Genomic DNA, 56,820 nt, shown 5'->3' with positions numbered 1-56,820 from the left:
TGCCCCACCGCGATCGTCAGCCCGAGCCCGTGCCCCTTGCCGCCGCTCTCGGTCCGGAAGCGCTGCGGCCCCGACTCGATCAGATACCCGGGATAGCCGGGGCCGCGGTCCCGCACGGACACGACGGGCCCGTCCACCGTCACCACCACCGGAGGAGCACCGTGCTTGTGCGCGTTGGCGACCAGATTGCCGAGCACCCGCTCAAGACGGCGCCGGTCCGTCTCCACCGTCGCGTCCCGCACGACCCGCACCTCCGTGTCCGTGCCCGACGCGCGCACCACCCGCTCGGCGAGCGGGCCGAGTTCGTGCACGGCCAGGTCCACGGTCTCGTTGCGCGCGTCGAGCCGCGAGATCTCCAGGAGGTCCTCGGTCAGCGCCCGCATCGCCCGTACCCGGTCCCGTACGAGCTCCGAGGGCCGCCCTTCCGGCAACAGTTCGGCGGCCGCGGACAACCCGGTCAGGGGCGTGCGCAGCTCGTGCGCCACATCGGCGGTGAACCGCTGTTCGCTCTGCAGCTTGCGCTGGAGCGAGGAGGCCATCGTGTCGAGCGCTCCGGAGACCGTCGCCACCTCGTCCTGCGGGCGCGAGGGGTCCTTCGTACGGGGATCGTCCACGCGCGCGTCGAGATCGCCGGCACTGATCCGGCGGGCCACCTGGGCGGTCAGGTGCAGCCGCCGCGTGACCCGGGTGACCGCGAAGGCGCCCACGAGCAGCGTCGCCCCGATGGCGAGCACGGACGAGCCGAGGATCGAGCGGTCGAGCGCGTCGATGGTCTCGGCGCTCTGGGTGTGATCGACGCGTACGGCGAGGGCGCGGCCGTCCGCCGGGCCCGCCGCCCACATCGCGGGGTGGCCCCGGTCGTCCCCGACCATCGTGCCGCGCTCGCCCCGGACGGCGAGGGCACGCAGGGACGCCGGGAGCCCGACCGGGTCGAGCCCGGCGAACCGGGGGAGCGGCTCACCGGCCTCGTACAGCCGGGTCACGTCGGCGAGCCGTGCGAGTGCCTTCTCCCGGGAGTCGTCCGCGGTCTGCGCGGTCACCGACACATGGACGAGGATGCCCAGCAGGGCGGCGAGGGCGCAGCACATCACCGCGATGAAGACGGCGGCCTTCCACGTCAGCGTCGCGGTCCAGGCGGGCGGCCGGGGCGCCCTCACGGGGTCTCCGCGGGCAGCGGCACGGGAGCGACGGAGGGGCTGGGGCTCACGAGCCGGGGCACGGGCACGCCCGTCCCCGGGTGCCGGACCCGCACGATCTCGTCGCGGGTGGGCAGCATGCTCCGCTGCTGCTCGTCCCAGGACCAGGCGGTGCGGTACTCGTACCCCGGGATCCCCGCCGACGCGACCCGCATGATCAGGTCCCGCCCGGCCAGCTCCACGCTGATGACCTGGTCGACCGTGGACATGATCCGGGTGAGCCCGCCGTTCTCGGCGAGGTAGACCCGCACCCCGACCTGCTGCTCGGGCATCCGGATGCCGACGATCAGCTCGTCCCGGCCGTTCCCGGTGAGGTCGCGGTAGTACGGCCGCATGACGGGACACGCGCGGGGAGCGGTGTCGCAGGCGGCGATCGCACGGGCGGTCTCCTCGTACATCCCGTCGGGCCCGCTGTACACACCGGTCCGCACCTCGGCACGGACGACCGCGACGGCGTCGACGGAACGGACGTCGTTGTCGGCGACCGCGATGCCGGGGACACGCGCGGTGTCGGACTCCCCGTAGTCGATGGGCGGATCGGTGGCGGGCGGCAGATCGGGCCAGAGCCGGACGGGCCCCACGGCGGGGGACGCGACCCCGGCGCTCCTGAGCCCGCCTTCACCCCCGCACCCGACGAGCACGAGAGCACACAGGACACCGCAGACGGCGATCAACGCTCCGAGCGGTCGCATGTGTCTCCTCCTAGGCCCTGAGGAGACCATATTCGGAGGGAGGTACCTCTTGCCCACCGACGGGATTCACGAGGTGAGGCCGCCCGACGACAGAAGAGGGGGCCGTGTGGAGGGGGGTCGTGTCCGGGAGGTAGACCGTGATGTGTGGCGCGGGAGAAACGCGAACCCTCCGGGCCCCTCAGGCGCCGTACATCGTGCGGTCCCGGACACGACCTCCGGATCGATCCCCACGCACGGGCCACGCAGAGCTGCCCCACCCCCCCGGCTCGGCAGCCGAACGACCCCTCAGAACACCCCTCGCTCCATCCGGGCCAGCGCCGCCCGGCACAAGGTCAGGAGCTTCTCGTCGAGATGGACGTCATGACTGCCGGAGGCGCCTTCGCGCGCGTTGTGCCGCCGCCGCCGCGTCAGCTCCGTGAGCACCACCAACTGCGCCTCCGACGCCGCGGGCCCCATCTCCGCCAGACACTCCGCGACGTCCACGCGCGCGTGCCGGTTCTCCTCCCAGGCCGCCAGCAGCACCGGCAGGGCCGTCGCCGCGTCCCCGGACACCCGCCACAGCGCGGCGGCGCTGCGGACCCGCACCCACAGGTCCCGCGAGGCCAGACCGGGCAGGAGGGCCGGCGCGGCCGCGCCGGCGGCCGGCCCGATCTCACCGAGCGCCTGCGCGGCGGCGCACCGCTCCGCACCCGAGGCACCCGGCCCGAGCCACCGCTCCAGGGCCGCCAGGACCTCACGCACCTCACCCTCGGCCGCCCACAGGGCCCGCGCCGCCGTCGTGGCGACGGACGCCGACTCGGCGGCCAGGAGTCTTCGCATGTCGGGTACGGCATCCCGGGCGGCGGGCCCGAAGGCCGCCAAGGTCCTGAGGGCGGCCTCCCGCACCCAGTCGCGCCGGTTCGGAGGCGCCCCGCGCAGGACCCGCAGGACCTCGGGTACGGCCTGGCGGCCCCGAACGGCCGCGAGGGCGTACAGCAGGGGCGCGGCCCGGTCGTAGAGCCGCTCGTCGAGGTCGACCTCGGCGAGCCGGCGCCGCAGGAGCGGGGCGAGCATCGCCGCCGAGGGCCCGAGGCCGTCCGTGGCGTAGAGCAGGTCCCGCCGTACCTCGCCCTCCTCCAGGGCGCGGGCGAGCAGGGGTACGGCCCGGGTGTCCCCGGCGCGGGCCAGCGCGAGGAGGGCCCCGTCCCGTCCGGACCGCCCGACGAACGCGCTCTGCCCGCCGGCCCCGGGCCCCGGCCCGCCACGCGACCCAGCGAGCGACCCCGGGCCCGACCACGCGGAGGGCCCGGACGTCAGCCGTGCGGCCAGCGCGTCGGCCGCGGGGGCGCCCAGCTCGAAGAGCCGCTCCAGGAACGAGGTGGCGGCCTCCCGGAGCCGTGGCTCGGGATCGTGCAGCTGGGCGCCGACGAGCCGGACGACCTCTTCGTACCGCCCGCGCCAGATCCGGATCAAGCCGCCGCACAGCCAGATCGCGTCGGAGCGCTGCCCCCAGTCGGGGCTGCGCAGCTGCGCGAGGATCAGCGCGATGCGGTCGTCGACACGGTCGTCGAGGGCGGTGTGCAGGGTTCGGAGCAGTTCCTCGGTCCAGGGTGCGGGCCGCCCGGCGGCGTGCTCCTCGAGGAGTTCGCGGACCTGCCCGATGAGGGTGGGCGCGGCGTGCCGGGACCCGTCGGAGCCGGGGGCGGCGGACGCGCGGGCCGTGGTCCGGATCTCCTCCAGGAGGCCCGTCACCCGGGGCACGACGTCGTCCGGGATGTCGCCGGGCGCGCACCGCGCACGCTGGACGAGCGCCGCGAGACGGAGCCCGGGGTCGTGCGCGGCGCGCGCGAGCCAGCCGAGCCAGTCGACGATCTCTGCGCGTAGCACCGCGTGCCGCAGGGCGATCCGTCCGAGGGCGGCGACGAGGGCGAGCCGCACCTCCGTGTCCCGCTCGACGGTGAGCCGTTCCCGCAGCAGGGTCAGGACCCGGACGGGCTCGGGGTGGAGCGAGGCGAGGGCGCAGGGCGCGGTCAGCCGTACCTCGGGGTCGGGGTCGGAGGCGAGCCCGAGGAAGACGTCGGCGCCGGCGGCGATGGCGGCCGCGGCCATGGCGTAGTTGGCCGCGGGAATGAACTCCTCGTCGTCCGGGTCGAGTTCGTCCAGTTCCTCGTCGTCGTCGAGTTCGATGCCGCCGATGCTGGTGAGGAGCTCGACGAGGCAGCCGCGGTCCTGGACGGCAGGGTCGGCGACGAGTTCGAGGAGGAAGGGGATGCAGGCGAGGGTGGAGTCGTAGACGTCGCCCTGGTGGTGCACGGCGCCGTACATCCCGTCGAGGGCGGTCTCCCGCTCCGCGGGATCGGCGGAGGCGAGTCCGCGGAGGAGCTCCGGCACGTCGTCCGCGGGGCCGTACGCATGCCCCAGTGAGGCCCAGTCGACCTCCTCGATCCCCGTCAGCATGTGCCAGGCCGCCTTCCCCGTGAGCCCTGTACCAGGCAGCAAGTGTGCACCACGGGACGTGAAGCAAGGCCTTACCGGCGACACGGGACGTGCGGGCACCCCGAGTTGCGACTTCTTTGCGCCATGTACGGTACGCAGCAGGGCAGTTGCGCTGCGTACGGGTCACTCGACCCGAAGACGCCACCCCCTGCGCTCCCTTCACCCCCCACCCCCTCACCCCCCGACGTCCCCACCCCTCACGCCTCCGACCGAACCCGCACGAACGTCGCGTTCTCCTGCCGCTGCCGCCCCGCGAGCTGCCGCAGCTCGACCGGTACGGGCGGTTCCACCCACCGCACGGGCCCGTGCTCCGGGTCCGGGGTGAGGGGCCCGGCGCGGTCGCCCACCAGCGCCCCGACCTCGCGCGACTGCGCCGGGGTGAGCCGCGGGGAGGTGGTCACGGTGCGGCCGTCGGCGAGACGTACGACGAGGGCACGGGGCCGTTCGGCGGGGCCGAGGACGCCGAGAAGCAGACCGTCGCCGGTGTCGGCGTGCCGGACCTTGCGCCAGGCCCAGGTGGGCCCCGCCCGGTAGGGGGAGCCGAGCCTCTTGGCGACGATCCCTTCGACTCCGGCGTCGCGCAGGTCCCGGAACCAGTCGTGGGCGGTCGACTCGTCGAGGGTGGCGAGGACGCGCTGGAGCGGCGGCTCGGCCTCCCGCAGAGCCGTACCGAGCAGCTCCCACCGGTCGCGGAGCGGCAGAGCCCGGACGTCGCGCCCGGGGACGGCGAGGAGGTCGAAGGCGATGTACGAGACGGGCACCCCGGTCCTGGCGCGGTCCGCGGGGGACCGGAGGAGGTCGGTGAAGCTGAGCCGCCCTTCCCGGTAGGCGCAGAGTTCCCCGTCGAGGACGATCCCGGGCGGGAGCTGTCGCCGCAGGTGCGCGGCGGTCTCGGGGAACTCGGGAGCGAGGTCGCGGCGGGAGCGGGACTGGAGGACGACCTTGCCGTCGTCGAGGACGAAGGCGAGCGCACGGAACCCGTCCAGCTTGAGTGAGTACTGGAGCTGCCGTGGCGGCTCGCCCTGTGCGGGGATCTCGTCGGCGGCCCGTGGCCGCATGACGTCGACGGGCGGGGCCAGCGCCACGGCCCCGGACCCGCGCACCCCGGCGCGGGCCCCGGGCCCCCGAACCCCGGCGTCACCCCGACCCGCGGGACGGTCGGGGCGGGCCGGGCTCATGGCAGCTCTCCGGCCCGTTCGGGTGCGAAGAGGGGTGCCAGGAGCTCCCCGTACCGCTCCAGACGTGGCGTGATGTCGTCCATGAGGAGAACGAGGGCTTCCGGATCCGGGGCCGACAGGCCGGCGCACTCCTCCACCTCCTCCCAGGTGACGGGCGCGGACACGGTGGGCAGGGCCCGCGCGCGCAGGGTGTAGGGGGTGGCGGTGGTCTTGGCGGCGGCGTTCTGGCTGTGGTCGACGAAGACCTTCCCGGGCCGCAGGGCCTTGGCCATGCGGTGGACGACCAGCCGCGGCAGCGCCGCCTCCGCCTCGACGGCGAGCTGTCGGGCGTAGGCAGAGACGTGTGCGGAGGGTGTGGGGACGATCGGCACGAGCAGGTGCAGCCCCTTGGAGCCGGAGGTCTTGGCGTAGGCGTGGAGGCCGTCCGCGGTGAGCCGCTCGCGCAGGTACAGCGCGACCCGGCAGCACTCGACGACGGTCGCCGGCGGCCCCGGGTCGAGGTCGAACACGAGCCGGTCGGCGACGGCGGGGGAGGAGGCCCGCCACTGCGGGGTGTGGAACTCCACCACGAGGTTCGCCGCCCACATCAGGGAGGCCAGGTCGTCGATCACCACCTGCCGGGCCCGGGGGTCCTCGGAACGGGGTACGGGCGTGGTCCTCACCCAGGAGGGTGTGCCGGGCGGAGGATTCTTGGTGAAGAAGAGCTGGCCCTCCGGGCCGTCCGGATAGCGCAGGAAGGACACCGGCCGGTCCCGCAGATGCGGCAGGATCGCGGCCCCGACGGTGGCGTAGTAGTGGAGCACCTCGCCTTTGTGGGTGCCGGTGACCGGGTGGAGCACCTTGTCCAGGTTGCTGAGCGCCAGGCGCCGCCCCTCCACCTCCGTGAGAGGCGTCATACGATGACAATCCCCACGAATCGTGTCTTTTAGGCTCGAAAGGTAAGAAACGTGCGATCCATCTGGAACGGCGCCATCTCCTTCGGCCTTGTCAGCATCCCGATCAAGCTGGTGAACGCCACGGAGAGCCATTCGGTCTCCTTCCGTCAGATCCACACCGAGGACGGCGGCCGGGTCCGCTACAAGAAGGTGTGCGAGCTGGACGGGGAGGAGCTGACGACGCCGGAGATCGGCAAGGCGTACGAGGACGCCGACGGGACCATGATCCCGATCACCGACGAGGACCTGGCGGCCCTGCCGCTCCCGACGGCGAAGACGATCGAGATCGTGGCCTTCGTACCGGCCGGTGAGATCGACCCGCTCCAGATGGACGCCGCGTACTACCTCTCGGCGAACGGCGTGCCGGCGGCCAAGCCGTACACCCTGCTCCGCGAGGCGCTCAAGCGCAGCGACAAGGTGGCGGTGGCGAAGTACGCCCTCCGGGGGCGGGAGCGGCTCGGCATGCTCCGGGTCGTGGACGACGTGATCGCGATGCACGGGCTGCTCTGGCCGGACGAGATCCGCGCCCCGGAGGGCGTGGCCCCGGAGACCCCGGTCGCGGTACGGGACGCCGAACTCGACCTGGCCGACGCCCTGATGGCCACGCTCGGCGAGGTCGACATGAGCACCCTGCGCGACGACTACCGGACCGCGGTCGAGGAGATGATCGCGGCGAAGGCGGAGGGCGGCGAGGCCGTCGCTCCCCCGGCCCCGGGGGAGGCGCAGGGCGGCCGGGTGATCGACCTGATGGCGGCCCTGGAGAGCAGCGTCAGGGCGGCGAAGGAGGCCCGCGGCGAGGATGCCGTGGTGACGGAACTCAAACCGCGCGGGACGCCGAAGGAGACGGGCGGCAAGAAGTCCACGTCCCGGACACCGGCGAAGAAGACGGCGACGCCGGCCCGCAAGTCGACGTCGACCGCCGACGCGGAGACGAAGGAGACACCGAAGAAGGCCACCACCAGGAAGACGGCGGCGAAGAAGAAGACCACGGCGTCGAAGACCCCGGCCGAGAGGACCGCGTCCAAGAAGACGACGACGAAGAAGGCGACCCCACGCAAACGCACGGCCTGATCCGCCCGGGCTGACGTCACCTCCACCGGGACCACCCGAACGAACCACGGATACCGATTCGGCTGATCACCGTATCCGGGTGCGGCACAATGACGGGCCCACGGGCAGGAGTCGGGGAGGGGTCGCGCGTGCACGCGCAGGAGACGACGTTCAGCAAACTGGTGCACGGAGAGACGCAGTTCCAGGTCCCGCTGTACCAACGGACCTACACCTGGCAGCGGGACGAGCTGCGGCAGTTGTGGGACGACGTGATGGAACTCGTCGAGGACAAGCTGGACGACAGGGCTCCGGTGGCTCACTTCCTGGGGTCGGTCGTGCTCGCGCCGGAGCGCGTCGCGGCGGGCGGGATGCAGCGCTGGCTCGTCGTGGACGGCCAGCAGCGGCTGACCACCCTGATGCTCGCCTTCACCGCCCTGCGGGACGCCCACCGGGCCCGGGGGCGGGCGAAGAAGGCGGACCGCATCCACGACCTCGTCCTGGTCAACGGCTACCAGGACGGGAACGACCACTACCGTCTGCTGCCGACACAGGCCGACCGCGAGGCGTTCGTCGCCTGCGTGGAGTCCCTTCCCACGGCCGGCGGCCCCGGCAACATCGGCGGCGCCTACCGTTTCTTCCTCGCTGCTCTGACCGAGGGCGAGGAGACCGCCGGCGAGGCATGGGTCCGCGCCGTGGAGTCCGTGCTGAGGGACTTCCTCTCCATCGTGTCGATCACCGCCGCCGAGGGCGACAACGTCTACCGGATCTTCGAGTCCATCAACAACACCGGTGTCGGCCTCAGCCAGAGTGATCTGCTGCGCAACTACCTGTTCATGTGCCTCCCCAGGCGCGGCGAGGCCGTCTACCGCAACCTGTGGCTCCCGATGCAGGAGTCGTTGGGCCCGGCGAGGCTGGAACTGCTGGTCTGGCTCGACCTGGTCGTCGGCGGCGACAACCGGGCCAAGCAGAGCGACATCTACCGGGACCAGAAGAGGCGTCTCGAACCGCTGAGTTCGGACGAGGGGGCCCTGGAGGCCGAGGTCTCCCGACTGCACGTACGAGCCGGTCGCCTCATGCGGATCGTCGAGCCGTGGCGGGAGAACGACCCGGGCCTGCGCGAGGTCCTGGAGCGGCTCGCACGCTGGGGTGGCCAGACCCACTACCCGCTGGCGCTCCTCCTGCTCGACCGGCTGGACGAGGGCGCCTGCGACCCCAAGGAGGCGGCCACCGCCCTGTCGTACGCCGAGAGCTACATGGTGCGGCGCCTGTTCGCCGGCAACTCCACCACGGGAAACAACCGCACCTTCATGGAGCTGCCCAAGGAGGTGGAGAAGGAACTGGAGAACGGGCGCTCGCTCGCGGACGCCGTACGCCACGCCCTGTCCGCCAAGACCGGGACACGTGTCTGGCCCTCCGACGCGATGATGCGGGAGTCCATCCTCAGCCGCCCCTTCTACAAGTCGGGCCGCTCGCACCAGCGTTTCGAGATCCTGCGCCGCTTCGAGGAGAGCTACGGCGCCAGCGAGCCGGTCGACTACGCCAGAGCGAAGCTCACCGTGGAGCACGTACTGCCGCAGCAGCCCGCCCAGCAGTGGTTCGACCTCCTCGCGGAGGAGACAGGGCAGAGCGAGAGCCCGGAGGACCTGCACACCCAAGTGGTGCACACCCTCGGCAACCTCACGCTCTCCGGCGACAACGCGCGCCTCTCGAACCACCCATTCCGCCGCAAGCAGCAGATCCTGGACTCCAGCGCGCTCCGGATGAACCAGCGGATCGCCGCCCAGGAGCGCTGGGGGAGGGCCGAGATCCTCGCGCGCGCCGGAGAACTGTCCGCCCGCGCGGAGGAGTTGTGGCCGGGCCCCCTCGACGGAGTGGTCAGGGCGGACGCCGAGTGGGCCGGGTGGGGCGAGCTGCGCCGAGCGCTGCTGAACATGCCGGCGGGTACGTGGACGACGTACGGGGACCTCGCCGCCCTCATCGGCACGCACGCCGTCGCGGTCGGCAACCATGTGGGCACCAGGCCGGCGCTGCACGGGGCCTACCGCGTGCTGATGGCCGACGGCAAGATCTCCCCCGGCTTCCGCTGGCCGGAGGGACGTGAGGGCGACCCCGACCCGCGGGCCGTCCTGGAGTCCGAGGGCGTGCCGTTCGACGAGTGGGGCCGCGCCCGCCGCTCACACCGGCTGACGGCGGCGGACCTGGCGGCCCTGGTGGGCAAGGACGACTTCGAGAGCGAGGCGCCCGCCCAGGAGCCCGAGGCCGCCCGAAGGACCGGGGACACCGCCGCGGCCCGTTTCGAGACGCTGCTGCGTGACAACCAGACCCCCGAGACAGCAGAGGGAGTGCTCGCGACCCTGCGGTTCTGGGAGGAACTGGGCGGCTCTCTCGACTACGGGAAGAAGAACGAGACCAGCTGCTTCCCCATGCTGTCCGTGGGCGGGGCCCGCGCCCGTTCGCTGTGGCCCGTCGCGCTGTACCCGGCGACAGGCACGGCGGAGGTGGTCTTCCAGCACCTGAAGCGCCGACCGCCGTTCGACGACGAGTCACTGCGCCGGGACCTGATGGCCCGACTGAACGGGGTGGACGGCATCGACCTCGCGGAAGCGAAGCTGGACCTGCGCCCCTCGTTCCCCCTGGAGGTCTTCGCCGACCAGGCCGAGGAACTCCGTCAGGTCCTCGACTGGTTCGTCCACACGGCCACGCTGCCGGAACCCCACCGCCCGACCACCGACACCCCCGCGTGAACCGGCCGGAGGCGACCTGACACGACGGGACACCCCACCCGAGGCGTCCCGCTCGCACCCCACGCAGAAGACCCCGCGCTCCGCGCTTCCCCGTCGATCCCGCGCCCCCGTGGCCGGCATGAGCTTCTTCCCGAAGGGGGCTGCTGTGGACGTTGTGGAACTGATGGCGTGGCTGGCCGAGCGAGGGTGTTCGGTTGTCTTCAAGGCTGACGGTGAGCGATCACCGGGGCATCGCTGGATGGTGATCGTCTCCGGCGGCCCTGCGGGCACGGAGTCGTTCTTCAGGTCGGATGAGGCGTCCGCCGACGCATGTCTTGAGGCAGTCCTCGCGCACTTGGAAAGCGCGGGGATCACGCCCTTCGTCTGAGGACCTGAGCTGGGAATTGCCGATCCTCGGCGCTCGATACCCGCTATGACCTGTGCGAACGGGCGTCGAGCCGAGCCGTATGACTCTTCTCAGCGGCCGCCGTTGTCCGTGCTTTACCGCCCTACCTGCGCGGATGTGGCGCGGGGACCTCTCCGTCCCGAAGCAGCCCGGGCGTGAGCTCTGTATGGGACCGGCACCCCCTCACCTGCGCTGATGATCCTCAGACGTTCGCGCCCGTCCGTCGATGTTCGGCGGCGTTGTCACGCAGTCAGACACTCACCACTCCACCGTTGCCGGCGTCTGAGAGTAGATGGCGGCCCGCACGCGGTCTTCGCAGGGAGGCGGCGACGCTGTTGAGCGAGTGGGGCTGTCCCTGGCATGGCGGAGGATGGGGCTCATGTGCGCTCTTTTCGACCCCCCTGAGCCTCGCCGCGTCTCGCCGGGCGAGTACCCGGTGTGGGACCAGGCTCTCGCCCTTCTGAACCGGGACCTAGCGGTGACGCTTCCCCAGCTGGAACCCCTGCAGCTGCTGGCTCTTCCGTCCTACGACGGGGATGAGCCGGAGAACGTCTACGTCGCCATGCCCAACGGCGAGTGGCACGGCAACCACGTGGACCCGAACTCACAGGACAGCCTTGCCTCTGCACTGGCGAGCGTCGCCGATGCCGCGCAGGAGACCGTCATGGAGCTTCTGTGGCAGGCGTGGCCCCTGTGCCCCGAGCATGGCCTGGGCATGCATCCGAGGGAGGACACGGAAGAGCGACTGTCCTGGTGGTGCGCGGGAGAACGGTTGCGTCGCGGCCCGGCTCATATCCGCGCGGCCGTGGGCGCACTCGACGCCTTGGGAGCGTCGATCCGTACACGGTCTTGAAAACCGTCGTGGCAGCGAGGTCACCGTGGGTTCACATTCCACACCCACCGCCGATGAGTGGCTCCTGACCAGCGATTCCGGTCAGGGGCCCTACGCGTCTCCCTGGTGATTCCGTACCGCGGTTCCTCGTGGGACCCCGTCTGATCGGGCACGCGAGGGCACGTCCAGGTCAGGTTCGAGACACCAGCTCGATCGTCACAGGTGCCGCTGATTCAAGGTCGATCGTGTCCCCGTCGTCCTCGGAAAGAGACTCGCCGGGATGTTCGGCAGGCACTACGACCAGCATCGTGTGAGGACGGGGAAGCCACCCCACATCCTGCGGAGGGTCGTAGCGACCGACATCGATGACCCGCACCAACGTCTCGGGTATGCCTACGAGGCAGCCGTCACCGACGTGCAAGTTCCATGGCTCAGGATCAGTCTTGAACAGACTCATGGTCCAGTCCGGGGAGTCAGGCGACATGGCGAAGGCCCTCCGGCCGTTCCACCTGATCTGAGAGTGCGGATCGATCTCGGCCCACGGCCATTCAACCGAGACGTGGAAACGAGACACCTCGGCCACTCGGCCTTCGGCCGGCGGGCAGCTGACTCTCAGAACGTCGCCGACCCGGAACGCGTCATGCGGTGTGTCCTTGCCCATGGCTGCCCTACCGTTGCTCGCTCCGAGAGCTGCACCGTACCGACTGCCTCAGCCCCAGCTCTCCCTGGCTTCCATCCCGTCTGCCGTCGACCCACACACCGTGGAGCGGGCGCGGCTGGACGGCACGCTCATCAGCCACGGCGTGACCGGCGCTGCCGTGATGAGCGGGAATGGGTTCGGCTTCATCGGGTGCGGCTGTTCGGAGGGGCGGCCACGATCTTGGTGACGTACTTCTGGAGGCAGGGAAGCTCCAGGAAGGCCCAGCGCTGCCCACACCCGCACATACAACAAGACCCCGCGCTCAGCGTTTCCGCTGATCACGGGGTCTTTTGGCACTTCCTGCGAAGTGCCCCCGGCAGGATTCGAACCTGCGCACACGGCTCCGGAGGCCGTTGCTCTATCCCCTGAGCTACGGGGGCGCTGCCGCGTTCGGCGGCGACGGGTAGAACCCTACCAGCTCTGCGGGAGTGGCTGTGAACAGGTATTTCCGGGGTGTCACCGGGGGGTCGGGTCCCTCGCACGGGTAAGAAGTGGGTAAAACCCGGACGCAGCTGTTCTGGGCGGCCTACTCTCGTTCGTGTGTCAGGCGCGTCCGGTCGGGTGCTCGTTGTCGACGACAACAAGGTGATCCGGCAGTTGATCAGGGTCAATCTCGAACTCGAGGGGTTCGAGGTCGTGACCGCGGCCGATGGTGCCGAGTGTCTGGATGTCGTGCATCGGGTTCGTCCTGATGTCGTCACCCTGGATGTCGTCATGCCCCGACTCGACGGGATCAAGACCGCCGCGCGGCTGCGCGCCGATCCTCGGACCAGTCATCTGCCGGTCGCGATCATCAGTGCCTGCGGTGAGCACGAGGCCTCCGGTGGGGTGGTGCCCCGGGTCGACGCCTTTCTCGCCAAGCCCTTCGAGCCCACTGAGCTCGTCCGCGTGGTCCGCCAGCTGATGCACCGCGAGCGGCGTGAGCGGCCGGAGGGGGCCGGGGCCGACGGGGGAGAGGAACCGGCCGCAGCCGACGGAGCGCAGGAGCTGGAGTCCCGACGCGCGAGTAACCCGCGCGGGGTGCACTGAGGTCGGTGTTTCGTCTCGTCGGTCATCCGCGCGGGGTGCACTGAGGTCGGTGTCTCGTCTCGTCGGTCATCCGTTCCTGGGCGGTGTGCCGGTTGCCTCCGTCCATCGGTCGCGTGCGGGGTGTCCTTCCCCCGCCTCCGGCTGCCCGTATGGCGAAACCGGTTCGCGTTCCGACCCCCCTCCTCCCCTAGGCTTGACCCGTGACCCCCGCGGACCTCTCCCTCACCGTGCTGCACGCCGTGCGCCGCGCGGTCGACGACGGTGCGCTGCGGGTCGACGTGCCACCGCTGGTCAAGGTCGAGCGGGCCCGGCCCGGTGGCGCCGGGGAGTACGCCAGCAACATCGCTCTGACCCTCGCCCGGTCCGCCGGCCGTACCGCCCTCGATGTCGCCGGGATCCTGAAGGAACAGCTGCGTGACGCCCCAGGGCTCCGGGGCGTCGAGATCACCGGGCCCGGGTTCCTGAACTTCAGCCTCCGCCCCGACGCCGGTGCCGAGCTCGTGCGGGCGATCCGCGGGGCCGACCCCACCTCCCGCGACGGCGCCCTCCCCTCCTACGGCAGCAGTACCGCCCTCGTCGGGACCGTCGTCCGTTTCGCCGAGCCCGCCGAGGCGCGCGCCGCCCTCGTCACCGAGACCGTCGTCCGGCTCCTCCGGGCGCAGGGGGCCGACGCCGGATTCGGCGGTGCCGAGCGGATCCACGTACGGCCCGGGGCGTACGACCCCGCAGGCCTCGGTGTCGACGCCGCCCGCTGGGCCCTTCTCCGGCCCGCGCCCCAGGACCGGCCCCTCGACGGGCCGCCGCTCCTCGTCCAGCACGAGCGCAACCCCCTCTTCCGGGTGCGGTACGCCCACTCGCGGGTGCGTAGGCTGCTCGTCAACGGAGAACAGCTCCGGGTCACACCCGCGTACGAGACCGACATCGACGCCCCCGCGCTTCTCGGCGTCCTCGGCGACCACCCCGCCGTCCTTCTCGCCGCCGCCCGCCACCGCGCCCCCGACCGGGTCGCCCGGCACCTGGAAGCCACCGCCGACGCGCTGCTCGCGTTCCAGCACACCGTTCTGCCGCTCGGCGACGAGAAACCCTCGGCCGCCCACCGTTCCCGGCTCGCGCTCGCCGAAGCCGCCGGGACGGTGCTCGCCGGCGGCCTCTCCGTGCTCGGCATCAGCGCACCCGATCGGATCTGAAAGAGCAGTGCAGACATGAGCCGTTCCGCCCACCCCGCAGGCCCCCGTCACGCCGACGTCCTCCCCGAGGGCCACTACTCGGCGCCGCCCGCCGACCTCAACGTCCTCGACCCGAAGGTGTGGTCCCGGACCGTCACCCGGGACGAGCGCGGGGTCGCCACCGTCGGCGGGATCGGTGTCGACGCGCTCGCCGAGGAGTTCGGCACGCCCGCCTACTTCCTCGACGAGAGCGACTTCCGCGCCCGCTGCCGCGCCTGGGCCGAGGCCTTCGGGACGGACGCCGACGTCTTCTACGCGGGCAAGGCGTTCCTCTCCCGGGCCGTCGTGCGGTGGCTCGAGGAGGAGGGGCTGAACCTCGACGTGTGCTCCGGCGGCGAGCTGGTCACCGCCCTCTCCGCCGGCATGCCGGCCGAGCGCATCGCCTTCCACGGCAACAACAAGAGCGAGGACGAGATCCGCCGGGCGGTCGAGGCCGGCGTGGGGCGCATCGTCCTCGACTCCTTCCAGGAGATCGTCCGCGTCGCCCACATCGCCCGCTCCCTCGGCAAGCGCCAGCGCGTCCAGATCCGGGTGACCGTCGGTGTCGAGGCGCACACCCACGAGTTCATCGCCACCGCCCACGAGGACCAGAAGTTCGGCATCGCGCTCGCCGGCGGGCAGGCCGCGGAAGCCGTCCGCCGGGCGCTGAAGCTGGACGGCCTGGAGCTCATCGGGATCCACTCGCACATCGGCTCGCAGATCTTCGACATGGCCGGTTTCGAGGTCTCCGCGCGCCGCGTCGTCCAGCTGCTCGCCGAGGTGCGGGACGAGCACGGGGTCGAGCTGCCCGAGATCGACCTCGGCGGCGGCCTCGGCATCGCGTACACCTCGGAGGACGACCCGCGCGAGCCGCACGAGATCGCCAAGGCCCTGAACGAGATCGTCAGCAGGGAGTGCGAGGCCGCCGGGCTCCGCACGCCCCGGATCTCCGTCGAGCCCGGCCGTGCCATCGTCGGTCCGACCGCCTTCACGCTCTACCGGGTCGGCACGATCAAGCCGCTCGAAGGACTGCGGACGTACGTGAGCGTCGACGGTGGAATGTCGGACAACATCCGTACCGCCCTCTACGACGCCGAGTACAGCGTCAGCCTCGTCTCGCGGACCAGCGAGGCCGCGCCGATGCTCACCCGGGTCGTCGGCAAGCACTGCGAGAGCGGTGACATCGTCGTACGGGACGCCTTCCTGCCGTCGGACGTGGCGCCCGGCGACCTCCTCGCGGTGCCGGCGACCGGCGCGTACTGCCGTTCCATGGCCAGCAACTACAACCACGCGCTCCGGCCGCCCGTCGTCGCCGTCCGGGACGGGGAGGCGCGGGTGATCGTCCGCCGCGAGACGGAAGAAGATCTCCTGCGTCTCGACGTCGGGTGATGAAATAGTCCAGTGATAACCGAGTGATGAAATAGATGTCTCAGGATCCGGACGGAGGGCGGAAACCCCCGTCCGGTGAGTGAGACTGGTTCCACCGCAGAGAACCGTAGAGACACGACCGTAGAGATACGAAGTAGGACGAGGAAGAGGTCGGATGATGCGTACGCGTCCGCTGAAGGTGGCGCTGCTGGGCTGTGGAGTGGTCGGCTCAGAGGTGGCGCGCATCATGACGACGCACGCCGACGACCTCGCCGCGCGCATCGGCGCCCCGGTCGAGCTCGCCGGTGTCGCCGTCCGCCGCCCGGACAAGGTCCGCGAGGGCATCCCCGCGGAGCTGATCACCACCGACGCCACCGCCCTGGTCGAACGGGGGGACATCGACGTCATCGTCGAGGTCATCGGCGGGGTCGAGCCGGCCCGCACCCTCATCACCACCGCCTTCGAGCACGGCGCCTCCGTCGTCTCGGCGAACAAGGCGCTGCTCGCCCAGGACGGCGCGAGCCTCTACGCGGCCGCCGAGAAACACGGCCAGGACCTCTACTACGAGGCCGCCGTCGCCGGCGCGATCCCGCTGATCCGGCCGCTGCGCGAGTCCCTCGCCGGCGACAAGATCAACCGGGTCATGGGCATCGTCAACGGCACCACGAACTTCATCCTGGACAAGATGGACACGTCCGGCGCCGGCTACTCCGAGGCGCTCGACGAGGCCACCGCCCTCGGGTACGCCGAGGCCGACCCGACCGCCGACGTCGAGGGCTTCGACGCCGCCGCCAAGGCCGCCATCCTCGCCGGGATCGCCTTCCACACGCGCGTACGCCTCGACGACGTGTACCGCGAGGGCATGACCGAGGTCACCGCCGCCGACTTCGCCTCCGCCCGGCAGATGGGCTGCACCATCAAGCTGCTCGCCATCTGCGAGCGGGCCGCCGACGGGGGCTCCGTCACCGCGCGCGTGCACCCCGCGATGATCCCGCTCAGCCACCCGCTCGCCTCCGTCCGCGAGGCGTACAACGCGGTCTTCGTCGAGGCGGAGGCCGCCGGGCAGCTCATGTTCTACGGCCCCGGCGCCGGCGGCGCTCCGACCGCGTCGGCCGTCCTCGGCGACCTCGTCGCCGTGTGCCGCAACAAGCTCAACGAGGCCAACGGCCCCGGCGAGTCCGCGTACACCCAGCTGCCCGTGAGCTCCATGGGCGAGGTCGTGACGCGGTACCACATCAGTCTCGACGTGGCCGACAAGCCGGGCGTCCTCGCCCAGGTCGCGACGGTCTTCGCCGAGCACGGCGTATCCATCGACACGGTGCGCCAGCACGGCCGACAGGACGGAGACGGCGAGGCCTCTCTCGTCGTCGTCACCCACCGCGCGCCCGACGCCGCCCTCTCCGGGACCGTCGAGGCACTGCGCAAGCTCGACACCGTACGCGGTGTCGCCAGCATCATGCGTGTTGAAGGGGAGTAAAGGACCCATGACCAGCAAGGGCACCCACCAGTGGCGCGGCATCATCGAGGAGTACCGGGACCGCCTTCCGGTCACGGACACGACGCCGGTCGTCACGCTCCGTGAGGGCGGTACGCCGCTCGTTCCCGCTCAGGTCCTCTCCGAGCGCACGGGCTGCGAGGTGCACCTCAAGGTCGAGGGCGCCAACCCCACCGGCTCCTTCAAGGACCGGGGCATGACCATGGCCATCACCAGGGCCAAGGAGGAGGGGGCGCAGGCCGTCATCTGCGCCTCCACCGGCAACACCTCGGCCTCCGCCGCGGCCTACGCGGTACGCGCCGGGATGGTCTGCGCCGTCCTCGTGCCGCAGGGCAAGATCGCGCTCGGCAAGATGGGCCAGGCCCTCGTGCACGGCGCGAAGATCCTCCAGGTCGACGGCAACTTCGACGACTGTCTGACGCTGGCCCGTGGGCTCTCCGAGAACTACCCGGTGGCGCTGGTCAATTCGGTCAACCCGGTCCGTATCGAGGGCCAGAAGACCGCCGCGTTCGAGATCGTGGACATGCTCGGCGACGCCCCCGACATCCACGTCCTGCCCGTCGGCAACGCCGGCAACATCACGGCGTACTGGAAGGGGTACTCCGAGTACGCCGCCGACGCCCTGTCCACGCACCGGCCGCGCATGTGGGGCTTCCAGGCCTCCGGTTCGGCCCCGCTCGTGCGCGGTGAGGTCGTCAAGGACCCGTCGACGATCGCCACCGCGATCCGCATCGGCAACCCGGCCTCGTGGGACTACGCGATCGCCGCGCGCGACGAGTCGGGCGGCTTCATCGACGAGGTGACGGACCGTGAGATCCTGCGCGCCTACCGCCTGTTGGCCGCACAGGAGGGCGTCTTCGTCGAGCCCGCCTCGGCCGCTTCCGTCGCCGGTCTGCTGAAGGCCGCCGAGCAGGGCAAGGTCGACCCCGGCCAGCGGATCGTGTGCACGGTCACCGGCAACGGGCTCAAGGACCCCGACTGGGCCGTCGCGGGCGCGCCGCAGCCGGTCACCGTCCCGGTCGACGCGGCCGCCGCCGCCGAGCGCCTCGGCCTGGCCTGATCCCGCCCCTCCCGCGCCGGGAGGAGCACTGATCGAAACCCGATCAGGAACGTACATTGGCGCACAGGTTGGCCCGCGACACGCATCGTGCGCCTCCTGTGCGCCCTATGTCGCCACAGAACCTTCCTTCGATAGGCTGTACCGAACCCGCCCCCACGCATATGCGCGGTGTCGTTGCCGTTGTCGCCTCCGAGGCCGAAACGGTCCCCCGGGTTCCCGTGCACTTCTCTGAGGTGCCCGCCTGAAACACCCCGTTCGACCTACCTGTTGTCGCAATCAAGGAGAGTCATCGAGCGATGGCCGGTCCAGCGTTCCGCGCCGCCGCCGTACGGGTGCGCGTCCCCGCCACCAGCGCCAATCTCGGCCCGGGCTTCGACGCCTTCGGCCTGTCGCTGGGCCTCTACGACGACGTCGTCGTCCGTGTCGCCGACTCCGGGCTGCACGTCGACATCGCCGGCGAGGGTGCCGGGACGCTCCCGCGCGACGAGAGCCACCTGCTCGTACGCTCCCTGCGCACGGCCTTCGACCTGCTCGGCGGGCAGCCGCGCGGCCTCGAGGTCGTCTGTGCCAACCGCATCCCGCACGGCCGCGGCCTCGGTTCCTCCTCCGCCGCCATCTGCGCCGGCATCGTCGCCGCCCGCGCCGTGACGATAGGCGGGGACGCCAGGCTCGACGAGGCCGCCCTGCTCGAACTCGCCACCGAGATCGAGGGCCACCCCGACAACGTCGCCGCCTGTCTGCTCGGCGGATTCACGCTCGCCTGGACCGAGTCCGGTGCCGCGCGGGCGATCAGGATGGATCCCTCGGATTCCATCGTTCCGGTGGTTTTCGTCCCCGGCAAGCCGGTGCTGACCGAGACCGCCCGCGGGCTCCTCCCGCGTACCGTCCCGCATGTGGACGCCGCGGCCAACGCCGGGCGTGCCGCCCTCCTCGTCGAGGCCCTGACCCGCCGCCCCGAGCTGCTGCTCGCGGCCACCGAGGACCGGCTGCACCAGGAGTACCGGGCCCCCGCGATGCCGGAGAGCATCGCCCTCGTGAACCGGCTGCGGGCGGACGGCGTCCCGGCGGTCATCTCCGGCGCGGGCCCCACGGTTCTCGCGCTGGCCGAACACGGGACGGCCGACAAGGTCGCCCGACTGGCGGGCGAGGGATGGGCCGCGAACCGGCTCGATCTCGACGTGCCCGGAGCGTGCGTCCTGCCGCTTGCGCCCTAGGCGCGACGGGCCGGACGCCGGGCGGCGTCCGGGACAGAGATTGCCGGTGAGGGAGAGGGGGAATGTTTGTCGGAGCCGGTAGTGTTAACCTCAAGTCAGCACCCGGCGCCTTTGTGGCGCGGTGCTGAGTGTCCCCATCAGGGACCACCGATTCTTCCGGGAGCCTCCCCAACTGCCTGAGCAGCCTGCCTGTGCAGTTTCGAGCACGCTCCGGAACCGGCACGACACCCCTCGCTCTCCCGCGGTGAGGGCCGAGCAGGGGGCGCTCGGGCCGGACCCAGCACGTTTCTCTCTCCGCCGTACCCCGGCGGGACCACCGCCCCGGACACGGTCCACCCACACGGGACCGCTGCCGGACAGCACAACCGGTCGCCGAGCCAGATGGCCGACGTCCGCTCCAGGGAAGGACCCTTCGTGAGCGACACCACCGATCTGATGGGCGTGACTGCCGACAGCAGTGTCGACGCCGCCGCGCCCGCCGCGGGTGCTGCCACCGGCGGCACCGCACGGCGCCGCCGCTCCGGCACCGGCCTCGACGGCATGGTCCTGGCCGAGCTGCAGCAGGTCGCGTCCGGCCTCGGCATCAGGGGCACCGCGCGCATGCGCAAGAGCCAGCTGATCGAGGTCATCAAGGAGGCGCAGGCCGGGGGAGGCTCCGCCGCCCCCGCCAAGGCCGCGGACGCCGCCGAGACCAAGCCGAAGCGCCGTGCCGCCGCCAAGAGCCGCACGGCCGAGACCGCTGCGGAGGCCGCCGAGCCCAAGGCCGAGAAGGCCGAGAAGGCCGTCGCCCAGCAGCAGATCGACATCCCGGGCCAGCCCGCGTCCGACGACCAGCCGGCCGGTGAGCGCCGTCGTCGCCGGGCCACCGCCCCCGCCGGTTCGCCGGAGGGTGAGGTCAAGGCCGAGGCGGCGCAGGTCGTCAAGACCGAGACGCGTACGGAGGCCCGTACGGAGGCCAAGGCCGACGCGGGTGCCGACGCCAAGGCCGAGGCCGCCGTCGACGGCGCCGAGGGCCGTGGCCGCCGTGACCGCGGCGAGCGGGGCGACCGCGGGGAGCGCGGCGAGCGCCGTGACCGCCGTGACCGTCAGCGCGACCGCGGCAAGGGCGACGAGCAGCAGGGCGGTGGCCAGGGCGGCCAGCGCCAGCGTCAGGGCGGTCAGGGCCAGGGTGGCCAGGGTCAGGGCCAGCAGGTCCAGAGCCAGGGCCAGCAGGGCGGCGGCCACCAGGCCGGTCCGCAGGACGACTACGACGACGAGGCGGGCGGCCGCCGTGGCCGTCGGGGCCGTTACCGCGACCGCCGTGGCCGTCGTGGGCGCGACGACTTCCAGGCCGGCGAGCCGCAGGTCGCGGACGACGACGTCCTGATCCCCGTCGCGGGCATCCTGGACATCCTCGACAACTACGCGTTCATCCGGACCTCCGGCTACCTGCCCGGTCCGAACGACGTGTACGTCTCCCTCGCCCAGGTCCGCAAGAACGGTCTGCGCAAGGGTGACCACGTCACCGGCGCCGTGCGGCAGCCGAAGGAGGGCGAGCGCCGCGAGAAGTTCAACGCGCTGGTCCGTCTGGACTCCGCGAACGGCATGGCCGCCGACTCCGGCCGGGGCCGTCCCGAGTTCAACAAGCTGACCCCGCTGTACCCGCAGGACCGGCTCCGTCTGGAGACCGACCCGGGTGTGCTGACCACGCGGATCATCGACCTCGTGGCGCCGATCGGCAAAGGCCAGCGCGGTCTGATCGTGGCCCCGCCGAAGACCGGCAAGACCATGATCATGCAGGCGATCGCCAACGCGATCACCGTCAACAACCCCGAGTGCCACCTGATGGTCGTCCTGGTCGACGAGCGTCCGGAAGAGGTCACCGACATGCAGCGGTCGGTCAAGGGCGAGGTCATCTCCTCGACCTTCGACCGTCCGGCCGAGGACCACACCACCGTCGCCGAGCTGGCCATCGAGCGCGCCAAGCGTCTCGTCGAGCTGGGTCACGACGTGGTCGTCCTGCTCGACTCGATCACCCGCCTGGGCCGCGCGTACAACCTCGCGGCGCCGGCCTCCGGCCGCATCCTGTCCGGTGGTGTCGACTCGACCGCGCTCTACCCGCCGAAGCGCTTCTTCGGTGCCGCGCGCAACATCGAGGACGGCGGCTCGCTGACCATCCTCGCGACCGCGCTGGTGGACACCGGTTCGCGCATGGACGAGGTGATCTTCGAGGAGTTCAAGGGCACCGGCAACATGGAGCTCAAGCTCGACCGGAAGCTCGCCGACAAGCGCATCTTCCCGGCGGTGGACGTCGACGCGTCCGGCACCCGCAAGGAGGAGATCCTGCTCGGCAGCGACGAGCTCGCCGTCACCTGGAAGCTGCGTCGGGTGCTGCACGCGCTCGACCAGCAGCAGGCGATCGAGCTGCTGCTCGACAAGATGAAGCAGACGAAGTCGAACGGCGAGTTCCTGCTGCAGATCCAGAAGACCACGCCGGGCGGCTCCAACAACGACTGACGTGAGACCTGCGTCACACGACGAAGGCCGGGCCCCGCGCCCGTAACCGCGTCGTGACCTGCGTGATCCCTGCGCCCACCGTGCCCCGCACGGTGGGCGCAGTGCTGTGCCCGGCCACACATCACAGGTCCGTATGCAACCCTTTCGGGTGCTTCGCCGTCACACATGGTGAACCGAGGGCCGAGGGATGACGATGACCGAGCAGAGCAAGAGCGGCCGAATAGGCGGCGCGGGGAACGGCAGCCGCCGCAAGCCGCGGGCCAGGCGCGGCCGGCGACCGGCCATCCTCGTCTCGGGGGCTCTCGCGGTCCTCGTCCTCGGGGGCGCGGGACTCGGGTACGTGTACGCCAAGCTCGACGGCAACATCGAGGCCGTCGACATCAACGCCCAGCTGGGCGACGACCGCCCCGACGACGTCGACGACGGCTCCATGGACATCCTCGTCCTCGGCTCCGACTCCCGCTCCGGCGACAACGACGCCTACGGCAAGGACGAGGGCGGCGCCCGCTCCGACACCGCGATGGTCGTCCACGTCCACGAGGGCCGCAAGAAGGCCAGCGTCGTCTCCCTGCCCCGCGACACCCTCGTCGACCGCCCCTCGTGCACCGCGGACCAGGGAGCCACCGTCGCCGGCGAGCGAAGGGCCATGTTCAACACGGCGTACGAGGTCGGCGGCCCCGCCTGCGCCGTCAAGACGGTCGAGGCGATGTCCGGCATCCGCATGGACCACTACGTCGAGGTCGACTTCACCGGCTTCAAGAAGCTCATCGACGAACTCGGCGGGGTCGAGATCACCACCACCGCGCCCATCAAGGACGACAAGAGCCACCTCGACCTCGCACCGGGCACCCACACCCTCGACGGCGAGCAGTCCCTCGGCCTCGTCCGCACCCGCAAGAGTGTCGGCGACGGCAGCGACCTCGGCCGCATCCAGCTCCAGCAGGCCTTCATGAAGGCCTTCGTCGAGCAGGTCAAGGACGTCGGCGTCCTCACCGACCCGACGAAGCTCCTCGGCCTGGCCGACGCGGCCACCAAGGCCATCACCCCCGACTCCGAACTCGACTCCGTGCAGGAGCTGATGGGCTTCGCGAAGGGCCTCTCCGGCATCGGCGCCCAGAACGTCCACATGGTCACCCTGCCCGTCGAGTACGACCCCCGTGACCCCAACCGCGTCGTCCCCCTGGACGCCGAGGCCCGGCAGGTCTGGACGGCCCTGAAGAACGACCTTCCGATCCCCGCGTCGGCGACGAAGGACGCGGCCACCGGCAAGGCCGACGGTGTCGTGAAGTAGCCCCCGGACCGCTCAGGAGCCACGTCCGGAATACTTCCGGCCCGACCCCGGTTTTGGGAGATACGGCCGGTCCTGGCAGACTGGTACGTCGGCCCCGGTTCACGTTCTCCGCAACCCGCGGAAGCGACCCGGAGCCCTCCCGAAACTAGGAGACACCTTGAAGCGCGAGATCCACCCCGAGTACGTCGAGACCCAGGTCAGCTGCACCTGCGGCGCGTCGTTCACCACCCGGAGCACCCTGACCGACGGCGCCATCCGTGCCGAGGTCTGCTCCGAGTGCCACCCGTTCTACACGGGCAAGCAGAAGATCCTCGACACCGGCGGCCGCGTGGCCCGCTTCGAGGCCCGCTTCGGCAAGGCCGGCTCCGCCGCGAAGTAGCGAGCCCCTGCGCCGGTCCACGGTCGCCCCGCGCGGGTGGCCGGGACCGGCGCTTTGCCGTCCCCGTAGCAGCAGACGAAAAGACCAGGAGCCCCCCGATGTTCGAGGCGGTCGAGGAACTGGTCGGCGAGCACGCCGACCTGGAGACGAAGCTCGCGGACCCCTCGGTCCACGCCGACCAGGCGAACGCGCGCAAGCTCAGCAAGCGCTACGCCGAGCTGACCCCGATCATCGCCACCTACCGGGCCTGGAAGCGGACCGGTGACGACATCGAGACCGCCCGCGAGTTCGCGCACGACGATCCCGACTTCGCCGCCGAGGTCAAGCAGCTGGAGAGGGACCGCGAGGAGCTCACCGAGAAGCTCCGGCTGCTCCTCGTCCCGCGCGACCCCAGCGACGACAAGGACGTCATCCTGGAGATCAAGGCGGGCGCGGGCGGCGACGAGTCCGCCCTCTTCGCCGGCGACCTGCTCCGCATGTACCTGCGGTACGCCGAGCGCGTCGGCTGGAAGACCGAGATCATCGACGCCACCGAGTCCGAGCTGGGCGGCTACAAGGACGTCCAGGTCGCCGTGAAGACCAAGGGCGGCAACGGCGCCACCGAGCCCGGCCAGGGCGTCTGGGCGCGCCTCAAGTACGAGGGCGGGGTGCACCGCGTGCAGCGCGTGCCCGCGACCGAGTCGGCCGGCCGCATCCACACCTCCGCCGCCGGCGTGCTCGTCACGCCCGAGGCCGAGGAGGTCGAGGTCGAGGTCCACGCCAACGACCTGCGCATCGACGTCTACCGCTCGTCGGGCCCCGGCGGCCAGTCGGTCAACACCACCGACTCCGCCGTCCGCATCACCCACCTGCCGACCGGCATCGTCGCCTCCTGCCAGAACGAGAAGAGCCAGCTCCAGAACAAGGAGCAGGCCATGCGCATCCTGCGGTCCCGGCTGCTCGCCGCCGCGCAGGAGGAGGCCGAGTCCAAGGCCGCCGACGCCCGCCGCAGCCAGGTCCGCACCGTCGACCGGTCCGAGAAGATCCGTACGTACAACTTCCCGGAGAACCGGATCTCCGACCACCGCGTCGGCTTCAAGGCGTACAACCTGGACCAGGTGCTCGACGGCGACCTGGACCCGATGATCCAGGCGTGCGTCGACGCCGACTCCGCCGCCAAGCTCGCCGCGGCGTAAGTGGCGTAAGTTCCGTCAAGCCCCACCCCGCACCACGGAGGACCAGCGTGCAGTCACTTTCTGGGGGGCGACCCCCAGGCCCCCGAAGTCTGCTGCTCGCCGAGGTGGCCCAGGCCACCCAGCGGCTGGCCGACGCAGGCGTCCCCTCCCCGCGTTTCGACGCCGAGGAGCTCGCCGCGTTCGTGCACGGCGTCAAGCGGGGGGAGCTGCACAACGTCAAGGACGTGGACTTCGACGCCCGCTACTGGGAGACGGTCGCCCGCCGCGAGGCCCGTGAGCCGCTCCAGCACATCACCGGGCGGGCGTTCTTCCGCTACCTGGAGCTCCAGGTAGGACCCGGGGTCTTCGTGCCCCGCCCGGAGACCGAGTCGGTCGTCGGCTGGGCCATAGACGCCGTACGCGCCATGGACGTCGTCGAACCCCTCATCGTCGACCTCTGCACCGGCTCCGGCGCCATCGCGCTCGCCATGGCCCAGGAGGTCCCCCGCTCGCGCGTCCACGCCGTGGAGCTCTCCGACGACGCCCTCGTCTGGACCCGGAGGAACGCCGAGGGATCGCGCGTCTCCGTCCACCAGGGCAACGCGCTGACCGCCCTCCCGGAGCTGGACGGGCAGGTCGACCTGGTCATCTCCAACCCGCCGTACATCCCGCTCACCGAATGGGAGTACGTCGCGCCCGAGGCCCGCGACCACGACCCGGAGATGGCCCTCTTCTCCGGCGAGGACGGCCTCGACACCATCCGCGGCATCGAGCGCACCGCCCACCGGCTGCTCCGGCCCGGCGGCCTCGTCGTCATCGAGCACGCGGACACCCAGGGCGGGCAGGTGCCGTGGATCTTCAACGAAGAGGCCGGCTGGGCCGACGCCGCCGACCACCCCGACCTGAACAACCGGCCGCGTTTCGCGACCGCGCGCAAGGCAACGCCATGACTGGCATGACGAATCACGTGTACAAGGAGGCCGGGAACTGATGGCACGGCGATACGACTGCAACGAGGCGACCGACCGTGTGACCGGTCTGCGCGAAGCCGCGTCCGCCGTCCGCCGGGGCGAGCTGGTCGTGCTGCCCACCGACACCGTGTACGGGATCGGGGCGGACGCCTTCAGCGGCGAGGCCGTGGCCGACCTGCTCGCCGCCAAGGGCCGTGGCCGCAACATGCCCACGCCCGTGCTCATCGGCTCCCCTAACACCCTCCACGGCCTGGTCACGGACTTCTCCGAGCAGGCCTGGGAGCTCGTCGACGCGTTCTGGCCCGGCGCCCTCACCCTCGTCGCCCGGCACCAGCCGTCCCTCCAGTGGGACCTGGGCGACACCCGGGGCACCGTCGCCGTCCGCATGCCGCTGCACCCGGTCGCCATCGAGCTGCTCACCGAGGTCGGCCCCATGGCCGTGTCCTCGGCCAACCTCACCGGCCACCCGTCCCCCGAGGACTGCGACGCGGCCCAGCAGATGCTCGGCGACTCCGTCTCCGTCTACCTCGACGGCGGCCCGACCCCCGGCATCGTCCCCTCGTCCATCGTCGACGTCACGGGCAGGGTCCCGGTGCTGCTGCGCGAGGGCGCGCTGTCGCCGGAGGAGCTCCGGAAGGTCGTACCCGACCTCGAGGTGGCCAGTTGACCGCCCTTGAGGGGCGTGGCATAGCGGGGTTCGACGACAGCAACACCTTCCGCATCCTCCACGTCAGCACCGGCAACGTCTGCCGCTCGCCGATCACCGAGCGGCTGACCCGCCATGCCCTGAGCGACCGCCTCGGCGACCCTCTCGGCGGCGGACTGATCGTGGAGAGCGCGGGCACCTGGGGACACGAGGGCGCCCCGATGGAGGCCAACGCGGAACTGGTCCTCGCCGACTTCGGCGCGGACTACAGCGGCTTCGTGGGGCGCGAGCTCCTCGACGAGCACGTCATCCGCGCGGACCTGGTCCTGACGGCGACCCGTGACCACCGGGCGCAGGTCATCTCGATGGGCCACTCGGCGGGCCTGCGCACCTTCACCCTGAAGGAGTTCACCCGCCTGGTCCGGGCGATCGACCCGGCCACCCTCCCGGACGCCCGCGACGAGGGCATGGTCGAGCGCGCCCGCGCCCTGGTCCGCGCGGCGGCGGCCCTGCGCGGCTGGCTCCTGGCCCCCTCGGTGGACGCGGACGAGGTCAACGACCCGTACGGCGCCCCCATCACCTTCTTCCGCTCGATCGGCGACGAGATCAACCAGGCGCTGGACCCCGTGGTGACGGCGTTGACGGGTGTACGCGCGCGGGACTGACGGACCTGCTCCGCCACGTCCGGCGGACGGAGTCCGGCGCGGCGTCCCGCTGCCCGGGAGGCCCCTCGGGGCCGAGTGGTGCGAGGGGCGCGTCGGGGGTGGGGCTCAACCAGGCGCTGGACCCCGTGGTGACGGCGTTGACGGGTGTGCGCGCGCGGGACTGACGGCAGGCCGGTCTCGGCGGGCGGGGCGGGGGGTGTGTGCCTACATTGGTGACATGTCGGTCACCGCTCCACCCGCCGAGGAACTCGACGTCCTGCGCCGGCAGGACCCGGAGGTCGCCGACGTGCTGCTCGGTGAGGCGCGACGGCAGGCCGACAGCCTGCAGTTGGTCGCCGCCGAGAACTTCACCTCGCCCGCCGTCCTCGCCACCCTCGGCTCCCCGCTCGCCAACAAGTACGCCGAGGGCTATCCCGGCGCCCGTCATCACGGCGGCTGCGCGTACGCCGACGCCGCCGAGCGGATCGCCGTGGAGCGGGCCACCGCGCTGTTCGGCGCCGACCACGCGAACGTCCAGGCCCACTCGGGCTCCTCGGCCGTCCTGGCGGCGTACGCGGCCCTCCTCAGGCCCGGTGACACGGTGCTCGCCATGGGCCTGAACCACGGCGGGCACCTCACGCACGGGTCGCCCGCGAACTTCTCCGGCCGCTGGTTCGACTTCGTCCCGTACGGCGTGGACGCCGAGACCGGTCTGGTCGACCACGAACAGGTCGCCGCGCTCGCCCGCCACCACCGCCCCAAGGCGATCGTGTGCGGTTCCATCTCCTATCCCCGCCACCTCGACTACGCGGTCTTCCGCGAGATCGCCGACGAGGTCGGCGCGTACCTCATCGCGGACGCCGCCCACCCCATCGGCCTGGTCGCCGGGGGAGCGGCCCCGAGCCCCGTGCCGTACGCCGACGTGGTCTGCGCGACCACCCACAAGGTGCTGCGGGGGCCGCGCGGCGGCATGATCCTGTGCGGCGACGACCTCGCGGGGCGGATCGACCGGGCGGTGTTCCCGTTCACCCAGGGCGGCGCCCAGATGCACACGATCGCGGCGAAGGCGGTGGCGTTCGGCGAGGCGTCCACCCCGGCGTTCACCGCGTACGCGCACCGGGTGGTCGAGAACGCCCGGCTCCTGGCGGCCGCGCTCGCCGCCGAGGGCTTCGCCGTGACCACCGGCGGTACCGACACCCACCTCATCACCGCCGACCCCGCGCCCCTCGGCATCGACGGCCGCACCGCCCGCGCCCGGCTGGCCGCCGCCGGCATCGTGCTCGACACCTGCGCCCTGCCCCACGGGGAGGGGCGCGGCGTCCGGCTCGGCACGGCGGCCGTCACCACGCAGGGGATGGGCACCGCGGAGATGACGAGGATCGCCCCGCTGTTCACCGCCGCGCTGCGCGACGACGCCGCGGAGACCGCCCGGGTACGGGCGGAGGTACGGGCGCTGACCGGGCGATTTCCCCCGTATGGACGCTGAGGGAAGAACGCGGAAAGCCCGAACGCAACCGTTCGGACCCCCCGCGTGTCTCCTAGCACATGGACGGCACGGCTAGGGTGTGGGGCTGAGATGGCCAGCGATTCCTGTGGGGCAGCCCGTGCGTGATTACCTGCTGACGCTCTGTGTCACGGCCGCGGTGACCTATCTGCTCACCGGTCCGGTGCGGAAGTTCGCCATCGCGACCGGGGCGATGCCGGAGATCCGCGCCCGCGACGTACACCGAGAACCGACTCCGCGGCTCGGTGGCATCGCCATGTTCTTCGGGCTGTGCGCGGGCCTCCTCGTCGCCGACCACCTGCAGAACCTGAGCAGTGTCTTCGAGCTCTCCAACGAGCCGCGCGCGCTGCTCTCCGGCGCCGCCCTGATCTGGCTGATCGGCGTCCTCGACGACAAGTTCGAGCTGGACGCGCTGATCAAGCTGGGCGCGCAGATGATCTCGGCGGGCGTGATGGTCGTCCAGGGTCTGACCATCCTGTGGCTGCCGATCCCGGGCGTCGGTGTGGTCCTGCTGACCCCGGCGCAGGGCACGCTGCTCACCGTCGCCCTGGTGGTCCTCACCATCAACGCCGTCAACTTCGTCGACGGTCTCGACGGTCTCGCCGCCGGCATGGTCTGCATCGCCGCCGCCGCCTTCTTCCTGTACGCGTACCGCCTCTGGTACGGCTACACGATCGAGGCCGCCGCTCCCGCGACGCTCTTCACGGTCATCCTCATGGGCATGTGCCTGGGGTTCCTGCCGCACAACATGCACCCGGCGCGGATCTTCATGGGCGACTCCGGCTCGATGCTGATCGGCCTGATCCTGGCCGCATCGGCCATCTCGATCACCGGCCAGGTCGACCCGGACGCGCTGAAGATCTTCGAGGGTTCGACCCGCGAGGCCACCCACGCCGCCCTGCCGGTCTTCATCCCGCTGCTGCTGCCGCTGACGATCATCGCGATCCCGATGGCGGACCTGGTCCTGGCGATCGTGCGCCGGACCTGGAACGGCCAGTCGCCGTTCGCGGCCGACCGCGGGCACCTGCACCACCGCCTCCTGGAGATCGGGCACTCGCACAGCCGCGCGGTGCTGATCATGTACTTCTGGTCGGCGCTGATCGCCTTCGGGACGCTGGCGTACTCGGTCCACTCGGCGTCGATGTGGATCGTCCTCTGCGTCGTCGCGCTGAGCGCGATCGGCCTGGTGCTGCTCCTGTTGCCGCGCTTCACGCCGCGGGCCCCCCGCTGGGCGCAGTCCGTGGTCCCTCCCCGCTACCGTCGCCGCAAGCCGGCCCCCGTCGTGGAGCCGGTCGCGGTCGAGGAGGAGCGGGTTCCGGTGCCGGCGGGGCTCCACGGCTCCACGGCCATCGGCAACCGCGCGCGCTTCACCGACCGGCGGAAGGCCGGAACGCCGAGTTGACGAATTGCCGCAACCGCGGCCATTACCAGACAAGACGCCCTCCTGTCGCGCACACACGCGCGGGGTAACTCTCATGTGTGACAGTTGGCACACCTTCTGGGTAAAGACCTATTCAAATAGTTTGTGATACGGTTCACGAGACCCGGCGCCAGAGCCGAAAGACCGTAGTGCGACGGTCTGTTGGCCCCGAGACCCACCTCGGACCGGGCTTACGCTCGTCCCTGACGACACCATCGCCCCCTTCAGCAAGCGGAGACACCGCCATGCCGTCCAACGACGCACGCATCCTGTTGCCCACCGCCCTCCCCACCGTTGCCGTCGGCGTCATCGCCACGGTCGTCAGCGGGGTGGTCGCGGGCGGCAAGGGTGCGGTCGGCGCCGTCGTCGGCACCCTGGTCGTGGTCCTCTTCATGGGTATCGGGCTGGTGGTCCTGCAGCGGACGGCGAGGAAGCTCCCGCAGTTGTTCCAGGCCATGGGGCTGATGCTCTACACGGCCCAGCTCCTGCTGCTGTTCATCTTCCTGGCCTTGCTCAAGGACACGACGCTGTTCGATTTCAAGGCCTTCGCGTTCACGCTTCTCGCGACGACCGTGGTGTGGGTCGCCGCACAGGCCAGGGCCTACATGAAGGCCAAGATCATGTACGTCGAACCCGAGAAGTCGGGGTCGAAGTCGTGAAGGGTAGGGCCGGGATAAAGCCGCGTTCGGCTTCCTGCTATCGTCCGGTGCCAACTGCGGCACTGCGGGCGCGGGCATCCGAGACGCCTGTCCCAGCGCGAGGCTCGATGCCGAACCGCCGCCCTCTTATCCGTAAGACCAGTCCAGTGCCGACCCGCGGCTGCGTGCCGCGCCGACACATCGAGGTTGCCGTACCTATGCGCCACGCTGAAGGAGCCCGCGGTGAGTGCTGACCAGACGCTTGCCTTCGACCCGGATTGCCACATCTTCACCGGATGCGGCTTCCCGGCGCCGGGCCTGCACACGTTCATGTACGAGCCGATCGCCACATGGGGAAGCTTCGAGTTCACGAAGCCCATGCTGCTCGCGATCCTGGGCTCGCTCGTGGTCGTCGGGTTCTTCTGGGCCGCCTTCAACAAGCCCAAGCTGATCCCCGGCAAGATGCAGATGGTCGGCGAGGCCGGTTACGACTTCGTGCGCCGCGGCATCGTCTACGAGATCATCGGCAAGAAGGACGGCGAGAAGTACGTCCCGCTGATGGTGTCGCTGTTCTTCTTCGTATGGATCATGAACCTCTGGTCCATCATCCCGCTCGCGCAGTTCCCGGTCACCTCGCTGATCGCCTTCCCGGCGGCCCTCGCGCTGATCGTCTACGTGCTGTGGATCTCGCTGACCTTCAAGAAGCACGGCTTCGTCGGCGGCTGGAAGAACATCGTCGGCTACGACAAGTCGCTCGGCCCGATCCTTCCCCTGGTCGTCGTCCTGGAGTTCTTCTCCAACCTGCTGATCCGGCCCTTCACGCACGCGGTCCGACTGTTCGCGAACATGTTCGCCGGTCACCTGCTCATCGTGATGTTCTCGCTGGCCACCTGGTACCTCATGAACGGCCTCGGCTTCGTCTACGCCGGCGCCTCGTTCGTGATGGTCCTCATCATGACCGCCTTCGAGCTCTTCATCCAGGCCGTCCAGGCGTACGTCTTCGTCCTCCTGGCTTGCAGCTACGTCCAGGGCGCGCTCTCCGAGCACCACTGAGTCCGGCCCGGCAGCAGCACCACTCCCCTTAACCCACAGTCGTCCGGTGGCCAACCCCCACCGGGTCCTTGAAAGAGAAGGAAGAACCGGCATGTCCGCTCTCGAGACTCTCGCCGCCGTCAACGGAAACGTCGCCTCGATCGGCTACGGCCTCGCGGCCATCGGCCCCGGCGTCGGCGTCGGCATCATCTTCGGTAACGGCACCCAGGCCCTCGCCCGTCAGCCCGAGGCTGCCGGCCTGATCCGTACCAACCAGATCATGGGTTTCGCCTTCTGTGAGGCGCTCGCCCTCATCGGCATCGTCATGGGCTTCGTCTACAAGTAAGCCGGACCGACTGCCCGATTCTTTTTACGGAAGGCACTGATGTGAACGCTCTGCTTCTTGCGGCAGCGGAGGAGCCCCAGCCTCCTCTGATCCCGCATCTCGACGAGCTCGTCATCGGCCTGATCGCCTTCGTCATCGTCTTCGGCTTCCTCGCCAAGAAGCTCCTCCCGAACATCAACAAGGTTCTGGAGCAGCGTCGCGAGGCCATCGAGGGTGGCATCGAGAAGGCCGAGTCGGCCCAGATCGAGGCTCAGAGTGTGCTGGAGCAGTACAAGGCCCAGCTCGCCGAGGCCCGCCACGAGGCCGCGCGTCTTCGCCAGGAGGCGACGGAGCAGGGCACCGCGATCATCCAGGAGATGAAGGCGGAAGGCCAGCGCCAGCGCGAGGAGATCATCGCGGCCGGCCACACGCAGATCGAGGCCGACCGCAAGGCCGCCTCCGCGTCGCTGCGTCAGGATGTGGGCAAGCTCGCCACCGACCTGGCCGGCAAGCTGGTCGGCGAGTCTCTCGAGGACACCGCCCGCCAGAGCCGCACGATCGACCGCTTCCTCGACGAGCTCGAGGAGAAGGCCGAGGCCGTCCGATGAACGGAGCGAGCCGCGAGGCACTGTCCGCCGCCCGCGAGTCCCTCGACGCGCTGACCGACAACACCCCGGTCGACGCGACGAAGCTCGCGGACGAGCTGGCCGCCGTCACCGTGCTGCTCGACCGCGAGGTGTCGCTGCGCCGGGTCCTGACCGACCCCGCGCAGTCGGGTGAGGCCAAGGCCGAGCTCGCGCAGCGACTCCTGAGCGGCCAGGTGGGCGGCGTGACCGTCGACCTGGTGTCCGGCATGGTGCGTTCCCGCTGGTCGCGCTCGCGTGACCTGGTCGACGCGGCCGAGGAACTGGCGAGCACCGCCGACCTCACCGCGGCGCAGAAGGTGGGCGCGCTCGACGGCGTCGAGGACGAGCTGTTCCGGTTCGGCCGGATCGTGTCCTCCAGCCCCGAGCTCCGCTCGGCGCTGACGGACAAGGCCGCCACGGCCACCGCCAAGGGCGAGCTGCTCCGCAGCCTGCTCGGCGGCAAGGCCCACGCGGCCACCGAGCGCCTGGTCGTCCGTCTGGTGACCCAGCCCCGGGGACGTAGCCTGGAAGCGGGACTCGAGTCCCTGTCCAAGCTCGCCGCGGCGCGCCGGAACCGGATGGTCGCCGTCGTCACCTCGGCGGTGCCGCTGTCGGACCAGCAGAAGCAGCGCCTCGGTGCCGTCCTGGCCAAGCTGTACGGCCGCGAGATGCACCTGAACCTGGACGTGGACCCGGCGGTCCTCGGCGGGATCACCGTGCAGGTCGGCGACGAGGTCATCAACGGGTCCATCGCGGAGCGCCTCGACGAGGCGACCCGTCGACTGGCCGGCTGACGCGGCCACCGCGACACGGCAGCACAGCACAAGGCAGCACAGCTACACAGCATCACCAGCGGCCCGGTTGGGCCGTGCAGAGATTGCAGAAGATTCCTGGGGGTCGGCCCCCAGACCCCTTAAGAAACTTCGGGCCCAACAAGGAGAGCAGGGAACCCAGATGGCGGAGCTCACGATCCGGCCGGAGGAGATCCGGGACGCACTGGAGAACTTCGTCCAGTCGTACCAGCCGGACGCGGCCTCGCGCGAGGAGGTCGGCACGGTCAGCCTGGCCGGTGACGGTATCGCGAAGGTCGAGGGTCTTCCCTCGGCCATGGCGAACGAGCTGCTGAAGTTCGAGGACGGGACCCTCGGTCTCGCACTGAACCTCGAAGAGCGCGAGATCGGCGCGATCGTCCTCGGCGAGTTCAACGGCATCGAGGAGGGGCAGTCGGTGCAGCGCACCGGCGAGGTCCTCTCCGTCGGTGTCGGTGAGGGATACCTGGGTCGCGTCGTCGACCCGCTCGGCAACCCGATCGACGGTCTCGGCGAGATCGCGACCGAGGGCCGCCGCGCCCTCGAGCTGCAGGCCCCGGGCGTCATGGCCCGTAAGTCGGTGCACGAGCCGATGGAGACCGGTTACAAGGCCGTCGACGCCATGACCCCCGTCGGTCGTGGCCAGCGTCAGCTGATCATCGGCGACCGTCAGACCGGCAAGACCGCGCTGTGCGTCGACACGATCATCAACCAGCGCGACAACTGGCGCTCGGGCGACGTGAACAAGCAGGTCCGCTGCATCTACGTCGCCATCGGCCAGAAGGGCTCGACCATCGCGTCCGTTCGCGGCGCCCTGGAAGAGGCCGGCGCGCTCGAGTACACGACGATCGTCGCCGCCCCGGCGTCCGACCCGGCCGGCTTCAAGTACCTGGCGCCGTACACCGGGTCCGCCATCGGTCAGCACTGGATGTACCAGGGCAAGCACGTCCTGATCGTCTTCGACGACCTGTCGAAGCAGGCCGACGCCTACCGCGCCGTGTCCCTGCTGCTGCGCCGCCCGCCGGGCCGCGAGGCCTACCCGGGTGACGTCTTCTACCTGCACTCGCGTCTCCTCGAGCGCTGCGCGAAGCTCTCGGACGAGCTCGGTGCCGGTTCGATGACGGGTCTGCCCATCGTCGAGACCAAGGCGAACGACGTGTCGGCGTTCATCCCGACCAACGTCATCTCCATCACCGACGGCCAGTGCTTCCTGGAGTCCGACCTGTTCAACGCCGGCCAGCGTCCGGCTCTGAACGTCGGTATCTCGGTCTCGCGTGTCGGTGGCTCCGCCCAGCACAAGGCGATGAAGCAGATCTCCGGTCGCCTCCGTGTGGACCTCGCCCAGTTCCGTGAGCTGGAGGCGTTCGCCGCCTTCGGTTCGGACCTGGACGCGGCCTCCAAGGCGCAGCTGGAGCGTGGACAGCGGATGGTCGAGCTGCTCAAGCAGGCTCAGTACCAGCCGATGCCCACCGAGAACCAGGTCGTCTCCGTCTGGGCCGGCACCACCGGCAAGATGGACGACGTCCCGGTCGCCGACATCCGCCGCTTCGAGGCCGAGCTCCTGGCGTACCTCCGCCAGAGCCACTCCGGCCTCATGACCTCCATCCGTGAGGGCGGCAAGATGTCGGACGACACGCTGCAGTCCGTCGCCGACGCGATCGCGGAGTTCAAGAAGCAGTTCGAGACCTCTGACGGCAAGCTGCTGGGCGAGGACGCTCCTGCCGCCGTCAACGCCTCGAAGTGACGACGGAAGGGACCTGACTCATGGGAGCGCAGCTCCGGGTCTACAAGCGTCGCATCAAATCCGTCACCGCGACGAAGAAGATCACCAAGGCGATGGAGATGATCGCCGCCTCGCGTGTCGTCAAGGCGCAGCGCAAGGTGCAGGCGTCCACTCCGTACGCGACCGAGCTGACGCGCGCGGTCACGGCGGTGGCCACGGGTGCGAACGACAAGCACCCGCTGACCACCGAGGCGGAGAACCCCGTCCGTGCCGCGGTACTGCTCCTCTCGAGCGACCGCGGTCTGGCCGGCGCGTTCAACTCCAACGCCATCAAGGCGGCGGAGAAGCTGACGGCGAAGCTCGAGGGCGAGGGTCGCGAGGTCGCGGTCTACGTCGTCGGCCGTCGTGGCATCGCGCACTACAACTTCCGTGAGCGGAAGCTGGCCGGTACGTGGACCGGATTCACGGACCAGCCGTCGTACGGCGACGCCAAGACGATCGCGGCCCCGCTGATCGAAGCGATCGAGAAGGACACGGCCGAGGGTGGTGTGGACGAGCTCCACATCGTCTACACCGAGTTCGTCTCGATGATGACGCAGACCGCGGTCGAGGCCCGGCTGCTGCCCCTCAGCCTCGACGAGGTCGCGAAGGAGGCCGGCGGAACGGACACGCTCCGTCCGCTGTACGACTTCGAGCCGTCGGCGGAGGACGTCCTCGACGCCCTGCTGCCCCGGTACGTCGAGAGCCGGATCTACAACGCCCTGCTCCAGTCGGCTGCCTCCAAGCACGCCGCCACGCGCCGCGCGATGAAGTCGGCGACCGACAACGCGGGAGACTTGATCAGCAATCTCTCCCGACTTGCCAACGCGGCCCGCCAGGCCGAAATCACCCAGGAAATCAGCGAGATCGTCGGTGGCACCGCAGCCCTGGCCGACGCGACCGCGGGGAGTGACAAGTAATGACGACCACTGTTGAGACGGCCGCCGCCACGGGCCGCGTCGCCCGGGTCATCGGCCCGGTCGTCGACGTGGAGTTCCCCGTCGACGCGATGCCGGCGATCTACAACGCGCTGCACGTCGAGGTCATGGACCCGACCGAGGAGGGCGCGACCAAGACGCTGACCCTCGAGGTCGCCCAGCACCTCGGTGACGGCGTCGTCCGCGCCATCTCCATGCAGCCCACCGACGGTCTGGTCCGCCAGGCCCCGGTGACCGACACCGGCACGGGCATCACCGTCCCCGTCGGCGACGTCACCAAGGGCCGCGTGTTCAACACGCTGGGTCAGGTGCTGAACGACGACGAGTCCACCGTGGCCGACGCGCCGCGCTGGACGATCCACCGCAAGGCCCCGGCCTTCGACCAGCTCGAGTCCAAGACCGAGATGTTCGAGACCGGCCTGAAGGTCGTCGACCTTCTCACCCCGTACGTCAAGGGTGGAAAGATCGGTCTGTTCGGTGGTGCCGGTGTCGGCAAGACCGTTCTGATCCAGGAAATGATCGTCCGTGTGGCCAAGCTGCACGACGGTGTGTCGGTCTTCGCGGGCGTCGGCGAGCGCACCCGTGAGGGCAACGACCTCATGGTCGAGATGGAGGAGGCCGGCGTTCTCGACAAGACCGCGCTGGTCTTCGGCCAGATGGACGAGCCCCCGGGCACCCGTCTGCGCGTGGCCCTCGCCGGTCTGACCATGGCGGAGTACTTCCGCGATGTGCAGAAGCAGGACGTGCTGTTCTTCATCGACAACATCTTCCGCTTCACCCAGGCCGGTTCCGAGGTCTCCACCCTGCTCGGCCGTATGCCCTCCGCGGTGGGCTACCAGCCGAACCTGGCCGACGAGATGGGTCTCCTCCAGGAGCGCATCACCTCGACCCGTGGTCACTCGATCACCTCGATGCAGGCGATCTACGTCCCCGCGGACGACCTGACCGACCCGGCTCCGGCCACCACCTTCGCCCACCTCGACGCGACGACGGTTCTCTCCCGTCCGATCTCCGAGAAGGGCATCTACCCGGCCGTGGACCCGCTGGACTCCACGTCCCGGATCCTGGACCCGCGCTACATCGCGCAGGACCACTACGACGCCGCCATGCGCGTCAAGGGAATCCTGCAGAAGTACAAGGACCTCCAGGACATCATCGCGATCCTCGGTATCGACGAGCTGAGCGAGGAGGACAAGCTCGTTGTCCACCGCGCCCGGCGTGTCGAGCGCTTCCTGTCCCAGAACACCCACGCGGCGAAGCAGTTCACCGGTGTGGACGGTTCGGACGTTCCGCTCGACGAGTCGATCGCCGCGTTCAACGCGATCTGCGACGGTGAGTACGACCACTTCCCCGAGCAGGCGTTCTTCATGTGCGGTGGCATCGAGGACCTCAAGAACAACGCCAAGGAACTCGGCGTCTCCTGAGCCCCGTGCCGCCCGAGGGGGGCGGGACCTGTCCCGCCCCCCTCACCACGCCCACTAGAATTGACCCCAACACCCGGCACGACCGCCGGGTGGTGACCCGAGGAGCCACCCTTGGCTGCTGAGCTGCACGTCGAGCTGGTCGCCGCGGACCGGAGTGTCTGGTCCGGCGAGGCCACCCTGGTCATCGCGCGTACCACCTCCGGCGACATCGGCGTCATGCCCGGCCACCAGCCGCTGCTCGGTGTGCTGGAGTCGGGCCCGGTGACCATCCGTACGAGCGAGGGCACGACCGTCGTCGCCGCCGTGCACGGCGGATTCATCTCGTTCGCCGACGACAAGCTGTCTCTGCTCGCGGAGATCTGCGAGCTGGCGGACGAGATCGACGCCCAGCGCGCCGAGCGCGCGCTGGAGCGTGCGAAGTCGGATTCCGACGCGGCCGCCGAGCGGCGCGCCGACGTCCGGCTGCGCGCGGTAGCGGTCCGCTGACGGTCCGCGCAGAGTAGTGCCCTCAGCCGCGGCACGGTCCGGGAGTCCCCGGAGCGTGCCGCGGCTGAGGCGATGCAGTTGCAGGTTGTATTCGGTTCTGCCGGCGGTGCCGGCTACGGGACGCAGCGAGGAGGTCGGTGAAGATGTTCCTCGCTCTGCTCGTGTGCGGCCTGGTCGTCGCACTGGCGGTGATCGGGCTCTTCGTCTTCGGCTTGCGCCGCAGGCTGCTCCAGCGGGCCGGCGGCACCTTCGACTGTTCCCTGCACTGGAACGTCCCGGACGATCCGGACCCGAGCGGCAAGGGCTGGGTGTACGGCGTCGCCCGCTACAGCGGTGACGAGATCGCCTGGTTCCGTGTCTTCTCGTACGCGCCCCGGCCTCGCCGGGTGCTGGAGCGCTCGTCGATCGTGGCCCTGGAGCGCCGGATGCCGGAGGGCGAGGAGGAGCTCGCGCTGCTCTCGGACGCGGTGATCCAGCCCTGTATGTACGAGGGTGTGCGTCTGGAGCTCGCGATGAGCGAGGACGCGCGGACCGGGTTCATGGCCTGGCTCGAGGCGGCGCCCCCCGGGCAGAGGGTGAACGTCGCGTAGGGCGTGAAGAAGCGGGGGACGGCGTGCTGCGCCGTCCCCCGCTTCTCGCTTCTCCGGCAGGGACTAGTTCAGGCCGGTGTTGATGGCGCCGACGAGTTCGCCGTTGCCGGTGTCACCGCTGAACTCCCAGAAGAACGCGCCGCCCAGCCCCTGGTTCTTCGCCCAGTTCATCTTGGACGTGACCGTGGCCGGGGTGTCGTAGCTCCACCAGTTGGTGCCGCAGTGGGCGTACGCCGTGCCCGCGACGGTGCCGGTGGCCGGGCAGGAGCTCTTCAGGACCTTGTAGTCCTCGATGCCCTGCTCGTAGGTGCCCGCCGCCGGTCCGGTCGCCGTGCCGCCGGGGGCGGACTGGGTGACGCCGGTCCAGCCGCGTCCGTAGAAGCCGATGCCGAGCAGCAGCTTGTTGGCGGGGACGCCCTTCGCCTTGAACTTGGCGATCGCCTCGGCGGAGTTGAAGCCCGCCTGCGGGATGCCGGCGTAGGAGGTGAGCGGGGAGTGCGGGGCCGTCGGGCCCTTCGCCGCCCAGGCGCCGAAGAAGTCGTACGTCATGACGTTGAACCAGTTCATGTACTGCGCTGCGCCCGCGTAGTCGGCGGCGTCGATCTTGCCGCCGGCGGAGGCGTCGGCCGTGACGGCCGCGGTGACCAGGTTGTTCGCGCCGAACTTGGCGCGCATGGCCTGCATCATGTTCTTGAAGGCGGCGGGACCGCTGGTGTCGCAGGAGAGACCGCAGGCGTTGGGGTACTCCCAGTCCAGGTCGATGCCGTCGAAGACGTCGGCCCAGCGCGGGTCCTCGACCAGGTCGTAGCAGGACTGGGCGAAGGCGGTCGGGTTCTGGACGGCCTGGCCGAAGCCGCCGGACCAGGTCCAGCCGCCGAAGGACCAGAGGATCTTGATGTTGGGGTAGGCCTTCTTCAGCTTGCGCAGCTGGTTGAAGTTGCCGCGCAGCGGCTGGTCCCAGGTGTCGGCGACGCCGTCGACGGACTGGTCGGCGGTGTAGGCCTTGTCGTAGTCGGCGTAGGCGTCACCGATGGTGCACTTGCCGCCCGTGACGTTGCCGAAGGCGTAGTTGATGTGGGTGATCTTGGACGCGGAGCCCGAGGTCACGATGTTCTTCACGTGGTAGTTGCGGCCGTAGACGCCCCAGTTCGTGAAGTAGCCCATCTTCACAGCGTTGGGGAGGGGCTGGCCGCCGCCTCCGCCGGTGGTGCGGACGGCGACCGGTCCGGCGGCGGGGCCGGTCTGGTCGACGGTGTCGCGGGCGACGACCGTGTAGCTGTAGTCGGTGCCGGCGGTCAGGCCCTGGTCGGTGTGGGTGAGGCCGGTGACCGTGGCGACCTTGGTGCCGTCGCGCAGGACGTCGTAGTTCTTGATGCCCTTGTCGTCGGTGGCCGCGGTCCAGGTGAGCTTCACCGAGGTGTCGGTGATGGCGGAGGCGGCGGGCGTGCCGGGGGCCGAGGGGGCGTTGTCGCCGGGCTGGCTGGTGCCGTCACAGGGGGCGCCGTTGATCTTGCAGCCGGTGGGGGCGCCGGGGCCGGCGCCGTTGTAGCCGAAGGAGACGGAGGCGCCGGGGGCGAGGGTCCCGTTCCAGCCGACGTTCTTGGCGGTCCAGTGGGTGCCGGAGCTGGTGACGGTGGCGTCCCAGGCGGAGGTGACGGAGGTGCCGGCGGGGTAGTCCCACTCGACGGTCCAGGAGTTGATGGTGGTGGTGCCGGTGTTCTTCACCGTCCAGTTGGCACCGAATCCGGTGCCCCAGTCCTGGGTCTTGGTGTACGTGGCCGTGGCCGAGGTGGCGGCCTCGGCGGGGGTGGCGAGGCCGACCATGGCGGCCAGGGGCAGGATCAGGGCGGTCAGACCGGCGGCGGCACGGTGTCTGAACCCTGTTCTGCGCGTCGGTGCTTGAGTGCTCAACGGTGCTCCTCAAGTTGCGGACGGACAAGGGTGGGGGTGGTCCGTGAAGATGCGCGCGCCCCGCGAGCGTAGGAAGGTCTGGACCAATCGTCAAGAGGTCCAGACCAACGTCGCCGCCGTCAGTCAGACGCCCAACTCCTGAGCCAGAACCGCCGCTTGGACCCGGCTCCGCAGCTCCAGCTTCCCCAGCACCTTGCTGACGTGCGTCTTCACCGTCGCCTCCGCCATGTCGAGCCGTACCGCGATCTCCGCGTTCGACAACCCCTGCCCGACCGCCGAGAGGACCTCCTGCTCCCGGGGCGTCAGCGACGCCAGCACGGCGGGATCCGAGGTGCGCGCGGGCCGGCTCGCCGCCGCGAACGCCGCGATCAGCCGTCGGGTCACCGTCGGAGCGATCAGCCCCTCACCGCGCGCCACCGTCCGCACCGCCTCGATCAGCTCCCCCGCCTCCGCGTTCTTCAGGAGGAAACCGGCCGCGCCCGCCCGCAGCGCCCCGAAGACGTACTCGTCCAGATCGAACGTCGTCAGGACCAGCACGTCCGCGAGCCCCTCCGCGACCACGATCCCCGTCGCCGTCACCCCGTCCATCCGGGGCATCTGCACATCCATCAGGACCAGGTCCGGCCGCAGCTCCCGCGCCAGCTCCACCGCCCGCTCGCCGTCCGCCGCCTCCCCGACCACCTCGATGTCCTGCGCGCTGCCCAGGATGAGGACGAGCCCCGCCCGTACCGCGCTCTGGTCCTCGGCGACCACCACCCGTACCGTCATGCCCGCTCCCCGTCGTTCCTGTCCACGGGCAGCTCCACCCGTACCCGCCATCGTTTCCGGCTCTCGCCGTCCGGGACGGGACCCGCCTCGAAGACCCCGTCGAGCAGCGCCACCCGCTCCCGCATCCCCACCAGACCCGCCCCCGAACCGGGTGCGGTCGGCCCCGGGCGCTCCCCGTACGGACTCGACACCGTCACGGAGAGGGAGCCCGGCCCCTGCGCGAGCGTGACCCGCACCTCGCCCGGGGCCGCGTGCTTGAGCGCGTTCGTCAGCGACTCCTGCACGATCCGGTACGCGGCCAGCTCCACCGGCGCCGGCAGCCCTCCCGCCGGCTCGCGGGTGTCGTCCAGGACGACGGTGAGCCCGGCGGGGCCGCCGTTCGCCCCCGCCTGCGCGACCAGCGCGTCGAGACCCGCCAGGGTGGGCGCGGCGGCCGGCTCCGTCTCGGCGCCGCTGTCCCGGAGCAGACCGATGAGCCGGCGCATCTCCGTCAGGCCCGCCACGCTGTTCTCCCGGATCACGGTGAGCGCCTGCCGGGTGGTGGCCGGTTCGTCGAGCGACAGCGCGGCCGTCGAGTGGATCGCGATGGCCGAGAGATGGTTGGCCACCATGTCGTGCAGCTCGCGCGCCATCCTGGCCCGCTCCGCCACCACCGCCTGCGCCCGGTCCATCTCGGCCAGCAGCGCCGTCTGCTCCGCGCGCAGCCGGGCGGCGTCCGCCGCGTTCCGGTGGTTGCGCACGATCGAGCCGGTCACCGCGGGCAGGAAGGAGAGCATGCCGGTGAGCGCGCCCACGAGCAGCGCGATCGCGTTCTGCCACCAGACGAGGAGGACGCCCGTGGTCGCGACGGTGATGAACCCCGTGGTGTACGGGACGCGCCGGGCCAGGGCGGGCGTGCCGTAGACCACCGCCGCGTAGACCACGTCCGTGAACATCAGGATCGTGGCGAGATTGCCGTGGGTGAGCTGGTCGCCGACGATCGCCAGGGTGGCGACGACCAGGGCGAACCGCGGTGCGGTACGGCGCAGGGCCTCCGTCGCGGCCATCACGGTCAGCGGGACCAGCGTCGCCCAGCGCTGCCCGAAGACGTGGTCGTCCGTCACGTACAGCCCGAACGCCCACAGGAGCAGACCGCCGGCGAGGCCGCTGACGGCGATGAGCAGGTCGACGCGGTGCGGGCGGGGAAACGCGGGGCGGCGAAGGGACGGACGGGGGAGTTCCGGGCGGGGGGGCGTCACGTACTCATCCAACACGGCCGCCGGTGCCGCGACCTCCTCGTCCGGGCCGATCCGTCCTCCGTCGAAGGATGTAGACGCACGTCGTCACCGGCGACGACGCGTGCCGCCGGAACCCACGGGACGCTGAGGGGGAACCGAAAGGGGAACCGTCGTGATCGTCACGCTGATCGTCGTCTGCGAAGTCGGCTTCTGGGTCCTGCTGGCCGCCGGACTCGCCGCCCGCTACCTGCTGAGGATGCCCCGGACGGGTGTCGCGATCCTGCTGTGCGAGCCGCTCCTGGAGGTCCTGCTCCTCGTCGTCACGGCGATCGACCTCAAGAACGGCGCCGACCCCAGCTGGAAGCACGGCCTCGCCGCCCTCTACATCGGCTACACCGTCGGCCACGGCCACCGCACCGTGAAGTGGCTCGACGGCCACGCCGCGCACCGCTTCGGCGGCGCCCCGCCGCCCCCGAAGCCGCCGAAGTACGAGATGGCCCGCGCCCGCCACGAGGGCGCGATCTGGCTCGGCTCGGCGGTCGCGGCGGCGGTCGCCTCGGGACTGCTGCTCCTCGCGAGCTGGTACGTCGGCGACGACGGGAACACCGACGGGCTCCGCCACTGGATCTACGTCGCCTGGCGTGCGGCGGGCATCCACGGCCTGATCGCGCTCAGCTACGCGATCTGGCCGAAGAAGGCCCCGGAGGCCCCGGAGGCCCCGGAGGCCCCGGAGGCCCCGGAGGCCCCGCACGGCCTCCCGCACGACTGCTCACACGGGTCGTCAGCGGTCCCCGCCCGGGACCCAGAGGACGTCCCCGACCGCCTTGTTCGCGGTGCGCGCAAGGATGAAGAGCAGGTCTGACAGGCGGTTGAGGTACGTGGCCGTCAGGGGGTTCATCGTCTCGCCGTGCACCTCGATCGCCGCCCAGGTGGAGCGCTCCGCCCGCCTGACCACCGTGCACGCCTGATGCAGCAGGGCCGCGCCGGGCGTGCCGCCCGGCAGGATGAAGGAGCGCAGCTTCTCCAGCTCCTCCAGGAAGCGGTCGCAGTCGGCCTCCAGCTTGTCGACGTACCCCTGCTCGACGCGGAGCGGCGGGTACTTCGGGTCCTCCACCACCGGTGTGCAGAGGTCGGCGCCCACGTCGAACAGGTCGTTCTGCACCCGGACGAGGACCTTCACGACCTCCTCGTCGAGCTGCCCGAGGGCGATCGCCGTACCGATGGCGGCGTTCGCCTCGTTGGCGTCGGCGTACGCCGAGATCCGCGGATCCGTCTTGGCGGTCCGGCTCATGTCGCCGAGCGCCGTGGTGCCCTGGTCGCCGGTACGGGTGTAGATGCGCGTCAGATTGACCATGGGCCCAGCCTAGGGCGTCGCCGTCGGCCGGCCGCGGCCGATGACGGCGGCGGTGTCGAAGGGCCGTCGGAACGGGGTGCGCCCGAACTGTACCCCCAGGGGGTATTCGGCGACCATGGAGGCACCCGAACGGGGTGCCGTGAGTGTGACGTCCGTCAAACAAGGCGTGACGCGCGTTACTTCGCGGTCACATGACGCCCGCCGACCGCTAATCTCCGCCGAGGAGCCAGAAGTGAACAGGCGTTGAGGGGTGGAACATCGTGGCCAGGAAGCTCGCCGTCATCGGGGCCGGACTCATGGGGTCCGGCATCGCGCAGGTCTCGGCGCAGGCGGGCTGGGACGTCGTCCTGCGTGACGTCACCGACGCCGCCCTCACCCGCGGCACCGACGGCATCAAGGCGTCGTACGACCGGTTCGTCGCGAAGGGCAAGCTGGACGCCGCCGACGCCGAGGCCGCACTCGGCCGGATCACCGCCACCACCGAACTCGAAGCCGTCGCCGACGCGGACGTCGTCGTCGAGGCCGTCTTCGAGAACCTCGACGTGAAGCACGACATCTTCCGCGCGCTCGACAAGGTCGCCAAGGACGGCGCCGTCCTGGCCTCCAACACCTCCGCGATCCCGATCACCAAGATCGCCGCGGTGACCGGACGCCCCGAGGCCGTCGTCGGCACCCACTTCTTCTCCCCGGTCCCGATGATGCAGCTCTGCGAGCTCGTCCGCGGCTACAAGACCAGCGACGAGACCCTCGCCGCCGCCCGGGAGTTCGCCGAGTCGGTCGGCAAGACCTGCATCGTCGTCAACCGCGACGTGGCCGGCTTCGTCACCACCCGGCTCATCGCCGCCCTCGTCGTCGAGGCCGCCAAGCTCCAGGAGTCGGGCGTCGCCACCGCCGAGGACATCGACATCGCCTGCAAGCTCGGCTTCGGCCACGCCATGGGCCCGCTCGCCACGGCCGACCTCACCGGCATCGACATCCTGGTGAACGCCGCGAACAACATCTACACCGAGTCCCAGGACGAGAAGTTCGCACCGCCGGAGCTGATGCGCCGGATGGTGGACGCGGGTGACATCGGTCGCAAGAGCGGGCAGGGCTACTACAAGTACTGAGCCCGGCCCGCCATCCCGCCCTCACCCTGTGGGGTGAATTTCGGTACCGGTTCGCTGACAAGGCGCAACGCTTCTGCCCGTACGGCAGTCAGTTGTTGCAAGACGGAGCACTCTCGGGGAGCGCATATGCACATCAGGGGCGACCACGTCGAGCTGGTCGTCGGGGGCCGCCTCGACGTCCGCAGCGCGGCGGACGCCCGTACGGTCCTGCACTCGGCCGTCGACGACGGCGTCGGCGACCTGGTGCTCGACCTGACCGGCCTCGACTCCTGGGACGCCACCGGTCTCGGCGTCATCATGGGCGCCCACCGGCGTGCGGGCCGCTGCGGCCGGCGTCTCGTCCTGCGCGGGGTGCCGCCCCAGATGCAGCGGCTGCTCGTCGCCACCCGACTGCACCGCATCCTCGCCATCGAGGGCGGCCTCGCCCTGGAGTCCCTGCCCCGGGTGTGAGCCCGCGGGGCTCCCGTCCTCGGTGAAGTCGTCTGTGAAGCAGCTGTGTGAGCCCGGCGTCACGCTCAATCCTCACAAGACCGTGACGTCTTGGTCTCGGGAGCACCCCACCTGTTCCCGGCCGCCTGACCACGGTCTAGGGTTCGGTCGCCCGCACATTGACGGACCCACCCGCGGGCACCGGACACCGCTTCTTGGGGGCTTGGACCATGGACCCGATCAACCGGGCGCCGGAGGAGTACGGACACGACGCCGAGGGTGACGACGCCCGCCACGGACGCGGTACGCCCGCACCGGCGCCCGCACCCGCGCGTGCCCGCGTCGTCCGGCTCGTCTCCGGCGACCTGCTCGTCACCGTCAACCCCGTCGACGGCAGCGAGGTCGAACCCTGCCCGCCCGGACAGGAACCCGCCTCCCCCCGCCCCCGCACCCCCGAGGAACGAGCCGAGGCCGCCCGCGCCGCGGCCCCGCCCGTCCCGCCGGGCCCCGCCGCACCCCAGCTGCCCCTCCTCGAACGCCAGGAACAGCGCGAGCGCCTCGTCGGCATCCTCGGCCGCGGCCGCACCGCGCGTCTCACCGGCCCCGCCGGATCCGGCCGCACCGCCCTCCTCGACGCGGTCGCCGCCGACTGCGCCGGGCTCGCCCCCGACGGAGTCGTCCGGCTCTCCGGCCACCACCGCACCCCCACCGAACTCCTCCACGAGCTCTTCGCCGCCGTCCGGTACGCCCCCGACCACCGGCCGGGCCGCGAGACCCTCCTCGACCGGCTCCGCGAGATCGGCGCCGTCGTCGTCGTCGACGACCTGGAGTTCGGCGGCGCCGCCCTCGACGAACTCCTCACCGCCGCACCCGAGTGCGCCTTCCTCCTCGCCGCCCGCCCCGACACCCCCGCCCCCTCGGCCGACGCCCCCGTCGAGGAACTGCACCTCGCCGGCCTCGGCCGCGGCGCCGCCCTGAAGCTCCTGGAGAGCGCCGTCGGCCGTACCCTCACCGACGACGAGGCCAACTGGGCCGGCGACCTCTGGTTCGAGTCCGAAGGCCTGCCGCTGCGCTTCGTGCAGGCCGGCGCCCTGCTCCGCCAGCGCGACCGGCTGCGCGTCACCCCCGCCGAGTTCGACGCCTTCGGCGCCCTCGAGGAGGCCTTCGGGCCGACCGACCCCGACGCGGCCGCGGCCGTCGCCGCCGCCGCGTTCGACGGCATCGACGACCCCGACGTCGAACTCCGCGAGATACCTCTGCCCAGCCTCGGCGAGGGCGCCGCCCCCGCCGCCCTGCTCGCCTCCCGGCTCAGCCGCTCCGCCCAGACCACCCTCCGCTTCGCCGTCGCCCTCGGCGGCGAGGTCCCGCACCAGGCCCATCTGCCGGCCCTCGTCGGCGACACCCACGCCGACGCCGCCCTCGGCGAACTCATGGCCTGCGGCCTGCTCTCCCCGGTCGGACCCCGCTACCGGCTCGCCGCCGGCGTGCTCACCCAGCTCCTCGCCCAGGGGTACGAGACCGAGCCCGCCGCCCGCGCCCACACCGTCGCCCAGCACTACGCCTGGTGGACCGCCCACCCCTCCGTGACCCCGGAGCGGGCCGCCGCCGAATCGGACGCCCTCCTCGCTGCCCTGACCGTCCTGATCGCGGGAGCGGGCGCGGCAGGTGGAGCCGGAGGCGGGACCGGACCCGGCATCCGCTCGAGCGCCGCCGGGACCGGGCCCGACGCCGGGCCCGACACCGCCGACACCGCCGAGCACCGCGCCACCGCCGTCCTCCTCGCCCGCGCCGCAGCCCCCGCCCTCGCCGCCGGACTGCACTGGGGCGCCTGGGAGCGTGCCCTGCGCGCCGGGCAGGAGGCCGCCCGGCTCACCGGCGAGGTCGCGGAGGAGGCCTACTTCCACCACGAGCTCGGCGTCCTCGCCCTCTGCACCGGCAACCTGGAGCGGGCCCGCGCCGAACTCGAAGCCTCCATCGCGCTGCGCGGTGTGCTCGCCGACAAGCGCGGCACGGTCGCCGGCCGCCGGGCGCTCGCCCTCGTCTCCGACCTCTCCGGAGAGCGCGGCACCCCGGCCACGGCCCACGCGGAGGAGCCCGTCTCGCCTCCGCGCGGCACCCCCGCCCTCCCCGTACGGCAGGCGCCGGAACCCGTCACGGCCCCCCTGCCGGGCGGGCCCGTACGGAAGGCCCCGCCGCCCGGCGGCGCCGGGCGGGCACCGGCAGCCGTCTCGGCCTCCGCGTTCCCCGGCTTCGCCGACGAGGGCCCGACGCTCCTCACCCGCCCCCAAGGGGACGTCGCCGGCAGGCGCGGCCCGGTGACGGGCATCCTGAACCTGGCCCGCCGCAACCTCACCGCCGTCGGCGCGGGCGCCCTCCTCATCGCCGTCCTCGGCACCGTCGTGACCCTCGGCGCCACCTCCGGCAACGGCGAGGACCCGGCCACCAACCACGTCACCTCCGACAGCACGGCCACCCAGGGCTCCACCGACGACGGCTCCGAACCCGAGGAGCCGCCGGCCGAGGGCGAGGCGGGTGCGCCGAGCGAGAGCGGCGACCCCGCACCCTCCGACTCCCCGAGCCCCTCCGGCTCCGAGAGCACGTCCCCGTCGGACCCGTCGAACCCCGCCACGTCCACCACGTCCGGTACGTCGTCGCCCTCGGACAGCCCGACGACCACGAGGACCCCGACGGAGACGACGGCCCCGCCGACGACTCCGACCTTGACGAGCGGGCCGCGCCCGACGACCACGAGGCCGTCGCCGTCGTCGACGACACCGAAGCCGCCGAAGCCGACCACCACGTCGCCGACGACGGAGCCGGAGCCGAGCACGACCTCGCCGACGACGCCGCCGACCGTCGCGCCGACAACGACGCAGAACCCCGGCAACTCCGCCTCCGCCACCCTCGGCGGCCCGCCCGCCCCCGGCGCCTCCACCGGCTCCGGTACGCCCGCCTGACCGGCGTACGGGTACGACAACGGCCCCGGGCGCGTTCACCGCTCCCGGGGCCGTCCCCGTACCGCCGTCGTCCTCGCGGCCGCTAGAAGAGCCGCAGCTTGTCGTCCTCGATGCCCCGCATCGCGTTGTAGTCCAGGACCACGCAGCCGATCCCGCGGTCCGTGGCGAGCACCCGGGCCTGCGGCTTGATCTCCTGGGCCGCGAAGACGCCCCGCACCGGCGCCAGGTGCGGATCGCGGTTGAGCAGCTCCAGGTAGCGGGTCAGCTGCTCGACGCCGTCGATCTCGCCGCGCCGCTTGATCTCCACCGCGATCGTCGCGCCGTCCGCGTCGCGGCACAGGATGTCCACCGGGCCGATCGCGGTCGGGTACTCGCGGCGGATCAGGGTGTATCCCTCGCCGAGCGTCTCGATGCGGTCGGCGAGCAGCTCCTGGAGGTGCGCCTCGACGCCGTCCTTGATGAGACCGGGGTCCACACCCAGTTCGTGCGAGGAGTCGTGGAGGATCTCCTCCATCGTGATGATCAGTTTCTCGCCCGCTTTGTTGATCACGGTCCAGACGCCGGCGTCACCGTCGCCACCCTCTTTCAGGGTGCACGGCGGGGACATCCAGTTGAGCGGTTTGTACGCCCGGTCGTCGGCGTGGATGGAGACGCTGCCGTCTGCCTTGATGAGGATCAGACGGGGTGCGGAGGGCAGGTGGGCCGTGAGCCGGCCCGCGTAGTCCACGGAACAACGGGCAATGACGAGACGCATGGTCGGCAACGCTACAAGACGGGCGCTCCTCCGCGCGATTCGGGCGCGGGCCGGGCAGGGGCCGGACGCGGGCCGGGCATCGCGGAGGCATGATCCTGAGCCGAACACCCGTCGGTTATCAGCCGGTTGTGCTCTCCATCTTCTGGTGCGGCCCGGACTGCGCGCTTACCGTGGAAGCTGGAGGTCGTCGTCCGTGCACGCTGCGTGGCGTACGGCGGCTTTCGCCCTGCCCGCAAGGCCCCGTCCGCGGGGCCGCGAGAGGAGAACCCATGTCGCTCGACGTCTCACCGGCACTGTTGGAACAGGCCGAGCGAGGCGAGGTCGACGAAGCCGACTTCGTCGACTGCGTCCGGACCTCCCTGCCCTACGCATGGGAGATGATCAGTTCTCTGGTGGCTCAGCTGAAGGTCGACGGCGGCGAGTTCGCCGACAACCAGACGCCGCCGCCGAATGAGCAGGCACGTGGTCAGCTGCTGCGCGCGCTCGCGAGTGACGCCATTCGTGGCGCGCTGCAGCGGCACTTCGGGGTGCGTCTCGCCTTCCAGAACTGCCACCGCGTGGCGGTCTTCCCGCTGGACCCGGCGGTGGACGAGCGGCTCGCCCGCTTCACGTCCGTACGGGGGCAGCTGCTGAACCAGTCGCCGGGACTGCGCGACTGCTGAGACATGGTGCCGCCGCTCCGCTTCGTGGGAGACGTGGCCGACGCGTGCCGACACGCGCCGACCACGAAGAGAGGCCGGAGCGGCGGCACGGTCCCGCCGGACGGGACTCACACCAGGAGTGGCAGGACCTCCGCGCCGAGCCGCCGGACGTTCTCCTCGGTCGCCGCGAGGTCACCCGAGCCCTCGGCGAGCAGGGCGAAGCGCGTGATGCCCGTACGCTCCGAGGTCGCCGCGAGCCGGTCCGCCGCGTGCCGGGGCGTGCCCACCGGGTGCAGCCCGCACAGCAGCTCCGTGTACGCCACGGGGTCCCGCATCGTCCGCTGCCGGCCGTCGACCGTCATGTGCGCGTCGAGGCCCTGCTTCAACCAGCCCGGCATCGCCTTCACCAGTGCCTCCGCCGCGTCCGCGCCCCGGTCCGCGAGCTGGGCGACTCCCGCCGAGACATGGCAGGACCCGATCCGCGCGATCTCGTCCGGGTCCCGCCCGGCCTCCCGCGCGTACCGTGCCCAGGCGCCGACCATCTCTGCCTTGTCCGCGTCACCGCAGTGCATCCCGAGCAGCATCGGCAGTCCCCGCTCGGCGGCCAGCCGCACACTCCGGGGCGAGGTGCAGGCCACCACCACCTCGGGGGACGCGGCCCCGCCGATCAGTTCGTCGGGGCGGGGCACCACCGGTACCTCACGGAAGGAGAATCGTTCTCCCCGGGCGCCGACGCGTGGCTCGGTGAGCCAGCGCAGCAGCAGGTCGAGCGATTCGGGAAAGCCCTTCTCGTACGCGTCGAGACCCGCGCCGAAGACCTCCAGGTCCACCCAGGGCCCGCCCCGGCCCACCCCGAGGGTGAACCTGCCGCCCGAGGTGAGGTGCAGCAGTGCCGCCTGCTCGCCGAGGGCGACCGGGTGGACGGTCGGCAGCACACTCACCGCCGTGCCCACCCGCAGCAGTCGTGTGCGGCCGAGGAGCAGCGCGGCCAGCGTCACGGCCGACGGGCAGACCCCGTACGGCACGAAATGGTGCTCGGCCAGCCAGACCGAGTCGAGGCCCGCCTCCTCGGCGACCTCGGCGGTCCGCACCGCCCGGTGCAAGGCCTCACCCTGTCCCTGGCCCGGGAACTGGGCGGCCAGAACGAACGTACCCACGCGCATCGCTACTGCCTCCTCGCGGCCGACGCGTATCTCCTCCGCACAGGCAACAACGTCTGACACGTGCCATAGGCAACGGGCCTTCATGAAGTTCTTGCGATTTTCGGCTAAGCCGTGGCGGAGGGCGCCCGGGGCACCGGGTCGCGGCCCGTAGGCTTGAGGAAACGGTCCGTGTTCCCAGTCCCCGTGAGGTGTGCCCGTGTCCCCGCGCCACAACCGCTCCCGCGGCCGTGAGAAGCCCGTGCAGCAGGGCGACCACGGCGACCGGTACGGCGGCGTGCAGCGCACCGAGTCCTGGCAGGGCGAGGAATGGTACGTCCGTCTCGTCGCCGGCGCGAGCGCACCCGGCAAGCGCTACCGCTGCCCCGGCTGCGACCAGGAGATCTCCGGCGGCGCCCCCCACGTGGTCGCCTGGCCGGAGTACGGGGGAGTGGACGACAGGCGCCACTGGCACAAGGCCTGCTGGAACGCGAAGGACCGCCGCACCACCAGGGTGCAGCGGTCCCGTAACGCGCCGAGGTACTGAGCCTCCGCCGGCCCTACACGTCCCGGCTGTTCAGCAGGGCGAACGCGCCGGCCAGGACGGCCCCCGTGACCCCCGTCATGATCAGCAGCGGTTCCCAGCCCGCGGGGCCCCCGTCGCCGAACGGGGCGGAGTCGGTGTACAGCGCGATCATCTGCGAGGGGACCGAGTAGGTGAGCAGGAACTCCTGGACCGACCTCAGCGCCTCGGAGAACATGAACATGGCGGCCACGAGCGGCAGCAGCAGGACACCGATCATCACCGTGATCGCGCCGGCCGAGTGCCGGACCACCGTGCCGATCGCCATCGACAGGAGCCCGAGCATCGCCAGGTAGGCGCCCGCGCCGACCGTCGCTCGCAGCCACCCGGCCGCCGACGGCTCCGCCGCGTCCACCATGCCGACCTGGGCCGCCCCCACGAGCCCCGCGACCACCGTGGTGACCGTGAAGACCAGCAGGAAGAAGACGATCGCCTTCGCCGTGAGCACCCGGGCCCGGCTCGGGCAGGCCGTCAGGGTCGTACGGATCATGCCCGTGCCGTACTCGGACGAGATCGTCAGCACGCCGAGGGTGATCACGCAGATCGAGGCGGGCAGCATCCCGAAGAATCCGAAGCCGAGCGCGGACTCCCCGCCCATCGGAGCCTCGGAGGCCGCGGCGATGGCGGCGACGCCGAGCCCGATGCCCAGCATCAGCAGGATCATCGTGCCGAGCGTCCACAGCGTCGAACGCACCGAACGGATCTTCGTCCACTCGGAGGCGAGGGCGTCACCGAGGTTCGCCCTGCGGACCGGGATGGGGGAGACGTAGGAGTAGGGCGCCGGGGCGTGGTGCGGGGCGGGAGCGGTCATCGGGCGTCCTTGGGGGTGTCGCTCGGCTGAGGGGTGCCCGGCCGCGAGGCCGGAGGGGCGAACGGGCCCGGCACGGGAGCCTGGCCGTGAGCACCGGCGTACGGGTTCTGCCCGGGCGGCGGCGGGGCGTACCAGCCCTGCTGAGGCACGTCCTGGACCACCGGCTGCTGCGGCGGCATCCCGTAACCCGGCTGTCCGGGCTGCGGCGGCTGCTGGAGGTGGGCGAGCCGGTCGTCGGTGGAGCGGTAGTCCACGGCGCCCTGCGTCAGCCGCATGTACGCCTCCTCCAGGGAGGCCTGGTGCGGGGACAGCTCCCAGATCCGCACGTCCGCGTCGTGCGCCAGGTCGCTGATCCTCGGCAGCGGCAGGCCGGTGACCCGCAGCGCGCCGTCCGGCTCGGACAGCACCTGCCCGCCGGCCTCCGTCAGCGTCGCCGTGAGCTTCTCCCGCTGCCCCGGTTCGGTCTGCGGGGTCCGCACGCGGGCGAAGTCGGCGGAGTTCGCCGAGATGAAGTCCGTGACGCTCATGTCCGCGAGCAACTGCCCCCGGCCGATCACGATCAGATGGTCCGCCGTCAGGGCCATCTCGCTCATGAGGTGGCTGGAGACGAAGACCGTCCGGCCCTCGGCGGCCAGCTTCTTCATCAGGTTCCGGACCCAGAGGATGCCCTCGGGGTCCAGGCCGTTGACCGGCTCGTCGAAGAGCAGCACCTGCGGGTCGCCCAGGAGCGCCGCCGCGATGCCGAGGCGCTGGCCCATGCCGAGCGAGAAGCCCTTGGAGCGGCGCTTGGCGACGTCCTGGAGGCCGACCACGCCCAGGACCTCGTCGACGCGCTGCGCCGGGATGCCGGCGAGCTGCGCGAGGGAGAGGAGGTGGCTGCGCGCGCTGCGCCCGCCGTGCACGGCCTTGGCGTCGAGCAGCGCGCCGACCTGCCGGGGCGCGTTCGGCAGCTGCCGGAAGGGGTGGCCGCCGATCGTGACGTGCCCCGCGGTGGGCCGGTCGAGCCCGAGGATCATGCGCATGGTGGTCGACTTGCCGGAGCCGTTGGGCCCCAGGAAGCCGGTGACGACACCGGGCCTCACCTGGAAGGAAAGGTTGTACACGGCCGTCTTGGCGCCGTAGCGCTTCGTCAGGCCGACTGCCTCGATCATTGTCCAGCCCCATCGACAGGTCGGTCGCATCCATGTCGGGGCGTGGCGGCCGGCGGCCGGAGCCCCCCGTATGAGCTAGGAGCTTATCGAGCCCTTGACGGTTCCGGCGAAAGGGGAGACCGCCCGTGGGCGGTCTCCCGGGAAACCTCAGGGTCCTCCCCCAGGGGACCCCGGGGGAGGACCGGCGGGCTCAGGCGTCCCGCTTCTTCAGCACCAGATAGCCGCCGAGCAGCGAGGCCACCACCCAGAGCACCATGATCCCGAGCCCGCCCCACGGACCGTACGGAGCCTCCTCCGTGTTCATGGCGTCCGGCACCACCTGCATGATCGTCGCGCCGGCCTGGTCCGGGAAGTAACGGGCCACCTCCTTGGCCTTCGGCACCTGCGACAGGATCTGCGAGACCAGGAAGAAGAACGGCATCAGGATGCCCAGCGAGAGCATCGACGAGCGCAGCATGGCCGCCACGCCCATGGAGAACAGCGCGATCAGACCCATGTAGAGACCGCCGCCGATCACCGCCCGCAGCACGTTGTCGTCGCTGATCGCCGCCCGGTGCTCACCGAGCAGCGCCTGCCCGAGGAAGAAGGAGAGGAAGCTCGTCGCGAGACCCACCAGGAGCGCGAGACCGCCCGCCACCGCGATCTTCGAGAACAGGAACGTCGCCCGCTGCGGCACGGCGGCCAGCGAGGTGCGGATCATGCCGGAGGAGTACTCGGTCCCCACCACCAGGACACCGAAGACCACCATCGCCAGCTGCCCCAGGATCATCCCGGAGAAGCTGATCAGGGTCGGGTCGAAGGTGAGCCGCTCGGCCTCGCTCAGCTGGTCGAAGGTGGAACTCATCAAGGCGGACACGGCCGCGCTCATCGCCACCGTCACGATCAGGGCGCTCGCCAGCGTCCAGACGGTCGACGACACCGTCCGGATCTTGGTCCACTCGGACTGCAGGACCGCGGATGCCGCTGCCATCGTTCAGGCTCCCTTGGAGGTCGTGCCCCACTGGGGGCCGGGCGCCGGAGCGCCACCGTGTACATCCGTACCGTGCGCGTGGTACTCCACCGCGCCGGCCGTCATCTGCATGAAGGCCTCTTCGAGCGAGGCGCGCTGGGAGCTCAGCTCGTGCAGGACGAGACCGTTCTCCGCGGCCAGCTCGCCCAGCTTCTCGGTCGTCGCCCCGTCCACCTCCAGGGTGCCTTCGCCCGCCTCGACCGCGACGAACCCGTTGGTGTGCAGCACGTCCCTGAGCCGCTCCTGCTGAGGCGAACGCAGCCGCACATAACTCCGGGAATTCTGGTGGATGAAATCCGCCATCGACGTGTCGGCCAGCAGCTTTCCCTGCCCGATCACGATCAGATGATCGGCCGTCAGGGCCATTTCACTCATCAGATGGCTGGAAACGAAGATCGTCCGGCCCTCGGCCGCCAACGCCTTCATCAGATTGCGGATCCAGTGAATTCCCTCGGGGTCCAGGCCGTTGACGGGTTCGTCGAACATCAGGATCTCGGGGTCACCGAGCAGAGCGGACGCGATGCCCAGACGCTGCCCCATGCCGAGGGAGAAACCCTTCGGCTTCTTCTTCGCGACCTGCGTCAGACCCACCAGGTCCAGCACCTCGCCCACCCGGCGCTCCGGGATCCGGTTCGACTGCGCCAGACACAGCAGGTTGTTGTACGCGGAGCGGCCGCCGTTCATCGCCTTGGCGTCGAGCAGCGCCCCGATGTGCTTCAGCGGCTCGTTCAGCTCCCGGTAGTGCTTGCCGTCGATCCGGACCGTCCCGCTCGTCGGGTTGTCCAGGTCCAGCATCATCCGCATCGTCGTCGACTTGCCCGCCCCGTTCGGCCCGAGGAAGCCGGTGACCACGCCAGGACGCACCTGGAAGGACAGCTGGTCGACCGCGGTCTTCGCCCCGTAACGCTTGGTCAGGCCTTCAAGCTCGATCATGCGTACCAACCTACGGGCGCGCAAAACCCCCCGCCACCGGAATGACGGGGGGTCCGGGCAACGCTACGCAGTTGTTACCAGGAGTGCGTCAACGGGACTGCTGGGCCGGGACACCGGCCGCGCGCTCGTCGTCGATCGGGGAGCCGGCCGCCGCCACCGCGGCACCGGTCAGCGTCGCCAGCATCTCGCGGACGTTGGTCAGCTGCGCGTTGATCGAGTCCCGGCGGTTCGTCAGGGCCGCCAGCTCGCGCTCCGATTCGCTCCGGATCCGGTCGGCCTTGGCGTTCGCGTCGGCCACGATGTCCTCGGCCTGGCGCTGCGCGGTCTCGACCGTCTGACGGGCCCGACGCTCGGCGTCCGTCCGGAGCTTCTCGGCCTCGAGGCGGAGCTGCTCGGCGCGGTGCTCGATCTCCGCGAGGCGCTTCTCGGCCTTCGCCTGACGCGAGGCCAGGTCGCGCTCCGACTGCTCGCGGCGCTTGGCCAGGTTCGTCTCGAAGTCCGCGGCGGCCTGGGCGGCCTTGGCGCGGGTCTCCTCGAAGAGGGCGTCCGCCTCCTCGCGCTTCGACTGCGCGTCCTTCTGCGCCTCGGCGCGCAGCGAGTTGGCCTCGCCCTGCGCCTTCTCGACGATCCGGACGCCCTCGTCCTCGGCCTTCGACTTGCGCTCGGCCGAGAACGACTCCGCGTCGTTGCGCACCTGCTGGGCGGCCGACTCGGCCAGCTCGCGGTGCTGCTCGGCGGCGCGACGGGCCTCCTCACGCAGGTCCTTCGCCTCCTCCTCGGCGAGCCGGAGGATCTTCTCGACCCGGGCGCCGAGTCCCGCGTACGACGGCTCGGCGTCCGTGACCTGCGCCTGGGCGTTCTGCGTCTCGAGGTGGAGCTCCTCGATGCGCTTCTCCAGGGAGGTGATGCGGGACAGAGCATTGTCACGGTCGGACACGAGCTTGGTAATGCGGTCGTCCACCTGACCGCGGTCGTAACCGCGCCGCACGAGCTCGAAGCCGAAGGGGGAGGATGTGTCGCTCATGGGTTTCCTGTCGAATGAGACCGGTGAGGTGTTAGAGGGAATCCTAGGGGCCGAAGCGGCGTGTCATCGAGCGTATGCCCGTTTGATCTGGAGAATGTCCAGCCTTTTGAGTGGCTAGCCGTCCTGGGTCTTGCCACTCGAACGAGTGGACCCCGCTGACGCGCCCGCCGCCGCGGTGGACTTCGCCCCCGCAGAAGGAGTCTCGAAAGACTCCAACGCCTCCAGGACGTCCTGGACACGGGAGATCTCGGCATTGATGTCCTTGCGGCGACGCACGAGCACCTCCAGTTCGCGCTGGCCCTCCTCGACCGTCCTCTCGGCCTCGGCCTGGGCCTCG

At 71.0% G+C, this 56,820-nt stretch carries 53 protein-coding genes and 1 tRNA gene (2 of these 54 running past the window's edge); 35 read left to right on the top strand and 19 right to left on the bottom strand.

Annotated features, from left to right (window positions below; all coding sequences use genetic code 11):
- The 5 genes from ACFWV2_RS11400 to ligD form a co-directional block, all read right to left on the bottom strand.
- Positions 1-1,157: the 5' portion of an ATP-binding protein gene (locus ACFWV2_RS11400; protein ID WP_384404786.1), read on the bottom strand. The gene continues 115 nt to the left of window position 1, outside the view; only the first 1,157 of its 1,272 coding nucleotides appear in the window; it begins with the start codon at positions 1,155-1,157; the stop codon falls past the left edge of the window.
- Entirely contained in the window at positions 1,154-1,888 is a 735-nt protein-coding gene (locus ACFWV2_RS11395) for a hypothetical protein (protein WP_384404785.1), read from the bottom strand. Before ACFWV2_RS11395 ends, ACFWV2_RS11400 begins: the two co-directional genes overlap by 4 nt.
- Positions 1,889-2,173: 285 nt before the next feature.
- On the bottom strand, positions 2,174-4,324 hold the full coding sequence (locus tag ACFWV2_RS11390; RefSeq protein WP_384404784.1) for a PBS lyase: 2,151 nt from the start codon (positions 4,322-4,324) through the stop codon (positions 2,174-2,176).
- Between the two features lie 236 nt (positions 4,325-4,560).
- Positions 4,561-5,448 carry a DNA ligase gene (locus ACFWV2_RS11385; RefSeq protein ID WP_384404783.1) on the bottom strand — a complete coding sequence of 296 codons (888 nt, stop codon included), beginning with the start codon at positions 5,446-5,448 and terminating at the stop codon, positions 4,561-4,563.
- Positions 5,449-5,537: 89 nt separating this feature from the next.
- On the bottom strand, positions 5,538-6,437 hold the full coding sequence (gene ligD, locus ACFWV2_RS11380) for a non-homologous end-joining DNA ligase (protein WP_384404782.1): 900 nt from the start codon (positions 6,435-6,437) through the stop codon (positions 5,538-5,540).
- Positions 6,438-6,488: 51 nt separating this feature from the next.
- Here ligD and ACFWV2_RS11375 point away from each other — a divergent pair, with 51 nt between their 5' ends.
- The 4 genes from ACFWV2_RS11375 to ACFWV2_RS11360 all read left to right on the top strand — a co-directional run bounded on the left by ACFWV2_RS11375 (position 6,489) and on the right by ACFWV2_RS11360 (position 11,508).
- Positions 6,489-7,547, top strand: coding sequence for a Ku protein (locus ACFWV2_RS11375; protein WP_384404781.1), 1,059 nt, complete (start codon positions 6,489-6,491; stop codon positions 7,545-7,547).
- 128 nt (positions 7,548-7,675) lie between these two features.
- Positions 7,676-10,270 carry a DUF262 domain-containing protein gene (locus ACFWV2_RS11370; RefSeq protein WP_384404780.1) on the top strand — a complete coding sequence of 865 codons (2,595 nt, stop codon included), beginning with the start codon at positions 7,676-7,678 and terminating at the stop codon, positions 10,268-10,270.
- Positions 10,271-10,388: 118 nt separating this feature from the next.
- On the top strand, positions 10,389-10,637 hold the full coding sequence (locus ACFWV2_RS11365; protein ID WP_384404779.1) for a hypothetical protein: 249 nt from the start codon (positions 10,389-10,391) through the stop codon (positions 10,635-10,637).
- Between the two features lie 496 nt (positions 10,638-11,133).
- Positions 11,134-11,508: a hypothetical protein gene (locus ACFWV2_RS11360; protein WP_384404778.1), complete on the top strand. Its 375-nt coding sequence runs from the start codon at positions 11,134-11,136 to the stop codon at positions 11,506-11,508.
- Positions 11,509-11,677: 169 nt separating this feature from the next.
- Here ACFWV2_RS11360 and ACFWV2_RS11355 read toward each other — a convergent pair whose 3' ends face one another.
- Positions 11,678-12,148: a hypothetical protein gene (locus ACFWV2_RS11355; protein ID WP_384404777.1), complete on the bottom strand. Its 471-nt coding sequence runs from the start codon at positions 12,146-12,148 to the stop codon at positions 11,678-11,680.
- Between the two features lie 347 nt (positions 12,149-12,495).
- A tRNA-Arg gene (locus tag ACFWV2_RS11350) sits at positions 12,496-12,567 on the bottom strand.
- 160 nt (positions 12,568-12,727) lie between these two features.
- On the opposite strand from ACFWV2_RS11350, the gene ACFWV2_RS11345 reads away from it, so the two are divergent.
- From ACFWV2_RS11345 to ACFWV2_RS11225, 25 genes are all read left to right on the top strand, one after another.
- Positions 12,728-13,216, top strand: a complete 489-nt coding sequence (locus ACFWV2_RS11345) for a response regulator (protein ID WP_384404776.1) — start codon at positions 12,728-12,730, stop codon at positions 13,214-13,216.
- A 200-nt stretch (positions 13,217-13,416) separates the two neighbouring features.
- Positions 13,417-14,403 carry an ArgS-related anticodon-binding protein NrtL gene (gene nrtL, locus ACFWV2_RS11340; RefSeq protein ID WP_384404775.1) on the top strand — a complete coding sequence of 329 codons (987 nt, stop codon included), beginning with the start codon at positions 13,417-13,419 and terminating at the stop codon, positions 14,401-14,403.
- A gap of 15 nt (positions 14,404-14,418) precedes the next feature.
- Complete coding sequence (gene lysA / locus ACFWV2_RS11335; RefSeq protein WP_384404774.1) at positions 14,419-15,810, top strand: diaminopimelate decarboxylase; 1,392 nt, start codon at positions 14,419-14,421, stop codon at positions 15,808-15,810.
- Between the two features lie 157 nt (positions 15,811-15,967).
- On the top strand, positions 15,968-17,266 hold the full coding sequence (locus ACFWV2_RS11330; protein WP_360786523.1) for a homoserine dehydrogenase: 1,299 nt from the start codon (positions 15,968-15,970) through the stop codon (positions 17,264-17,266).
- 7 nt (positions 17,267-17,273) lie between these two features.
- Positions 17,274-18,344: a threonine synthase gene (thrC, locus tag ACFWV2_RS11325; protein ID WP_360786181.1), complete on the top strand. Its 1,071-nt coding sequence runs from the start codon at positions 17,274-17,276 to the stop codon at positions 18,342-18,344.
- A gap of 296 nt (positions 18,345-18,640) precedes the next feature.
- Positions 18,641-19,558: a homoserine kinase gene (thrB, locus tag ACFWV2_RS11320; protein ID WP_360786182.1), complete on the top strand. Its 918-nt coding sequence runs from the start codon at positions 18,641-18,643 to the stop codon at positions 19,556-19,558.
- Between the two features lie 414 nt (positions 19,559-19,972).
- Positions 19,973-22,054 (top strand): transcription termination factor Rho, encoded by a 2,082-nt coding sequence (gene rho, locus ACFWV2_RS11315; RefSeq protein WP_384404773.1) that lies wholly within the window; start codon positions 19,973-19,975, stop codon positions 22,052-22,054.
- Between the two features lie 193 nt (positions 22,055-22,247).
- Positions 22,248-23,345 (top strand): LCP family protein, encoded by a 1,098-nt coding sequence (locus tag ACFWV2_RS11310; protein WP_384404772.1) that lies wholly within the window; start codon positions 22,248-22,250, stop codon positions 23,343-23,345.
- 157 nt (positions 23,346-23,502) lie between these two features.
- On the top strand, positions 23,503-23,724 hold the full coding sequence (gene rpmE / locus ACFWV2_RS11305) for a 50S ribosomal protein L31 (protein ID WP_360786186.1): 222 nt from the start codon (positions 23,503-23,505) through the stop codon (positions 23,722-23,724).
- A gap of 98 nt (positions 23,725-23,822) precedes the next feature.
- Entirely contained in the window at positions 23,823-24,899 is a 1,077-nt protein-coding gene (gene prfA, locus ACFWV2_RS11300; protein WP_384404771.1) for a peptide chain release factor 1, read from the top strand.
- A gap of 47 nt (positions 24,900-24,946) precedes the next feature.
- Positions 24,947-25,828, top strand: coding sequence for a peptide chain release factor N(5)-glutamine methyltransferase (gene prmC / locus ACFWV2_RS11295; protein WP_384404770.1), 882 nt, complete (start codon positions 24,947-24,949; stop codon positions 25,826-25,828).
- Between the two features lie 40 nt (positions 25,829-25,868).
- A complete protein-coding gene (locus ACFWV2_RS11290; RefSeq protein WP_360786191.1) occupies positions 25,869-26,516 on the top strand; it encodes an L-threonylcarbamoyladenylate synthase in 648 nt (215 codons plus the stop codon).
- On the top strand, positions 26,513-27,160 hold the full coding sequence (locus ACFWV2_RS11285; protein ID WP_384404769.1) for a protein-tyrosine-phosphatase: 648 nt from the start codon (positions 26,513-26,515) through the stop codon (positions 27,158-27,160). Before ACFWV2_RS11290 ends, ACFWV2_RS11285 begins: the two co-directional genes overlap by 4 nt.
- Positions 27,161-27,377: 217 nt before the next feature.
- Positions 27,378-28,625, top strand: coding sequence for a serine hydroxymethyltransferase (gene glyA / locus ACFWV2_RS11280; protein WP_384404768.1), 1,248 nt, complete (start codon positions 27,378-27,380; stop codon positions 28,623-28,625).
- 118 nt (positions 28,626-28,743) lie between these two features.
- Positions 28,744-30,045 carry an MraY family glycosyltransferase gene (locus ACFWV2_RS11275; RefSeq protein WP_360786196.1) on the top strand — a complete coding sequence of 434 codons (1,302 nt, stop codon included), beginning with the start codon at positions 28,744-28,746 and terminating at the stop codon, positions 30,043-30,045.
- Positions 30,046-30,308: 263 nt separating this feature from the next.
- The gene (locus ACFWV2_RS11270) at positions 30,309-30,722 is read left to right on the top strand and encodes a hypothetical protein (protein ID WP_360786198.1); all 414 of its coding nucleotides are present in this window, start codon (positions 30,309-30,311) and stop codon (positions 30,720-30,722) included.
- A 222-nt stretch (positions 30,723-30,944) separates the two neighbouring features.
- Positions 30,945-31,754: a F0F1 ATP synthase subunit A gene (atpB, locus tag ACFWV2_RS11265; protein WP_073808583.1), complete on the top strand. Its 810-nt coding sequence runs from the start codon at positions 30,945-30,947 to the stop codon at positions 31,752-31,754.
- 91 nt (positions 31,755-31,845) lie between these two features.
- Positions 31,846-32,079: an ATP synthase F0 subunit C gene (gene atpE / locus ACFWV2_RS11260; protein WP_010474382.1), complete on the top strand. Its 234-nt coding sequence runs from the start codon at positions 31,846-31,848 to the stop codon at positions 32,077-32,079.
- Between the two features lie 41 nt (positions 32,080-32,120).
- Positions 32,121-32,666, top strand: a complete 546-nt coding sequence (locus ACFWV2_RS11255) for a F0F1 ATP synthase subunit B (protein WP_073808580.1) — start codon at positions 32,121-32,123, stop codon at positions 32,664-32,666.
- On the top strand, positions 32,663-33,478 hold the full coding sequence (locus ACFWV2_RS11250) for a F0F1 ATP synthase subunit delta (RefSeq protein WP_360786201.1): 816 nt from the start codon (positions 32,663-32,665) through the stop codon (positions 33,476-33,478). The genes ACFWV2_RS11255 and ACFWV2_RS11250 overlap by 4 nt, the downstream gene beginning before the upstream one ends.
- A 160-nt stretch (positions 33,479-33,638) precedes the next feature.
- Positions 33,639-35,237 (top strand): F0F1 ATP synthase subunit alpha, encoded by a 1,599-nt coding sequence (gene atpA / locus ACFWV2_RS11245; protein ID WP_384404767.1) that lies wholly within the window; start codon positions 33,639-33,641, stop codon positions 35,235-35,237.
- A gap of 20 nt (positions 35,238-35,257) precedes the next feature.
- Positions 35,258-36,175 (top strand): F0F1 ATP synthase subunit gamma, encoded by a 918-nt coding sequence (locus tag ACFWV2_RS11240; RefSeq protein ID WP_360786204.1) that lies wholly within the window; start codon positions 35,258-35,260, stop codon positions 36,173-36,175.
- Positions 36,175-37,617 (top strand): F0F1 ATP synthase subunit beta, encoded by a 1,443-nt coding sequence (gene atpD, locus ACFWV2_RS11235; RefSeq protein WP_360786206.1) that lies wholly within the window; start codon positions 36,175-36,177, stop codon positions 37,615-37,617. The genes ACFWV2_RS11240 and atpD overlap by 1 nt, the downstream gene beginning before the upstream one ends.
- A gap of 111 nt (positions 37,618-37,728) precedes the next feature.
- The gene (locus ACFWV2_RS11230; protein ID WP_360786208.1) at positions 37,729-38,103 is read left to right on the top strand and encodes a F0F1 ATP synthase subunit epsilon; all 375 of its coding nucleotides are present in this window, start codon (positions 37,729-37,731) and stop codon (positions 38,101-38,103) included.
- Positions 38,104-38,246: 143 nt separating this feature from the next.
- The gene (locus tag ACFWV2_RS11225) at positions 38,247-38,693 is read left to right on the top strand and encodes a DUF2550 domain-containing protein (protein WP_384404766.1); all 447 of its coding nucleotides are present in this window, start codon (positions 38,247-38,249) and stop codon (positions 38,691-38,693) included.
- A gap of 63 nt (positions 38,694-38,756) precedes the next feature.
- On the opposite strand, the gene ACFWV2_RS11220 is transcribed toward ACFWV2_RS11225, so the two are convergent.
- From ACFWV2_RS11220 to ACFWV2_RS11210, 3 genes are all read right to left on the bottom strand, one after another.
- On the bottom strand, positions 38,757-40,604 hold the full coding sequence (locus ACFWV2_RS11220) for a glycosyl hydrolase family 18 protein (protein WP_384404765.1): 1,848 nt from the start codon (positions 40,602-40,604) through the stop codon (positions 38,757-38,759).
- A gap of 123 nt (positions 40,605-40,727) precedes the next feature.
- Positions 40,728-41,372 carry a response regulator gene (locus ACFWV2_RS11215; RefSeq protein WP_384404764.1) on the bottom strand — a complete coding sequence of 215 codons (645 nt, stop codon included), beginning with the start codon at positions 41,370-41,372 and terminating at the stop codon, positions 40,728-40,730.
- Positions 41,369-42,610, bottom strand: coding sequence for a sensor histidine kinase (locus tag ACFWV2_RS11210; RefSeq protein ID WP_384404763.1), 1,242 nt, complete (start codon positions 42,608-42,610; stop codon positions 41,369-41,371). The genes ACFWV2_RS11215 and ACFWV2_RS11210 overlap by 4 nt, the downstream gene beginning before the upstream one ends.
- 151 nt (positions 42,611-42,761) lie before the next feature.
- On the opposite strand from ACFWV2_RS11210, the gene ACFWV2_RS11205 reads away from it, so the two are divergent.
- Complete coding sequence (locus tag ACFWV2_RS11205) at positions 42,762-43,451, top strand: hypothetical protein (RefSeq protein ID WP_384404762.1); 690 nt, start codon at positions 42,762-42,764, stop codon at positions 43,449-43,451.
- Here ACFWV2_RS11205 and ACFWV2_RS11200 read toward each other — a convergent pair.
- Positions 43,371-43,943, bottom strand: a complete 573-nt coding sequence (locus ACFWV2_RS11200; protein WP_384404761.1) for a cob(I)yrinic acid a,c-diamide adenosyltransferase — start codon at positions 43,941-43,943, stop codon at positions 43,371-43,373. The genes ACFWV2_RS11205 and ACFWV2_RS11200 overlap by 81 nt on opposite strands.
- A gap of 260 nt (positions 43,944-44,203) precedes the next feature.
- Between ACFWV2_RS11200 and ACFWV2_RS11195 the strand changes: the two genes are divergently transcribed.
- From ACFWV2_RS11195 to ACFWV2_RS11185, 3 genes are all read left to right on the top strand, one after another.
- Entirely contained in the window at positions 44,204-45,052 is an 849-nt protein-coding gene (locus ACFWV2_RS11195; RefSeq protein WP_360786218.1) for a 3-hydroxyacyl-CoA dehydrogenase family protein, read from the top strand.
- A gap of 126 nt (positions 45,053-45,178) precedes the next feature.
- Complete coding sequence (locus tag ACFWV2_RS11190; protein ID WP_030210572.1) at positions 45,179-45,502, top strand: STAS domain-containing protein; 324 nt, start codon at positions 45,179-45,181, stop codon at positions 45,500-45,502.
- Between the two features lie 209 nt (positions 45,503-45,711).
- Complete coding sequence (locus ACFWV2_RS11185) at positions 45,712-48,438, top strand: ATP-binding protein (RefSeq protein ID WP_384404760.1); 2,727 nt, start codon at positions 45,712-45,714, stop codon at positions 48,436-48,438.
- A gap of 82 nt (positions 48,439-48,520) precedes the next feature.
- On the opposite strand, the gene nucS is transcribed toward ACFWV2_RS11185, so the two are convergent.
- A complete protein-coding gene (gene nucS, locus ACFWV2_RS11180; protein WP_384404759.1) occupies positions 48,521-49,192 on the bottom strand; it encodes an endonuclease NucS in 672 nt (223 codons plus the stop codon).
- Between the two features lie 269 nt (positions 49,193-49,461).
- Here nucS and ACFWV2_RS11175 point away from each other — a divergent pair, with 269 nt between their 5' ends.
- Positions 49,462-49,854, top strand: a complete 393-nt coding sequence (locus ACFWV2_RS11175; protein ID WP_384404758.1) for an SCO5389 family protein — start codon at positions 49,462-49,464, stop codon at positions 49,852-49,854.
- Positions 49,855-49,961: 107 nt separating this feature from the next.
- On the opposite strand, the gene ACFWV2_RS11170 is transcribed toward ACFWV2_RS11175, so the two are convergent.
- A complete protein-coding gene (locus ACFWV2_RS11170; RefSeq protein WP_384404757.1) occupies positions 49,962-50,996 on the bottom strand; it encodes an LLM class flavin-dependent oxidoreductase in 1,035 nt (344 codons plus the stop codon).
- A 196-nt stretch (positions 50,997-51,192) separates the two neighbouring features.
- Here ACFWV2_RS11170 and ACFWV2_RS11165 point away from each other — a divergent pair, with 196 nt between their 5' ends.
- Positions 51,193-51,519 carry an ATP/GTP-binding protein gene (locus ACFWV2_RS11165; protein WP_384404756.1) on the top strand — a complete coding sequence of 109 codons (327 nt, stop codon included), beginning with the start codon at positions 51,193-51,195 and terminating at the stop codon, positions 51,517-51,519.
- Between the two features lie 13 nt (positions 51,520-51,532).
- Here the strand turns inward: ACFWV2_RS11165 and ACFWV2_RS11160 are convergent, their stop codons facing one another.
- The 6 genes from ACFWV2_RS11160 to scy all read right to left on the bottom strand — a co-directional run.
- Positions 51,533-52,366, bottom strand: a complete 834-nt coding sequence (locus tag ACFWV2_RS11160; RefSeq protein WP_384404755.1) for an ABC transporter permease — start codon at positions 52,364-52,366, stop codon at positions 51,533-51,535.
- Positions 52,363-53,517 (bottom strand): ABC transporter ATP-binding protein, encoded by a 1,155-nt coding sequence (locus tag ACFWV2_RS11155; protein WP_384404754.1) that lies wholly within the window; start codon positions 53,515-53,517, stop codon positions 52,363-52,365. The genes ACFWV2_RS11160 and ACFWV2_RS11155 overlap by 4 nt, the downstream gene beginning before the upstream one ends.
- A 190-nt stretch (positions 53,518-53,707) precedes the next feature.
- The gene (locus ACFWV2_RS11150) at positions 53,708-54,487 is read right to left on the bottom strand and encodes an ABC transporter permease (protein ID WP_384404753.1); all 780 of its coding nucleotides are present in this window, start codon (positions 54,485-54,487) and stop codon (positions 53,708-53,710) included.
- Between the two features lie 3 nt (positions 54,488-54,490).
- Positions 54,491-55,459, bottom strand: coding sequence for an ABC transporter ATP-binding protein (locus ACFWV2_RS11145; RefSeq protein ID WP_360786233.1), 969 nt, complete (start codon positions 55,457-55,459; stop codon positions 54,491-54,493).
- An 88-nt stretch (positions 55,460-55,547) separates the two neighbouring features.
- Entirely contained in the window at positions 55,548-56,483 is a 936-nt protein-coding gene (locus ACFWV2_RS11140; RefSeq protein WP_360786234.1) for a cellulose-binding protein, read from the bottom strand.
- Between the two features lie 114 nt (positions 56,484-56,597).
- Positions 56,598-56,820, bottom strand: partial view of a polarized growth protein Scy gene (scy, locus tag ACFWV2_RS11135; protein ID WP_384404891.1) — the 3' end only. It continues 4,256 nt past the right edge of the window; the window shows 223 of its 4,479 coding nt (coding positions 4,257-4,479); its start codon lies beyond the right edge, outside the window; the stop codon is at positions 56,598-56,600.

Origin of the sequence: Streptomyces sp. NPDC058671 (assembly GCF_042716475.1) — a bacterium.
Lineage (GTDB): Bacteria > Actinomycetota > Actinomycetes > Streptomycetales > Streptomycetaceae > Streptomyces.
The sequence above is the reverse complement of the archived record's forward strand: the minus strand, read 5'-3'. Positions and strand labels throughout refer to the sequence as shown.

What these genes read in the sequence shown, in the direction of transcription:
- ACFWV2_RS11395 (WP_384404785.1), bottom strand. Translation starts at nt 1,888, where the DNA reads ATGCGACCGCTCGGAGCGTTGATCGCCGTCTGCGGTGTCCTGTGTGCT.
- ACFWV2_RS11390 (WP_384404784.1), bottom strand. Translation starts at nt 4,324, where the DNA reads ATGCTGACGGGGATCGAGGAGGTCGACTGGGCCTCACTGGGGCATGCG.
- ligD (WP_384404782.1), bottom strand. Translation starts at nt 6,437, where the DNA reads ATGACGCCTCTCACGGAGGTGGAGGGGCGGCGCCTGGCGCTCAGCAAC.
- ACFWV2_RS11365 (WP_384404779.1), top strand. Translation starts at nt 10,389, where the DNA reads ATGAGCTTCTTCCCGAAGGGGGCTGCTGTGGACGTTGTGGAACTGATG.
- ACFWV2_RS11355 (WP_384404777.1), bottom strand. Translation starts at nt 12,148, where the DNA reads ATGGGCAAGGACACACCGCATGACGCGTTCCGGGTCGGCGACGTTCTG.
- lysA (WP_384404774.1), top strand. Translation starts at nt 14,419, where the DNA reads ATGAGCCGTTCCGCCCACCCCGCAGGCCCCCGTCACGCCGACGTCCTC.
- ACFWV2_RS11330 (WP_360786523.1), top strand. Translation starts at nt 15,968, where the DNA reads ATGCGTACGCGTCCGCTGAAGGTGGCGCTGCTGGGCTGTGGAGTGGTC.
- thrC (WP_360786181.1), top strand. Translation starts at nt 17,274, where the DNA reads ATGACCAGCAAGGGCACCCACCAGTGGCGCGGCATCATCGAGGAGTAC.
- thrB (WP_360786182.1), top strand. Translation starts at nt 18,641, where the DNA reads ATGGCCGGTCCAGCGTTCCGCGCCGCCGCCGTACGGGTGCGCGTCCCC.
- ACFWV2_RS11310 (WP_384404772.1), top strand. Translation starts at nt 22,248, where the DNA reads ATGACCGAGCAGAGCAAGAGCGGCCGAATAGGCGGCGCGGGGAACGGC.
- prfA (WP_384404771.1), top strand. Translation starts at nt 23,823, where the DNA reads ATGTTCGAGGCGGTCGAGGAACTGGTCGGCGAGCACGCCGACCTGGAG.
- ACFWV2_RS11290 (WP_360786191.1), top strand. Translation starts at nt 25,869, where the DNA reads ATGGCACGGCGATACGACTGCAACGAGGCGACCGACCGTGTGACCGGT.
- glyA (WP_384404768.1), top strand. Translation starts at nt 27,378, where the DNA reads ATGTCGGTCACCGCTCCACCCGCCGAGGAACTCGACGTCCTGCGCCGG.
- ACFWV2_RS11270 (WP_360786198.1), top strand. Translation starts at nt 30,309, where the DNA reads ATGCCGTCCAACGACGCACGCATCCTGTTGCCCACCGCCCTCCCCACC.
- atpE (WP_010474382.1), top strand. Translation starts at nt 31,846, where the DNA reads ATGTCCGCTCTCGAGACTCTCGCCGCCGTCAACGGAAACGTCGCCTCG.
- ACFWV2_RS11250 (WP_360786201.1), top strand. Translation starts at nt 32,663, where the DNA reads ATGAACGGAGCGAGCCGCGAGGCACTGTCCGCCGCCCGCGAGTCCCTC.
- atpA (WP_384404767.1), top strand. Translation starts at nt 33,639, where the DNA reads ATGGCGGAGCTCACGATCCGGCCGGAGGAGATCCGGGACGCACTGGAG.
- ACFWV2_RS11240 (WP_360786204.1), top strand. Translation starts at nt 35,258, where the DNA reads ATGGGAGCGCAGCTCCGGGTCTACAAGCGTCGCATCAAATCCGTCACC.
- atpD (WP_360786206.1), top strand. Translation starts at nt 36,175, where the DNA reads ATGACGACCACTGTTGAGACGGCCGCCGCCACGGGCCGCGTCGCCCGG.
- ACFWV2_RS11225 (WP_384404766.1), top strand. Translation starts at nt 38,247, where the DNA reads ATGTTCCTCGCTCTGCTCGTGTGCGGCCTGGTCGTCGCACTGGCGGTG.
- ACFWV2_RS11215 (WP_384404764.1), bottom strand. Translation starts at nt 41,372, where the DNA reads ATGACGGTACGGGTGGTGGTCGCCGAGGACCAGAGCGCGGTACGGGCG.
- ACFWV2_RS11200 (WP_384404761.1), bottom strand. Translation starts at nt 43,943, where the DNA reads ATGGTCAATCTGACGCGCATCTACACCCGTACCGGCGACCAGGGCACC.
- ACFWV2_RS11190 (WP_030210572.1), top strand. Translation starts at nt 45,179, where the DNA reads ATGCACATCAGGGGCGACCACGTCGAGCTGGTCGTCGGGGGCCGCCTC.
- ACFWV2_RS11185 (WP_384404760.1), top strand. Translation starts at nt 45,712, where the DNA reads ATGGACCCGATCAACCGGGCGCCGGAGGAGTACGGACACGACGCCGAG.
- nucS (WP_384404759.1), bottom strand. Translation starts at nt 49,192, where the DNA reads ATGCGTCTCGTCATTGCCCGTTGTTCCGTGGACTACGCGGGCCGGCTC.
- ACFWV2_RS11175 (WP_384404758.1), top strand. Translation starts at nt 49,462, where the DNA reads ATGTCGCTCGACGTCTCACCGGCACTGTTGGAACAGGCCGAGCGAGGC.
- ACFWV2_RS11170 (WP_384404757.1), bottom strand. Translation starts at nt 50,996, where the DNA reads ATGCGCGTGGGTACGTTCGTTCTGGCCGCCCAGTTCCCGGGCCAGGGA.
- ACFWV2_RS11160 (WP_384404755.1), bottom strand. Translation starts at nt 52,366, where the DNA reads ATGACCGCTCCCGCCCCGCACCACGCCCCGGCGCCCTACTCCTACGTC.
- ACFWV2_RS11155 (WP_384404754.1), bottom strand. Translation starts at nt 53,517, where the DNA reads ATGATCGAGGCAGTCGGCCTGACGAAGCGCTACGGCGCCAAGACGGCC.
- ACFWV2_RS11150 (WP_384404753.1), bottom strand. Translation starts at nt 54,487, where the DNA reads ATGGCAGCGGCATCCGCGGTCCTGCAGTCCGAGTGGACCAAGATCCGG.
- ACFWV2_RS11145 (WP_360786233.1), bottom strand. Translation starts at nt 55,459, where the DNA reads ATGATCGAGCTTGAAGGCCTGACCAAGCGTTACGGGGCGAAGACCGCG.
- ACFWV2_RS11140 (WP_360786234.1), bottom strand. Translation starts at nt 56,483, where the DNA reads ATGAGCGACACATCCTCCCCCTTCGGCTTCGAGCTCGTGCGGCGCGGT.